The organism is Pseudomonas svalbardensis (genome assembly GCF_030053115.1).
Taxonomy (GTDB): Bacteria; Pseudomonadota; Gammaproteobacteria; order Pseudomonadales; family Pseudomonadaceae; genus Aquipseudomonas; species Aquipseudomonas svalbardensis.
Genome location: NZ_CP125619.1, coordinates 125001 through 182671, shown reverse-complemented (window position 1 = coordinate 182671; position 57671 = coordinate 125001). Strand labels below are relative to the sequence as shown.

The following is a 57671-nucleotide window of genomic DNA, read 5'->3' as shown; positions in this document are numbered from 1 at the left end:
CTCTGGACAAACATCGGCACAAAAAAAACCGCAGCGGCGGCACCAAGAAGGGTGCCGACTGCGCGGTACAACGCCTTGGAACTGGTAGGGCCGACAAACGGACTGGAAACGATATAGACCGTGGCCATCGCCCAATACGGCCGGGGCATTTGCATGAGCATGGCGATGTACAACGCGATCATCGACGCCGCGAACGTTCGCACTCCGTAGAACCAGTCCCGCGCCGGGGGCATGCCGGTAAAAAATCCGCTCAAGGGTTGATCACCGGCAGATGATTGGCCGATTCAAAAGCCCTCAGCACCCGCAACGCCGCTTCCAGATCACTCTGGTCGATCCCTTCGAGCACTTCATGGCGCAAGCGCACCAGCTCGATCTCGACGGCTTGCACCAACTCACGACCCGTCTCGGTCAGGCTCAGACATTTGGCGCGCCGGTCATGGGCGTCTTCGGTACGGCAGACGTAACCGGCATGACACAACTGATCCAGCAGGCGCACCAGGGACGGGCTCTCCATCCCGGCCGCCTGCGCCACCGTCACCTGCCGCACACCCTCGCCCAAACGCCCGATCATCAACAACGGAACGGCGCAGGCTTCGGAGATTCCATAGTTGACCAGCGTGGTCTGACAGATCTTCCGCCAATGCCTGGCGGCCACCACCATGGAGCTGCTGATGTTCATCTGGAGAGCGTCGAGGTTCTTCGGCACGAGGGGAAACACACACTGTTAGCTTGCTAACTATCAATATGGCATTTGAGGGGAAAGTTGGTCAAGTTTTGAAACAATTCAATTGTCAGACGAATGCTTGCCCCTTAGACATCACTCAACAATCTTCCCGCTTCTCCCTCAATAAAATCTAAAACCTCCTCCGGCACGCTGTACTGAAACTGCTTACGTCGGTGCTTCGAGACCTTGCCGTCGTTGTCCAGACACATCATCACCAGCTTCGACAAATCGCTGCCGCGAACATCGAAACGCTGATTCACCGCTTTGACTACACGGTCGTAACGGTCCAGAAACTCAGTTTCCTCACGCAGTTCGATTTCCAGCGCGCGTCGCGCCATCTGCAATGTGAATTCGACGCAACGGGTGGCGTCCCAGAAGCGATAAATGGACGGGTGGCCGATGAACTCGAAAACCATCTGATCAGCGTCCAGCCAAGTGACATTCCAAAAATCCCGGGCAGGTTTTGAGAAGTCCTTCAGCGCTTCCAGGTAGTTCGCCTCTTCGTGTTTCATGGCCACTGAGACGGGCAGGAGCAACCCATTCTCCAAGGCTCCGGAATGGCAAAGGGTCTGGTGAATCAAGAAACGTGAAAGTCGGCCATTGCCATCCATGAACGGGTGAAGGAAGACAAATCCGAAAGCGGTCACCGCAGCCGCCACCAATGGGTCGACTTGCCTTGAAGACTGATTGGCGAAGTTCATCAACTCTTCCATCAGTTCACGACACAAGTCCGGTGCAGGCGGGACATAGCTGACGCCAGCGGCGCCACGCAGACCGTTATGCAGATGATTCTGTTCGTGGCGAAACAGGACAGCTTTGTCGAAAGGATTGGAAACCGTGCTGTTCTGCAATTCGACCAGATAGTCTTCACTCAACTCGCGCCCTTCATGGGCCTGGCGCAGCAGTTGAACAAAGCGGCGAGATTTTTCTTCGCTGGGTTCTTCTTTCTCGATGGCGAAGGAATCTCGGGTTTCGTGCAGGTAAGCCCAGTTGATGGCGCGGTCCATCATTTCAGGCGGTAATGTCGCCATAAAGGCTTTAGCTCGGCCGAGAATGTCGAGACTGAGCAAGGCTTCGAGTTCAGGAGTTCGTTCTACGGTGGCGCAGTAGCGCATAGAACCCAAGCCGTTAAAATCGACGCGCCAACGGCTATTGCGCAGGGCTGGCCCAGTTACATAGCGCTTGGGATCAAATAGTGGAACAACACTGCCCCGAACCGGCATCGAATACTCAAGTTGTTGCCCGGTGAAGCTCTCCCACAAGAAGCAGGCTTTGCGGATGAACACGCCATTCGGGGATTTGGCCAACTCCTCCAGCAGTTGCTCAGCAGAAACAGCTTCAAGCGCCTGGGCAAGGATGCAGAGGTTGACGCCTTCGTGCTTGAGGGCAAAGAGAATATGCTCAAGCATCGAGCCCTGAGCAGGTGCGACTGACTGGGGAACGGCCAAGCAATCACCGATCAATGTGATTCGAGTGACTGGCTTGATCATCGCTGCGCGTTTGGGTACGAAAGCTTTAAGGCTCAGCGCATCACGGAGGTAGGCGTATCCAACAACAGGCATGGCGAGCGTCCACAGAAAAAATTCACTTGGGCGATTAAAGCCCAGATTTTTTTACCACTCACCAGTTTTTTTTACATTTCGCTATTTACACTCAGATTTTTTTACACCCCCCGCCCCTTCCGCAACAGCACATCCAGCTGATCCACCACCTCAGCCCAATCGGCGTCGTCCAGAATTTCCTCACGCAGTAGCTCCGCTTGGCTCTCGCTCCAGAAGAACGCATCCGCCAGGTGCAATTCGGGTTTGAGCGGTGAATGGGTGGCGATGAATTTATCGATGCTTTCAGCGTCATCAGGCAGGCCGAGTTGTTTGAACAGGTTGGGGAGGCTGTGGGTTGGGGATTCCATGGTGGGCTCCTTTGAAACTGCGTATTGGATAGGTGACCGCGGCGCGGCCATTCGCGAGCAAGCCCGCTCCCACAGGTGACCGCGTTTCCATGTGGGAGCGGGCTTGCTCGCGATGGCGATGTTACTGACGCCGCAAAAACTACTGACTCAACTCGCACACTTCAGCATGTGGCACCATTTTCAGGAATTCCGGCACGCTCATGTGCACCAGGTTGTTGTGGTTACCCGCCTCCAGGTAGATGTCTTTTTGCCGGGTCAGCAGTGGGTCGATGACCATGTCCATGCCATAGGATTCGCCCAACGCAGGCACCGCGCCGCGTTCGCAATCCTGGAACAGATGCGCCAGGGTGCTTTCCCGGGTGATCTGCCATTCGCCACTGCCGCGTACTTTGCTCAGGTCCAGGTGACGACTCGCCGGCAGCACAGCCATCAGGAAATGACCGTGGTGGTCGTCGAGGATCACCGATTTGGCCACCCGTTCGGCAGGAATGCCCGCGACCCGCGCCGTTTCAAGGCTGCTGGCCGAGTGCGGATGGGTGACGATGTCAAATTCGCAGTGAGCCTTATTGAGGCTGTCCTGCACAGTTCTTGCCATACGCATGATGCACCTCGGAGTCCGCAATAGCGTTTCGCGGACAATGGTTAAACTTTTTCTCTCCACTAAAAGTCTAGGCCCGCTGGCGCAATCGCGCGGGAAATCTGCCCGCCGGAACAACGTCAACAACTGATCAAAATTCGTACAATTCAGAGCTCAGCTAGACTGTATGTAACGCGGATCGCCTGAATCTGCACGGTGCTCTCAGGTTCTTCGCGAGCAGGCTCGCTCCTACAGGGAGGGTCACGTGAACACTCGTTGTTGTGCAGTTGCGCTACTGTTGGCCTTGAGCGGATCGGTATTCGCGGCGGACACCGTCGTCTTGCTGGTGCCCAACCCCATCGGGATCTGGCTGATCACGTTCGGCATCGCGTTTCTGATCGCCGAGGCGGCCTTGCCCAATTACGGCGTGATCGGTCTGGGCGGCATTGTGATGTTCGTGATCGGTGCGGTGATTATGACCAACACCGAGGTGCCTGTTCCGTTGATGATCGGCCTGGGCCTGATCAGTGCACTACTGTTGATTTTCCTGCTGATCCACGCCCTGAAAACCCGACCGCGCGAAAACGTCAGTGGCGATTCAGGACTGGTGGGCAGCGTGACCCAGGTGATGTCGCTGACCGGCAATGCCTACAACGGTTGGGTGCACCTGCAAGGAGAAAAATGGCAAGTGCTCAGCGCCACGCCGCTGCAACCCGGGCAAAGGGTCCGGGTGGTGGCACGCAAGGGATTATTGCTGGAAGTGGCCGCGGCTGACGCGGCGCCGGGTGGAGAATAACCATGGGCTTGCAACTGGGTTTTGCCGCGCTGCTGTTACTGGTGATTGCATTGGCGGGGTCGACCTTCCGCATCCTGCGCGAATACGAGCGCGGGGTGGTGTTCCAGCTCGGGCGCTTCTGGCAGGTCAAAGGCCCTGGCCTGATCCTGCTGATTCCGGTGGTGCAGCAAATGGTTCGCGTCGACTTGCGTACCGTGGTCCTCGACGTGCCGCCACAAGACGTGATCACCCGCGACAACGTCTCGGTCAAGGTCAACGCGGTGCTGTATTTCCGCGTCCTCGATCCGCAGAAAGCGATTATTCAGGTTGAAGACTTTCTCATGGCCACCAGCCAATTGGCTCAGACCACGTTGCGGGCAGTGCTCGGTAAACATGAACTCGATGAGCTGCTGGCCGAGCGTGAGCGGTTGAACATCGACATCCAGCAAGTGCTCGACGCCCAGACCGATGCCTGGGGCATCAAGGTCGCCAACGTCGAGATCAAGCACGTGGACCTCAACGAATCGATGGTCCGCGCCATCGCCAAACAGGCCGAAGCCGAGCGGGAACGCCGGGCCAAGGTGATCCACGCCGAAGGCGAATTGCAGGCCTCGGAAAAGCTCATGCAGGCCGCAGAAATGCTCGGGCGCCAGCCTGGGGCCATGCAGCTGCGCTATATGCAGACGCTGAGTTCGATTGCCGGGGACAAGACGTCGACAATCGTCTTTCCGCTGCCGATCGAGTTGCTCAAGGGGATGGCGGATTTGTCGTCCAAGCCCTGACTTTTCCTACAGACACCAACGTCCGGTAATCCCATCGGAGATTTCCTTCAAGTTGTAGCGGTGTTGGTGAACTTGTTCCGGCCCAAACCCAGGTCTAGTCTGGCTTTGTCACTGAATAAACGGTGACACGGACGTGCAAGTCCGACGAAACTGTTTAGGCCGCAATTGCCATGGCTCATTGCTTTATGGCGGCTGCGCGCAGGAGATCTTCGGATCTGCTGGGTGTCCTAAACAGTCCCGGTCTTGCACACCTGCGCACGGCCGCCACCCAATTCGCGTGCAAACGAACGGTGACGGTTCCTACTTACTGTTTAGGGAATTTTATATGTTCAAGGTATCTCCAAATCCGCCAGACAACTCTGGCACCCCGTCCGAAGAATCACTCGAAGACGAAAAACTCAAAGAAGCCGCCGAACGCGCCTTCGCCCACTACTTCCCCCCGACCGCCGAAAAACCGCCCAAACACCGCAAAGGCAACCTCTTCACCGTCGCCCCCGATGTCAACACCGAATCCCTTCTGGCCAACGCCTCCGAAGACCTGCTGTCCATCAGCGCCATCGCTGCCAATCTGGCGGACGATGTGGACGGGACGCGGCGCTCCGTAGCCCTGGCGCTCAGCCGAATGGCCGATGGCGTGCAGTTGCTCGTAGAGCGAGCGCTGGATCATTGGGAGGAGTCGGAGATCATGCAGGCTCGGGTCAAGGTTTAGTCGGGTAGGTTTGTGGTGAATTGACCACCGCCATCGCTAGCAGCGCTCGCTCCCACAGTTGATCTTCAGTGAACACAGCTTCTGTGTACGACCGAGATTCAATGTGGGAGCGAGCCTGCTCGCATTGGCGCCAGTGCCGTCGATACATGACTCAGCAACTAGCGCCTCATAAGGCTCTCGCGCCCAACGCTCCACACGTTCGTGCAAAAGCGCCGTGGCCTCGCGACGCTTGTCATCGCTGTCCCCGACAAACACTTCTGAAGGCCGTTTGGCATGCTGCCCCACCGCCGCAAACACTTGCTCACGCCGCACGTCATCCAATCCAAAAATCAGCCAACCGCCCGGCCATAGCCGTCGGCAATTCGCTGTAATTCACCGCCAACCCGCCAAACGTCCGGCATTGCGCCAACCCTGCTTGCAGCAACCGCCCCAACCGCCATGCGATGAAGTCCTCTCGACCAGCAAACGGCAACTCATCATCGAGCACACTAGCCCCGATCATCCCCGGCACCATGTGCGACGCTCGACGTCGGGCAAGTCGCTGCGCAATAGCGCATCCAGCGGCGGTGCTTCACAGATCACAATGTGGTTGTCGAGTTGAGCGAGCATTTGGCTGATGAGGGTCGAGCCGCACCGAGACGCATGAAAGATGGCGGGGTGTCACCGAACCGGCACCAGTGGACGAGCCATTTCCTTGCGCTCGACGACCTGGCCATCGAACGGCGCCAGCACGCTGCAGCGTTTGACCTGAACCTGATAAACCTGGGATTGCGCCTGAGTCTCGCTGACCTTGGCCTCGGCCCGCGCCACTTCAAAACGCCCGGCCGAATTCAGCGTCGCCAGTTGCTTGTTGTGGGACAGCTCTTCACCAGCGCCACGGCTGGCAGCCAGGGCAGCATTGAGCTGGGCCTGATAAGCCGAACAGTCAAAACGTGCCAGGGTGTCGCCCTTCTTGAACGACTCGCCCTCACTGAACGGCAACTCGACAATACGCCCGGACAACTCACTCGCCAGCACCGCTTGATCCCGGGCACGCAGCACGCCACGGGCCTCACTGCTGGCGTTTGCACTGCCGCTGCTGTCCAGCCAGCGGATCATCGGGCGCAGGCGTTTGCGCCTGTACAACGCACGTTACAAAGGTCAATCCAATAACCCACACACGAACAAGTCGCATAACCGTATCTCCCTGACGGATGAGCGGAGTCTATGACAGCGTGGGTGGGCGTCAAGCAGATAGATGTCCTTTGATAGAAATGTGCTGTTTCAAAATAGACAAATTTCTCAGCACAGATACTTGGGCTTTCCTTCAGTACCTTTCGGTAATAAATCCCACATCAAATTGGGAACATACATTCAATCGATACGGAGAGCAGCGGTGGACACTTCAAACTTTTATCGAAATGCAGCACCTCGACACTCTTCCTGTAGCAATCACTAATAGATCAGGCCAACAACGCCTTGACCATCACCTAGGCCGGTGATCAAAACTGACTCGCCGGCGCTGGAGTGCATGCCGTCGTGCAGCTCCTGGTCAATCGGTGGTTGACGTGCGTGGCGAGCACGACTTAGGATTGCTCCAACTCAACCCCGTACGTAGAGATTCAGTTCTCTGGCAGTTGGGGTGAAGAAACCGGCCTAGGCCGGTTTTTTCGTTTTTGAGGATTAAGTTAGTGCGCACCGCTTTTTTTGTTGATGGCTACAATCTGTTTTACGGGTTGCTCGCGGGCACTCCCTATAAGTGGCTCAACCTCAAAGACCTGCTGGCCCATGTCGCACATATCGAAAACCCGCAAAGCTCAATCATCTCCGTTGATTACTTCACTTCTTCCGTCAAACCGATACTCGCCACTCGGGGCAGAATCTCGAAAGAGGTTCAAGACTCCTATGTGCGAGCACTGAAAGCGACCAAAGTAGCAGTGCACTATGGCCGGCACTCGCTCGAGCCGGCGAAAGCTCCGCGCTTCATAGACAGGAAAACAGGTGCTTCACGTCAAGACAAGGTCGACATTTGGAAGCTTGAAGAGAAAGAAACGGATGTTCACATCGCGATCAGCATGTACCGCACTGCTACCAAGCAAGCCGCTCTTGAAGTGCATGACCGTATTGAACAACTCGTACTGGTTTCCAGCGACACAGACATGACTCCAGCCCTTAAAGCTATTCGCGAAGATTTTCCTGACATAACTATCGGGGTCATTCTTCCTCATCGAGCTGAATTGAACTGTCCTTCACCAGGTTCGCTAAAGGAACATTCCCATTGGATGCGTCGAGTCATCTCCGCAGAAGAGTTGCAGTCACACCAGTTCCCGGAACGCGTGCCTACCCGTAAAACGCCTGCCATCAAACCGGATTACTGGTAACGACGCTAGCCAACGGATACACCGACTCCCATCCCCCACCCAACGCCTTGTATAACCCGACCATCGCCAGCGACACCCCGGTCGAACTCTCCACAAACTGCTCCTGAGTCGCCAGCAACGCGCCTTGCACCGTCAGCACGTTCACGAAATCCACCACCCCTTCCACATATTGCTGTTGCGCGGTACGTAGGGCGATCTGGTTCTGGCGGACGGCTTCGGCGAGGCTGTCGCGACGCAGTTGGCTGGCGTTGTAAGCCGTCAGTTGATCGTCGATTTCATGCCAGGCGCGCAGCACGGTTTGCTGGTAGGCGATAGCCGCTTCCTGTTGTTGGGCTTCGCGCAAATGCAGCACGCCGCGCAGGCGACCACCGTCAAACAGCGGCAGGCTGAATTGCGGGCCGATACCGAACGAACGCGAGCCCCAGGAGCCGAAATCGCTGAGCTGCATGGCTTGCGATCCGATGTTGCCCGACAGGGTTATCCGCGGATAGAAATCACCCTTGGCCACACCGATGCTCGCTGTCGCGGCATGCAGGCGGGCTTCGGCCTGGCGGATGTCCGGGCGGCGTTTGGCCAGTTGCGACGGCAGGCCGATAGCGACCTGACGCGGGGTTAGTGGCACCGGGGCGTCTGTGGATAACTCGGCAGACAGCGCTTGCGGCGGCTCGCCCATCAACAGGCTCAAGGCGTTGATCAGTTGCGACTGGCGTTGCTCCAGCGCTGGCAGGCGCGATTCGATGGCTGCAACTTGCGCGGCAGCTTCGGCAACGTCTAGGTCGGTGGCGACACCGTCGGCCAGGCGCAGCTGCGAGAGTTTCAGGCTATGACGGGCGACGTCGAGGTTCTGCTCGGTGACGGCTCGCGTGCGTTGCACACCGCGCAGCTGAATGTAGTCCTGAGCGGTCTCGGCCAGGACCGACAGCAGCACGCCGCGTCGGTCGTTTTCCGCGACTTCCAGGGTGGCATCGGCGGCTTCGGTTTCGCGGCGCACACGGCCCCAGAAATCCAGTTCCCAGGACGCGGAGAAGCCTGCGTCCCACAGGTTGTAAGCCGAGTCGCCATTGTGTCCCGACGGATCGTTCAAGCCTTCGCCGCTGTTGCGTTTACGCCCGTAGCTACCAGTGGCGGCGGTATTCGGGTAACGGTCGGCGGTGATCACCTGACGCACAGCGCGGCTTTGCTGCAAACGGCTGCTGGCGAGTTTCAGGTCGAGGTTGTCGGTCAAGGCGCGTTGAGTCAGGGCCGAGAGTTTCGGGTCGTGGAACACCTCCCACCAGCGTTCGGCCATGGTCTCGGCGATGGCTTGGCTGGCGGCGGACTTGGACGGTGTCGACCACTCGGCGATTTGCGGTGCCTGAGGCTTTTGAAAATCCGGGCCGACTGTGCAGGCTGAAAGGCTCATGACGACCAAGGCACAAAGGGTGAGTTGAGGCTGGCGGCCTCTTCGCGAGCAGGCTCGCTCCCACAGGGGATCTCCACTTGTGCAGAGATTGCGTGCATTACACAGATCCAATGTGGGAGCGAGCTTGCTCGCGAAGACGTCAGCCCTATCAATGAAAACCTTCATCGTTGCGCGACCTCATGCTCATCGGCGCTGGCGCTTGCAGTATCAATACTCGCCTCAACCGACATCCCCACGCGCAACCGCTCGACCAATGCCTGACCCGGATCAAGGACGATTTTCACCGGAATCCGCTGCACCACCTTGGTGAAGTTACCGGTGGCGTTGTCCGGCTTAACCGAGGCGAACGTCACACCCGTGGCCGGTGCGATGCTCTCGACGCGACCGCTCAGGACCTCGCCGCCGAGGCTGTCGACACGCACTTGCACGTCCTGCCCCGGCTGCACGTCGGTCAGTTGGGTCTCCTGAAAATTGGCGACCACATAGGCCTGCGCAAGCGGCACCACCGCGAGGATTTTGCTCCCCGGCGTGACATAGGCACCGACCCGAACGGCGCGCTCGCCGACCATACCGTCCTGAGGTGCAACGATGCGGGTGTAGGAGAGCTCGTAGCTGGCCATTTCCAGCGCCGCTTGCGCCCGTTTCAACCCTCCTTCAGCCGCGTCACGCTGGGCGGTGAGGACTTCCACCTGCTTGCGCTCCGCCGCCAGCATCGCCGTCACGATAGCCAACCGCGCGGAAGCCTGATCGATGCGAGTCCGCGCTTGTTGAGCGTTCTGCACCGTGCCGGCGCCCACCCCGGCGAGATGGTTGTAGCGATTCAGTTCATGCTCGGCGAAGGCCATTTCAGCCTTGGCCGACACGACCGTGGCCTGGGCCTGAGCGATCACCGAAGCCTGACGCTCAAGGGTCGCACGGGCATTTTGCAGTTGCGCCCTGGCCACCAGGGTTTCAGCGTCTGCCGCTTGGGCGGCGGCACGCAGATCACGGTCATCAATCAACGCCAGCAACTGCCCGGCCTTGACCTGCTGGTTGTCCTCCACTAGCACTTCCTTGATGAACCCGGCCACTCGCGGCACCACCAGCGTGAAGTCCGCCGAGACAAAGGCGTCATTGGTGTTCTGCTGCGTGCGTTTGCCGAACAGGCCGGGCGCCAGCCAATAAACCAGCACCCCGAGCGCCACCACCACGGCGACGCCAACGGCCACTTTTTGCTTTGATTGAGTCGTCATAAAAACCTTCTGTTTCAGTGAAGCATTCAAGTTGGCGCGCGCGGCGGATAGATCCGCGTCGGCAGCCAGAAAATCAGCAGGATCAGCGCCAGCGCAACGCCGGCCATGCACAGATAAAGATCCGATGCCGTCAGCACCACGGCCTGCTCATGCAGCCGGTGGGCAAGGTCCGGGCTGTCGCTGTCGACCAGGGGTGAGTTGCCGAGGCTGTCCACCAGCATCACCGAGTGAAAATGCAGCCTTGAGGTGGTCAACGCCTCCAGTACGCCGGTGGCGACCACCGCCGCCAGGCCTTTTACGGTGTTGAACCAGGCCGAAGCGAAGGGCCCTTCCATCGGGCTGATGCTGCCGGTGGAAAGCATCAACAGCGGCAGCACCGCCATCGGCTGACCGAAGATTTGCAGCAGTTGCAGCACGTAGAAGTCGTCGCGAATCCACACCGACGTCAGCTGCGACCCACCGATGCAGGACAGCGTCAGCATGCTCAGGCCGAACCCCAGCACCCAGCGGCAATCGACCCAACGCAGGTTGCACAACGCCGCCACCAACGGCAGCGCGATCAACTGCGGCAACGCTGCCAGCAGCATGATCGGCGCGGTCTGAACCGGGCGATAACCTTGCACCTGCGCCAGGTAGCTGGACGGAATAATGATCACCGCCAGCAACACCACCAGCACCCCGGCCAAGGTCAGCAAGGCGAACGACAGATTGCGGATGCCGAGCATCTGCATCTTGAAAAACGGCATTGGCTGCGACCATTCATTGATCAGAAACAACACCAGCAACAGCGACCCACCCCCGAGTAATCCGCAGATCAGGCTCGACTCGAACCAGTCCAGCCGATTGCCTTGCAAAATGCCGATCACCAGCATGCAGATCGCCGGGAACCCCAGCAGCAAGCCGCGCCAGTTGAATTGTTTGAAGCGCTCCAGGCGCAACGGGTCCTGGGGCAAGCCATACGCCACCGCGACCGTGGCGATCAGGCACGGTGCGATGATTTGCCAGAAGGTCCACTGCCATCCGACGTGTTCGGTCCACAACCCGGCCAGCGGAGTGCCGAGCCCTGGGCCGAACGTCGCGCTCAGGGCATAACCGGCCAGACCATAAAGCTTCACGTTGGCCGGCAAAAAACGCAGCGCGACGGTCATCAGCATCGGCGGCAACGCACCGCCCGCCAGGCCTTGCAAGGTGCGCATGACCAGCAGGCTTTCGTAGTTTGGAGCGAACGGGCACAACACGCCCAACAGGGTGAATGCACTGATGGCGCAGAGGGTGAACCGGCGCAGCGAGAACGTCACCGAGCACCACGGCGCGAAAGCCATGGCCGCCACCGAGGTCGCGGTGTAACTGGCGACCAGCCAGGTGCCTTCGTCGTAGCCAATGGCCAATGCGCCGCGGATGTCGGCGAGGGCAACCTTGGTCACCATCTCGTTCAGGCCCGACACCATCACCGCCAACAACACGCCCACCAGACCGATGATGATCCGCGGACCAAAGACCGGTGGCGTGACGGCAGCCGGGCTGGCCGCGGCGAGAGGTGCCGTGACCGTGAGGGAAGTCATGACTGCAAGCTCCGGGATTTGAATACCGAAGCATTTTAAGAAGCGTGAGGGCTTACGAAAATTGACTTATTGGCAGCTTATAAGTGCGCCCCATGCAGCAATACAAAACCCTGTGGGAGCGAGCTTGCTCGCGATAGGGCCATCACATTCAACATTAATGCTGACTGATCCGACGCTATCGCGAGCAAGCTCGCTCCCACAGGGGTGAGTGATCAGCTTGAGGAAGGTTGTGTTGCCAGCCACGTCTCGTCGCAACAGGCCTTGAGGGTTTCGCGCAGCCAGCGATGGGCCGGATCCTTGTCGAAACGTGGGTGCCAGGACTGGGTCAGCATTATGGTCGGCAGCGGAATCGGTAGCGTAAACGAGCGCAGCTTCAGACCCAGGCGCTGGACGCTCAGCAATGCCTCCTTGGGCACCGGCAGAATCAAATCGGAATCAGGCAAGGCAAACATCGCGGCATGGAAACTCGGCGCAATCACCGCCACCCGCCGCTCCAGCCCCAACGCATTGAGCGCGGTATCAATCGGGCCACGGGCGATGCCGCGGCGGGACATGCTGATATGGGAAAACCCGGCGAAACGCTCGGCCGTGATCTCTTCATCGAACAGCGGATGGTCTTGGCGAACCAGGCCCACAAAGTGGGTAGAGAACAGATTCTGAATCTTCACTTCCGGGGTTAGCGGCCGGGTATTGCTGATGCTCAGATCGATCCGCCCTTCGCGTAGCGCCTCGTCATCACCATCGCCTTCCGGCACAAAACGCAGTTCACAGTGCGGCGCCTGACGATCCAGGGTGTCGAACAGTTTCCCGCCATAAACACCGACGAAAAAGTCATTGGCTCGAATGCTGAACCGACGGCACAACGTGCCCAGCTCCACCGCATCGGCCGAACGAAACAACAGCGCCGCCTGCTCCACCACGTCACGCACCTGCTCGCGCAACGCCAGCGCCTTGGGCGTCGGCACCAAACCACGGCCGGCGCGCACTAGAATCGGATCGCCGATGGCCTCGCGAATGCGCGTCAGCGTCCGGCTCATCGCCGCCGGGCTGAGGTTCATGCGCCGCGCGGCGCCCACCACACTGCCCTCGTCGAGCAAGGCGTCGAGGGCGACCAACAAGTTCATGTCCGGGAGTTGCATGCTGAGCACTCGTGTCTGATCTGGATTGAGTCAGACGCAATGCTAGCAGATCAAACATTGTTCAACGCTGCATCCCCCAACGCTTCACCGTGACCCGCTCCAGCGTACTGAACACCAGGTTTTCCACCAGCAAGCCGATCAGGATCACGACCGCCAACCCGGCAAACACCTTGTCGGTGTACAGCTCATTGCGGTTCTGGAAGATGTACCAGCCCAAGCCGCCCTTGCCACTGGTGGCACCGAACACCAACTCAGCGGCGATCAGCGTGCGCCAGGCAAAAGCCCAGCCGATTTTCAGCCCGGCGAGAATCGATGGCAGTGCTGCCGGGATCAGAATGAACAGCACGAAGCGCATGCCTTTGAGGCCGTAATTACGCCCGGCCATGCGCAGGGTTTCCGAGACGCCAAGAAACCCGGCATAGGTGTTCAAGGCCAGCGCCCAGAGCACCGAATGCACCAACACAAAAATCAGACTGTTCTGTCCCAGGCCGAACCACAGCAGCGCCAACGGCAACAGCGCAATCGCCGGCAGCGGGTTGAACATCGAGGTCAACGTACTCAGCAGATCGCGACCGAACTGCGTCGACACCGCCAGGGTGGTCAGGGCAAACGCCAGGACGATGCCGATCAGGTAGCCCTTGAGCAGCACCACCAGCGAAATCCACACCTTGCCCAGCAACTCGCCACTGAGCAAACCGTCATACAGCGCGCTGCCGGTTTGCAGAAAACTGGGCAGCAACAGGTCGTTGTTCTGAACACGGGCAACCACTTCCCAAAGCACCGCGAGCAAAATCAGGATCAGACTTTTACGCACCCAGCCCTGTTGCCAGAGGCGCTGACCGAGCGGTAATTCACGTTCCAGCGGCACGCTCGTCAGCGGCGGCAACACCGTTTCAAACTCTTCACGCGGGGATGATAAAAGGCTCATCGGGCACTCCTCTCAATGGCTCAATAAGCGATGCGGATGTCGGAGAAATCCAGCTCACGCTCGGTTTGCGGGGACTGACCTTCATCGAACAACAACCGATGAATGCGCCGCGCCGACTCCTGAAAGGCCACGCCGCCGAGGCTGTGCAAGTCGTATTGATGGCTGTGGACTTCCGCCCGCACCCGCCCCGGATGCGGCGACAGCAGCAGGATTCGATTGCCCACCACCAGCGCTTCTTCGATGGAGTGCGTGACGAACAGCAGCGTGAAGCGTACTTCTTCCCAGAGCAGCAGCAATTCTTCCTGCATCTTGCGGCGAGTCAGCGCATCGAGGGCGGCGAAGGGTTCGTCCATCAAGAGGATTTTCGGCTGCATGGCCAGCGCACGAGCAATCGCCACCCGCGCTTTCATGCCGCCGGACAAGGTATGCGGGTAGGCGTCGGCAAACGCCGCCAGACCGACCTTGTCCAGGTAGTGCAGCGCTCGCTCCTCGGCCTCTTTGCGCTTGAGGGTTTTCGAGGCAAGCAGCGGAAACATCACGTTCTGTTTGACGGTTTTCCACGGCGGCAGTTGATCGAATTCCTGGAACACCACGATCCGGTCCGGCCCCGGGGCATGAACGGTTTGCCCCTGAAGACGGATTTCCCCTTCACACGGCTGAATGAACCCGGCGACCGCCTTGAGCAACGTTGATTTGCCGCAACCGGACGGACCGAGCAGCACAAAGCGGTCCGCCGGATCGATTTCAAAACTGACCTGATGGGTCGCACGAACCACCCGCTGAGGCGTGCGGTATTCGAGGCTGGCGTTGTCGACCGACAGCAGCGCTTGGGCTGCCGCGATCGGTTTGCTGACCGTGTGGCCTTGCAAAGGGGCGTTCATCTCGGTCAGCTCCCTTGCAGCGGTTTGGCGTCCTGGAAGAAGTAGTCCTTCCACGAGTCCGGTTTGTTTTTGATCGCGCCGACGCGGTAGAGGAATTCGGCCAGCGGGTAAGTATTTTTCGGCGTGACGCTGAATTCGAACTGCGGGTTATCGATGATTTTCAGCAGCGCGGCACGATCGATTTTGGCCTTGGTGACACGGATGTACGTGTCCGCCGCCGCACCTTTATCGTTCTGGGCAAACTCGGCCGCCTCAGTCAGCGCCTGGACGAACGCCTTGTAGGTTTTCGGGTTCTCGTCGCGGAATTTCTCAGTGGCGAACAGCACCGTCGGCGAGTTCGGGCCGAGCACGTCATTGGAGTTCAGCACAACGTGGACGTTAGGGTTGGCCAGCTCTTGATCCTGGAACGGCGGGTTGGAAAAGTGTCCGGTCAACTCGGTGCCGCCGGCAATCAGCGCCGCCGTGGCGTCGGGGTGCGGAACGGCGATGGTGTACTTGTCGAGGCGATTGAATTCCTTGTCGCCCCACTGCTTGGCGGCCGCGTATTGCAGGATGCGTGACTGCACCGACACGCCGACCGCCGGTACCGCGATGCGGTCCTTCTCGGTGAAGTCAGCGATGGTTTTGACCTTGGGATTGTTGCTCACCAGGTAGTACGGGAAGTTGCCGAGGGAGGCGACGGCTTTGACGTTCTGCTTGCCGTGGGTGCGGTCCCAGATGGTCAGCAGCGGACCGACGCCCGCACCGGCAATATCAATGGAACCGGAGAGCAACGCATCGTTGACTGCCGCCCCGCCGGAGAGCTGAGTCCAGTCGACCTTGATGTCGATGCCTTCCTGCTTGCCGTACTTCTCGATCAGGTTTTGATCGCGCACCACATTGAGCAACAGGTAAACGATGCCGAACTGCTCGGCGATGCGAATTTCACCTTCAGCGTGGGCCACGGTCGGCGCCACCAGGCTGCTGGCGATCAGGCTGAAACCCAGGCCAATGGCCGCGGCCAGCGGTGCAAATGGAAGACGTTTGGACATGAGAGTTTCTCCGACAAATCAGAAAGGCGCGTCGCCCTGGATGGTGGTGCGATACAACTTGCGGCGCAGGTAGCTTGGGCATCCGGCGGCGAGATGAATCAGCGAACGGTTGTCCCAGAACACCAGGTCGTGGGCCTGCCATTGATGGCGGTAGATGTTTTGCGGCAGCACGCTGTGGGCGTAGAGCTCGTCGAGCAGTTGCTTGCTTTCGTCTGCCGGCAAACCAACGATGCGGGTGGTGAACCCCTCGCTGACGAACAACGCCTTGCGGCCGTTTTCCGGGTGAGTGCGAACAATCGGGTGGACCACTTCAGCGACCTGAGCCAGTTGCTCAGGCGTCAGCGTCGGGCGCCAGTTGCCTTCGAATTTGGTCTCGCTGTAACGCGCCGTGTAGGAGTGCGCGGCCGACCGACCTTCGACGGCTTTACGCAGCGCTTCGGGAAGGTTGTCCCAGGCTTTGTGCATGTCGGCGAAGAGCGTGTCGCCGCCCTCGGACGGTAGCTCCTGGGCGTGCAGCATCGAGCCCAGGCTTGGCAGTTCTTTATAGGAAAGGTCGGAATGCCAGAACTTGCCGGCGTCACCGAGGCCAATGGACTGGCCGTTTTCAATGATGTTGGAAACGATGAGGATTTCCGGATGCCCGGCCAGCAGGAATTGCTTGAGCACATGAATCTGCAACACGCCGAAACGGCGGCTGAAGGCGATGTGCTGCTCGGGGGTAATGCGTTGGTCGCGGAACACCACGACGTGATGATCCAGGTGCGCGCGGTGGATGCGGGCGAAGTCCTGATCATTGATCGGGCGGGACAGGTCGAGGCCGATGATTTCGGCACCGACGGCGTCACTGAACGGGCGGATGTCGAAGGTTTGCGGCGCGATGTTCGCGGCGCTTGGGGAAGCCGTTGCTGCAGACATAAATCACTCCCACGCACGGCACGCTCAAGGGCGCGCGCGTCGATCAAGAAACTCACGGAGGTCCCGTGTTGGTTCGTGTCGTGCGGCGCGCCGATTGGTCGGCAGGTACGCAGGGGAGTGACTTTATAGATATAAGAACTGAAATTTAAATACCGTTAGCGAATAACGATATGGCATTTGGTTGCGCCGCTCTTGAGGCCGTCTTCGCGAGCAGGCTCGCTCCCACAGGGAATTTGTGACCGGCACAGAACCCATGTGGGAGCGAGCCTGCTCGCGAAGAGGCCGTCAGCCGCGCAAGAGATCTACCGCTCGTGCAACGCCTCTGCCCGCGCCCGAATAATCGGCTTGAGCAGATAGCTGAGAACGGTCTTCTTGCCCGTGATGATATCCACCGAAGCCACCATCCCCGGGATGATCAGCAAGGGCTTTTCATCCGTCCCCAAGTGGCTGCGGTCAGTGCGCAGCTTGATGATGTAGTAAGTGGTTTTCTTGTCTTCGTCGGTGATGGTGTCGGCACCGATCTGTTCAAGCTTGGCCTTCAGCCCACCATAAATGGTGTAGTCATACGCCGTGAACTTCACCGTCGCTTCCTGCCCCGGATGCAGGAAGGCGATGTCTTGTGGGCGAACTTTCGCCTCTACCAGCAAGGTGTCGTCCAGCGGCACGATTTCCACCAGGTCGCTGCCCGGCTGAATCACGCCGCCAATGGTGTTGACCAGCAACTTGTTGACGATGCCGCGCACCGGCGAGGTGACCATCGTCCGGCTGACCCGGTCTTCCAGCGCTTTGCCGGTGGCCTGGGCCTTGTTCAGATCAGTGCGTGCTTCATTGAGTTGAGTCAGTGCTTCGCTGCGGAACTTGCCACGGGTCTCGTCGATTTTGCGCTGCACTTCCTTGATCGCCGATTGGGCGCGAGGAATGGCCAGGGTGGTCGCGTCCAGTTGCCCGCGGGTTTCAACCTCGGCACGCTTGAGCCGCAGCACTTCAACCGGCGATACCGCGCCCTGGGCCACCAACGGCTCGGACATGTTGATTTCCTGACGTTGCAACGCGAGCCCGTTGCGGTACTGCGACTGCTTGGAAGTGAACTCGCGCAGCTCTTGCTGACGCTGGATCAACTGTTCCTCCAAACCGCCAATTTCATCGTGCAGCTGCTGACGGCGGCTGATGTACAGCGACTCTTCGCTGGCCGCCTGACCGGGTACGGCTTTCAGCACATCGGCGGGGAAGTTCAGCGGACGGTCGTCGACTTCCGCGCTCAAGCGTTCGACTCGCAGCAGCATCGACAGCCGATCGGCTTCGGTTTCGCCGACGTTGGAGGCGAATCGCGTGTCGTCCAGGCGAATCAGCGGCGCGCCGGCCTCGACGATCTGCCCTTCGGTCACGAACAACTCGGAGACGATACCGCCCTCAAGGTTCTGGATCTTCTGGATCTTGGACGAGGGAATCGCCTTGCCGTCGCCCTTGGTGACTTCGTCGACCACGGCGAAGTTGGCCCAGAGCATCAGGAACACGAAGAAGCCGATGATCGCCCAGATGGTCAGCCGCACCACGCGTGGGGCGTCCTCGATCAGCGCTTTGTTGACCTCGGGAAGTGGTTGGCCATGCAGCGACTCGGAGCCTTTGAAATAACGGCCGATCGAATTCTTGAAACCCGACTTAAGCAACACTGATCTGCCCCTTCTTCAACGCTTCCATCACGGCGGCTTTCGGGCCGTCGGCGATAATCTGCCCGCGGTCGATGACGATCAGCCGATCCACCAGCGACAACAGCGAAGCCCGGTGCGTCACCAGCACCACGGTTTTGTTTTCAACCACCGCCACGAGGCGTTGCTTGAGACGTTCTTCACCGGTGTTGTCCATGGCGCTGGTCGGTTCGTCGAGCAGCAAGATCGGCGGGTTGAGCAACAACGCACGGGCCAGGGCAACGTTCTGGCGCTGACCGCCAGACAGGTTCTGCCCACGCTCGCCGACTTGTAGCTCATAACCTTGCGGGTGCAGACGGACGAATTCGTGGACGCCGGCCAACTCGGCAGCTTGCAGCACCATTTCGTCTTCGACATAACGCGCGCCCGACACGAGGTTGTCGCGCAGCGTGCCGGCCAGCAGCTGGATGTCCTGGGCCACGTAGCCAATGTTGTGGCGCAATTCGCTGACGTCGATCTGACGGATATCGACGCCATCCACCAACAGGGCGCCATCGTCCGGCTGGTAGAGGCCTACGAGCAGTTTGGCCAGGGAGCTTTTCCCCGAGCCGCTGCGACCGATGATGCCGATCTTCTCGCCAGGCTTGATGATCAGGTTGATGTTCTTCAGCGCCGCGTTCTGTTGGTTCGGGTAGGTGAAGTTCATCTGCCGGCATTCGATGGCGCCTTGCAGCACCTTGCGGCTCAGTGGGCGTTCCTCGAAGTTACGCTCTTGCGGCAGCTCCATCATCTGATCGACCGAAGTCATGGTCACCCGCGCTTGCTGGTAGCGCGTCAGCAGACCAGACAGCGAGGCCAGCGGGCTGAGCGCGCGGCCGCTGAGCATGTAGCAGGCGATCAAGCCGCCCATGCTCAGGTGACCGTCGATGATCTGGTACACGCCGAAGACGATCATGATCACCCCGGCCAGTTGCTGGATCAGCAAGGTGATGTTCATCGCCAGACCGGAGAGCATTTTCACCCGCAGCTCGAGGCGGCTGAGGGTGCCGATGGTCTGCTCCCACTGATACTGGCGTTCGCTTTCGGCGTTGTTGACCTTCACTGCATCGAGGCCAGCGAGGGTTTCGATCAGGCTCGACTGCCGCTCGGCGCCCAGCGCCATGGTTCGCTCCATGGTCGCCACCAGTGGCTTCTGCAAGGCATAGCCGATCAGCAGGGCAATCGGGAACGCTAGCACCGGAATCCACACCAGATGCCCGCCGAGAATCGCGATGACCATGAAGATGAGCAACGTAAACGGCAGGTCGATCAGGCTGGTGAGGGTCAGCGAAGCAAGGAAGTCCCGCAGGCTCTGAAACTCATGGATGTTCTGGGCGAAGCTGCCGACCCGTGCGGGACGGTACTTCATGGCCATGCCGACGATGCGCTCGAACAACGTGGCCGAGATGATCAGGTCGGTTTTCTTCCCGGCCAGGTCCAGGCAGAGGCTGCGCAGGCTCTTGAGGATCAGGTCGAACAGGTACGCCCCGGTGATGCCGATGGCCAACACCCACAGGGTGGATTCGGCCTGGTTCGGCACGACGCGGTCGTAGACGTTCATCACGAACAGCGGAGCGGCCATGGCAATGACGTTGATCAGGAAACTGGCGGCGATGGCGTCGGCGTACAGCCAGCGCGAGCGCTTGAGGGTGTCGCGGAACCACGAGCGCGCGCGCGGGATCAGCGTGCCGTGATTGACGTCGTATTTATGCTGGGGTTGAGCGAAGAACACTTTGCCGGTGTAGTCATCGGCCAGCAGTTCGCGGCTGACGACACTTTCGCCACCGTCGCTTTCACTGATCAGCAGGCGCGCCTGGTCGTCACCTTGCCAGCCAAGCAGGACGGCACTGCGACCATCCTTGAGCAGCAACAGCGCCGGCATGGCAATCGCCGGAATCTGCTCCAGCTTGCGTACCAGCACCCGCCCTTGCAGGCCGGCACGAGCGGCCGCGCGGGGCAGCAGTTCAACACTCAGGCGCTGCTTGGGCAACGGCAGGCCGGTGGTCAACATCGCGGCGCTGGCCGGTTTCTGATGCAGGGTGCAAAGAGCCAGCAAGCCGTCCAGTAATGGATCGTCGTGCAGCGCGCGTGGATCATGAATGAGTTGAACTCGACTGACTTCTGATTCCACGCTCGGCACTCTTGGCTAACAATTGAACAATGAAGGTTCTGCTCAATTCATCCCGGGCAGTTGAACCTTAGGCTTCACGTCGTTTTGCACAACGGATGCCAACGGTGCGACCACTCCCTGGCTCTTGAGCAACTCGCCCATGGTCGCCTTGATTCGGTACTGAGTAAATAACTGAATGTTCTTGATCTCCGCCAGGCGACGAGAAGCCGAGAACAGCTCGTTTTCACTGTCGAGCAGGTCGAGCAAAGTGCGCTCGCCGAGACCGAACTGCTTCTGATAGGCGGTGCGCACGCGGGTGCTGTGATCGACATATTGCTGGGCGATCGGCACTTGGGCATTGGCGTTGTTCAAGGCATTCCAGGCCAGACCCAGCTCTTCGTTCAACACGCGCAAGGCGTTGTTGCGAATATCCAGTGCCTGGTTGGACAGGTAGGACTTAGCTTCCAGATCAGCCTTGTTGCTGCCACCGGCATACAGATTGAAGCGCATGCGCAACATGGCCTGCCATTCATTGCTGTGACCGTTCTGGCCGTCGAGATCATTGTCGGCACTGCGACCCAATTCGGCATCGAAGCGCGGGTAGAAGCTCGACTTGGCGGCTGCGTACTGTTTCTCGGCAGCGGCAATGTCAGACTCGGCGGAACGCAGGGTCGGGCTGTTTTCCAGCATCTGCGCCCGGGCTTCATTCAGGTTGGCCGGCAACAGCGCCATGAAGTCGGAAGGACGCTCCAGCTGATCGGGCATCTGGCCAACGGCGCTGAGGAAGTTGGTCTCGGCGTCAGCCAGGTTGGTTTGCTCGGTGATCAGGTTGTTGCGGGCCTGAGCCATGCGCGCTTCGGCCTGGTCGAGGTCGGCGCCGCTGCCCACGCCGCGCTGGGTGCGCAGTTTGATCTGGTCGAAAATCCGTTCGTGGCTCTTCAGGTTGTCGGTCGCCAGGCGCACGAACTCACGGCGGGTCAGTACATCGAGATACACCTGCGCGACGGTGAGCGCGGTGCGTTCGGACGTGCCCAGCAAAGAATAAGCGCGGGAGTTAACGGTGGCTTGTTGACGCCCCACTTCACTCGACGTCGCAAAACCGTCAAAAACCATTTGCGACAACCGCACACTCGACTCGCTGCGATTCAGGGTTTCCCAGTGATTGTTGTTGCCGGCGGCACGCGTGGTGACGCTGTCAGTGCCTTCGCGACCATAACCGCCCAGCAGATCGACCCGTGGGAGGTATCCACCTTTTGCTGCCTTTAACTGATAATCCGCGGCCAATCGACTGTTAACGCCTGCCTGGATTTCCGGATGGACATCCAGTGCCTGTTGCATGGCTTCCGGAAGGGTCTGCGCCTGAACAAAACTGGCGGCTACGGCGAAGGGTAAAGCCTTGAGCATGTGCAAACGCATTTTTGGAATTTCCCGGAATTGCTTGTCTTGAATCACTGCAGAACGTGCCGCTGCATCGGGTGATGACAACTGGAATGACCGTATGTCGGAAAGTTGAATGTTGGAACTGAATCACACTCTGCGAGAGCGGTCGGCGCCGAAATATCAATGTGACATTACGGGGGCGATTGTTTAGGATGACATGCGCAAGGTCAATAGTTTGGCATAAAGTTTATAGCGAAAGAATATAGCCAATTTGTTGACGAATAACCGCGTCAAAGTTGCACCTCTAATACCTTGAAAGTACGTCCAGACTGGTTTGGCAAACACGCCGTCAAGTCCATGGAAGTCAACTGAATGCGGCACCCGGAGAGTCTTCAATGAGCAGTGTTGTGGCCATCGTCAAAAGCATTGTCGGTCAGGTTTTCGCTGTGTCCCCAGAGGGCGTGCGCCGCGTACTCGTTGAAGGCGATCGGTTGTTTGTGGGCGATCAGGTAGACACTGGCGCAGCGGGCGCCGTTACGCTTGAACTGGCTGACGGCCGGGCCCTGGACCTGGGCCGCGACACTCAGTGGAGCGGCAGCGATCCGGATTCCAGCACCGACCTTGCACAAGCCACTGCACAAGCCGCGCCATCGGTTGAAGAGCTGCAGCAAGCCATCGTTGCCGGTGCCGACCCGACCACCGATCTTGAAGCCACTGCGGCCGGCCCGACGGCTGCCGGCACAGGCGGCGCGGCAGGTAGCGGCCACAGCTTCGTGATGCTGGATGCAACCGCTGGCCGGGTGGACCCGACCATTGGTTTCCCAACCGACGGTCCTGATTCCACTGCCACAACCACCACGTTCGATATTGGCAATCAGAACACCACGGCCACCAACGCTCCGGGCGTACTGACCGCTGATACTGGCACACAGGCCGAAGACAGCGTCGCGACCGGCAACGTACTGAACAACGATAGCGATGCCGACACGCCTCTGAGCATCACCAGCTTCACCGTCGCCGGCATGGCCGGCAGTTTCACCGCAGGCCAGACGGCGACCATCGTCGGCGTCGGTACGTTGACCATCGGCACCAATGGCAACTACACCTTTACTCCGGACACCAACTACAACGGCGCCGTACCGCAAGTCACGTACACCACCAACACCGGCTTGACCAGCACGCTGGATCTCACCGTGACGGCGGTCGATGATCCGAGCGTTTTGACTGCAGACACCCAAACCATTGCAGAAGACACCCCTGCGATCGGCAACGTGCTGAGTAACGACAGCGACGTCGACAACGTCCTGAGCGTGGCCACCTTTACCATCGCCGGCGTCAATGCCACCTTCACAGCCGGCCAGACCGCCACCATTGCCAACGTCGGCACCCTGGTCATTGCGGCCGATGGCGCCTACACCTTTACCCCGGCGGCCAACTACAACGGCACGGTGCCGACGGTCAGTTATACCGTCACCGACGGCTCCGGTACTGACGTCACCTCGACCCTGAACATCAGCGTCACCCCGGTCGACGACAGCTTCACCGACATCAGCGAAACCGTGACCACCAGCGAAGATGCCCCAGTCACCGGCAGCGTCCTCGCCAGCACCTCGAGCGTCGACGGCCCGGTCAGCGTGCTCAACTTCACCATCGGCGAAACCACCTACGCCGCCGGTAGTACCGCGACCCTCGCCAACGTCGGCACTCTGGTCATCGGAGCGAACGGCGCTTACACCTTCACCCCGGCGACCAACTACAACGGTACGGTGCCGAGCGTCAGCTACACGGTCACCGACGGTTCGGGCAGCAATGTCACTTCGACCCTGAACATCAGCGTCACCCCGGTCGACGACAGCTTCACCGACATCAGCGAAACCGTGACCACCAGCGAGGACGCCCCGGTGACCGGCAGCGTGCTCGCCGGTACCTCGAGCGTTGATGGTCCGGTCAGCGTGCTCAACTTCACGGTTGGCGGTACCCAGTACCAGGCCGGTGAAACTGCGACCCTCGCCAACGTTGGCACTCTGGTGATCGGAGCGAACGGGGCGTACACCTTCACTCCGGCGACCAACTACAACGGCAGCGTGCCAACGGTCAGCTATACCGTCACCGACGGTTCCGGTACTGATGTCACCTCGACCCTGAACATCAGCGTCACCCCGGTCGATGACATCTTCATCGATGCCAGCGAAACCGTGACCACCAGCGAAGACGCCCCGGTGACCGGCAGCGTGCTGGCGGGGACCTCGAGCGTCGATGGTCCGGTCAGTGTGCTCAACTTCACGGTTGGCGGTACCCAGTACCAGGCCGGTGAAACCGCGACCCTCGCCAACGTTGGTACTCTGGTGATCGGAGCGAACGGCGCCTACACCTTCACTCCGGCAACCAACTACAACGGTACGGTGCCGAACGTCAGCTACACGGTCACCGACGGTTCGGGCAGCAACGTCACCTCGACCCTGAACATCAGCGTCACCCCGGTCGACGACAGCTTCACCGACATCAGCGAAACCGTGACCACCAGCGAAGACGCCCCAGTCACCGGCAGCGTCCTCACCGGCACCAACAGTGTCGACGGCCCCGTGAGTGTGCTCAACTTCACCATCGGCGAAACCACCTACGCCGCCGGCAGCACGGCGACTATCGCCAATGTCGGCACCCTGGTGCTTGCCGCCAATGGCGTCTACACCTTTACTCCGGCGGCCAACTACAACGGCACGGTGCCGAGCGTCAGCTACACCGTCACCGACGGTTCGGGTACTGACGTCACCTCGACCCTGAACATCAGCGTCACCCCGGTCGACGACAGCTTCACCGATGCCAGCGAAACGGTCTCGGGTCTGGAAGATGCCCCGGTGACTGGCAGCGTGCTGGCGGGGACCTCGAGCGTCGACGGCCCGGTGAGCGTGCTCAACTTCACCATCGGCGAAACCAGCTACGCCGCCGGCAGTACCGCGACTATTGCCAATGTCGGCACCCTGGTGATCGGAACGAACGGCGCCTACACCTTTACCCCGGCCGTGAACTACAACGGCACGGTGCCGAGCGTCAGCTACACCGTCACCGACGGTTCGGGCACTGATGTCACCTCGACCCTGAACATCAGCGTCACCCCAGTCGACGACAGCTTCATCGATGCCAGCGAAACGGTCTCGGGTCTGGAAGATGCCCCGGTGACTGGCAGCGTGCTGGCGGGGACCTCGAGCGTTGATGGTCCGGTCAGCGTGCTCAACTTCACCATCGACGGGACCACCTACGCCGCCGGCAGCACCGCGACTATTGCCAATATCGGCACCCTGGTGCTTGCCGCCAATGGCGTCTACACCTTTACTCCGGCGACCAACTACAACGGCAGCGTGCCAACGGTCAGCTATACCGTCACCGACGGTTCCGGTACTGATGTCACCTCGACCCTGAACATCAGCGTCACCCCGGTTGATGACAGCTTCATCGATGCCAGCGAAACCGTGACCACCAGCGAAGACGCTCCGGTCACCGGCAGCGTCCTCACCGGTACGTCGAGCGTCGACGGCCCGGTCAGTGTGCTCAACTTCACGGTTGGCGGTACCCAGTACCAGGCCGGTGAAACCGCGACCCTTGCCAACGTTGGTACTCTGGTGATCGGAGCGAACGGCGCCTACACCTTCACTCCGGCAACCAACTACAACGGTACGGTGCCGAACGTCAGCTACACGGTCACCGACGGTTCGGGCAGCAACGTCACCTCGACCCTGAACATCAGCGTCACCCCGGTCGACGACAGCTTCACCGACATCAGCGAAACCGTGACTACCAGCGAAGATGCCCCAGTCACCGGCAGCCTGCTCGCCGGTACGTCGAGCGTCGACGGCCCGGTGAGTGTGCTCAACTTCACGGTCGGCGGTACTCAGTACCAGGCCGGTGAAACCGCGACCCTCGCCAACGTCGGCACCCTGGTGATCGGAGCGAACGGCGCTTACACCTTCACTCCGGCGACCAACTACAACGGCACGGTGCCGAGCGTCAGCTACACCGTCACCGACGGTTCGGGCAGCAACGTCACTTCGACCCTGAACATCAGCGTCACCCCGGTTGATGACAGCTTCACCGATGCCAGCGAAACGGTCTCGGGTCTGGAAGATGCCCCGGTGACCGGCAGCGTGCTTACCGGTACGTCGAGCGTCGACGGCCCGGTCAGTGTGCTCAACTTCACCATCGGCGAAACCACCTACGCCGCCGGCAGCACCGCGACTATTGCCAATATTGGCACCCTGGTGCTTGCCGCCAATGGCGCTTACACCTTCACCCCGGCGGCCAACTACAACGGCGCGGTGCCAACGGTCAGCTATACGGTCACCGACGGCTCCGGCTCTGACGTCACTTCGACCCTGAACATCAGCGTCACCCCGGTTGATGACAGCTTCACCGATGCCAGCGAAACCGTAACCACCAGCGAAGACGCCACAGTCACCGGCAGCGTGCTCTCCGGCACCAGCAGCGTCGACGGCCCGGTCAGCGTGCTCAATTTCACCATCGACGGGACCACCTACGCCGCCGGCAGCACGGCGACTATCGCCAATGTCGGCACCCTGGTGATCGGAACGAACGGCGCCTACACCTTTACCCCGGCCGTGAACTACAACGGCACGGTGCCGAGCGTCAGCTACACCGTCACCGACGGTTCGGGTACTGACGTCACCTCGACCCTGAACATCAGCGTCACCCCGGTTGATGACAGCTTCACCGATGCCAGCGAAACGGTCTCGGGTCTGGAAGATGCCCCGGTGACCGGCAGCGTGCTTACCGGTACGTCGAGCGTCGACGGCCCGGTCAGCGTGCTCAACTTCACCATCGGCGAAACCACCTACGCCGCCGGCAGCACCGCGACCCTCGCCAACGTCGGCACTCTGGTCATTGGAGCGAACGGGGCCTACACCTTCACCCCGGCGGCCAACTACAACGGCAGCGTGCCTACGGTCAGCTACACCGTCACCGACGGCTCCGGTTCTGACGTCACCTCGACCCTGAACATCAGCGTGACCCCGGTCGATGACAGCTTCACCGACATCAGCGAAACCGTGACCACCAGCGAAGACGCCCCAGTGACTGGCAGCGTCCTCACCGGCACCTCGAGCGTCGACGGCCCGGTCAGCGTGCTCAACTTCACCATCGGCGAAACCACCTACGCCGCCGGCAGCACCGCGACCCTCGCCAACGTCGGCACCCTGGTGCTTGCCGCCAATGGCGTCTACACCTTCACCCCGGCGACCAACTACAACGGCAGCGTGCCAACGGTCAGCTATACCGTCACTGACGGTTCCGGTACTGACGTCACCTCGACCTTGAACATCAGCGTCACCCCGGTTGATGACAGCTTCACCGACATCAGCGAAACCGTGACCACCAGCGAAGACGCCCCAGTCACCGGCAGCGTCCTCACCGGCACCAACAGTGTCGACGGCCCGGTCAGTGTGCTCAACTTCACGGTTGGCGGTACCCAGTACCAGGCCGGTGAAACCGCGACCCTCGCCAATGTTGGGACCCTGGTGCTTGCCGCGAATGGCGTCTACACCTTCACCCCGGCGACCAACTACAACGGCAGCGTGCCAACGGTCAGCTATACCGTCACTGACGGTTCCGGTACTGACGTCACCTCGACCTTGAACATCAGCGTGACCCCGGTCGATGACAGCTTCACCGATGCCAGCGAAACGGTCTCCGGTCTGGAAGATGCCCCAGTGACTGGCAGCGTGCTGGCGGGGACCTCGAGCGTCGACGGCCCGGTCAGTGTGCTCAACTTCACCATCGGTGAAACCACCTACACCGCCGGCAGCACCGCGACTATTGCCAATGTTGGCACCCTGGTGCTTGCCGCCAATGGCGCCTACACCTTCACCCCGGCGGCCAACTACAACGGCAGCGTGCCGAGCGTCAGCTACACCGTCACTGACGGTTCGGGCAGCAATGTCACCTCGACCCTGAACATCAGCGTCACCCCGGTCGACGACAGCTTCACCGATGCCAGCGAAACCGTGACTACCAGCGAAGACGCCCCAGTCACCGGCAGCGTCCTCGCCGGCACCAACAGTGTCGACGGCCCGGTCAGTGTGCTCAACTTCACGGTTGGCGGTACCCAGTACCAGGCCGGTGAAACCGCGACCCTCGCCAATGTTGGGACCCTGGTGCTTGCCGCGAATGGCGTCTACACCTTCACCCCGGCGACCAACTACAACGGCAGCGTGCCAACGGTCAGCTATACCGTCACTGACGGTTCCGGTACTGACGTCACCTCGACCTTGAACATCAGCGTGACCCCGGTCGATGACAGCTTCACCGATGCCAGCGAAACGGTCTCCGGTCTGGAAGATGCCCCAGTGACTGGCAGCGTGCTGGCGGGGACCTCGAGCGTCGACGGCCCGGTCAGTGTGCTCAACTTCACCATCGGTGAAACCACCTACACCGCCGGCAGCACCGCGACTATTGCCAATGTTGGCACCCTGGTGCTTGCCGCCAATGGCGCCTACACCTTCACCCCGGCGGCCAACTACAACGGCAGCGTGCCGAGCGTCAGCTACACCGTCACTGACGGTTCGGGCAGCAATGTCACCTCGACCCTGAACATCAGCGTCACCCCGGTCGATGACAGCTTCACCGATACCAGCGAAACGGTCTCGGGTCTGGAAGATGCCCCGGTGACTGGCAGCGTGCTGGCGGGTACGTCGAGCGTCGACGGCCCGGTCAGTGTGCTCAACTTCACCATCGGTGAAACCACCTACACCGCCGGCAGCACCGCGACTATTGCCAATGTTGGCACCCTGGTGCTTGCCGCCAATGGCGCCTACACCTTCACCCCGGCGGCCAACTACAACGGCAGCGTGCCGAGCGTCAGCTACACCGTCACTGACGGTTCGGGCAGCAATGTCACCTCGACCCTGAACATCAGCGTCACCCCGGTCGACGACAGCTTCACCGATGCCAGCGAAACCGTGACTACCAGCGAAGACGCCCCAGTCACCGGCAGCGTCCTCGCCGGCACCAACAGTGTCGACGGCCCGGTCAGCGTGCTCAACTTCACCATCGGTGAAACCACCTACACCGCCGGCAGCACCGCGACTATTGCCAATGTTGGCACCCTGGTGCTTGCCGCCAATGGCGCCTACACCTTCACCCCGGCAACCAACTACAACGGCAGCGTGCCGAGCGTCAGCTACACGGTCACCGACGGTTCCGGTACTGACGTCACCTCGACCCTGAACATCAGCGTCACCCCGGTCGACGACAGCTTCACCGACGCCAGCGAAACCGTGACCACCAGCGAAGACGCCCCGGTCACCGGCAGCGTGCTGGCGGGTACGTCGAGCGTCGACGGCCCGGTCAGCGTGCTCAACTTCACGGTCGGCGGCACTCAGTACCAGGCCGGTGAAACCGCGACCCTCGCCAATGTTGGCACCCTGGTGCTTGCCGCCAATGGCGCCTACACCTTCACTCCGGCAACCAACTACAACGGCAGCGTGCCGACGGTCAGCTACACCGTCACTGACGGTTCGGGCAGCAATGTCACTTCGACCCTGAACATCAGCGTCACCCTGGTCGACGACAGCTTCACCGATGCCAGCGAAACCGTGACTACCAGCGAAGACGCCCCGGTGACCGGCAGCGTCCTCGCCGGCACCTCGAGCGTCGACGGCCCGGTCAGTGTGCTCAACTTCACCATCGGTGAAACCACCTACGCCGCCGGCAGCACCGCGACTATTGCCAACGTCGGCACCCTGGTGCTTGCCGCCAATGGCGCCTACACCTTCACCCCGGCGGCCAACTACAACGGCAGCGTGCCGAGCGTCAGCTACACGGTCACCGACGGTTCGGGCACTGATGTCACCTCGACCCTGAACATCAGCGTCACCCCGGTCGATGACAGCTTCATCGATGCCAGCGAAACCGTGACCACCAGCGAAGATGCCCCAGTCACCGGCAGCCTGCTCACCGGCACCAACAGTGTCGACGGCCCCGTGAGCGTGCTCAACTTCACCATCGGCGAAACCACCTACGCCGCCGGCAGCACCGCGACCATCACCAACGTCGGCACCTTGGTGATCGGAGCGAACGGCGCCTACACCTTCACTCCGGCAACCAACTACAACGGTACGGTGCCAACGGTGAACTACACCGTCACCGACGGTTCCGGCAGCAATGTCATCTCGACCCTGAATATCAACGTAACACCGGTCAATGACCCGAGCGTCCTGGCTGCGGATACCAACACTGTCGATGAAGACCACGTTGCAACCGGCAACGTGCTCGGCAATGACAGCGATGTCGACAATGCTCTGAGTGTCGCGACATTCACCGTACAAGGCGTCACCGGTTCCTTTACCGCGGGTCAAGTCACGACTATCGCCGGCGTCGGCACCGTGACTATCGCCGCCAACGGCGACTATAGTTTCACCCCAACGGCGAACTGGAATGGCACCGCTCCGCAGATCAGCTATACCACCAACACCAATTCCATCAGCACGCTGAACATCACGGTCAACTCGGTCAACGACGCTCCGACCGTCAGTACCACCTCGGCCACTGGTAATGAAGATCAATTGATCGCCGTGCAGCTCGGCGGCAATGACGTCGACGGCAGCGTCGACCACTTCAACCTGACCAGCCTGCCGGCAAATGGCGTGTTTTACGCTGACGCCGCCGGGACCATCGCGTTGACCGCCAGCAGCGTCATCTCCGCAACCGCCAACGGCGCAACGGTTTACTTCAAGCCCACCGGCGACTGGAGTGGCACCACCCATTTCACCTACAACTCGACCGACAACCAGGGCATGCCCTCTGCGTCTTCGGCAACCGGCACCATTGTCGTCGCGCCAGTAACCGATACCCCAAGCCTGTCACTGACCGGTGGCGGTATGATCGTCTCGACCGACTTCCAGGAAGTCGCTCTGAACAGCGGCCATGGTGACGTCAATGTAAGCAAGCTCGGCAACGGCGTATGGCACACTGACAACCGCGGTGGCATGGTCGAAATCGGCAAGGCCAGCGTCTATGGTGCCGGTGCCAATAACCAGGTCATTGAACTGGAGCGCAACACCGGCGATGCGAGCAACCTCTACACCACTATCGATGCCAAGGCTGGCAGCACCTATAACGTGTCGTTCGACTATGCGCCGCGTGCTGGCGTGGATAATTCGCTCATCAATGTGTACTGGGGCGGCCAACTCATTGGCACCCTGAACACTTCGACCCCCGGCATGCAGCACTACAGCTTCGACATTCCGGTCACTGCCGATGGTAACCAGAAGCTCGAGTTCCGCGCCGGGGACAGCAACAGCCTGGGCGGCCTGCTGGACAACATCAATGTCAGTCAGGTGCTCAACTCGGGCCTTGAAGACCACGCGATCCTGTTGTCGACCATCCAGGCCCACACCAATGACGTCGATGGTTCGGAAACACTCACTCTCACACTGAACGGCTTACCGGCGGGTTCCAAACTCACCGACGGCACCCACACCTTCAATGCTGCCGACGGCTCGACGTCGGTGGACATTACTGGCTGGAACCTGTCCACGCTCAAGCTGACACCGCCGACGAACTTCAATGGCGACATCCCCCTGACCGTGACGGCCACCGCCAAAGACGGCGATGCCCCAAGCGCCAGCACCTCGCTACCTCTGGTGGTGCATGTTACTGCCGTCAATGACGCAAGCGTGCTGCAGGTGGACAAGATCACCGTCAACGAAGACCACAACGCGGCCGGCAACGTGCTGACCAACGACCACGATGTCGATAATGCCCTGAGCGTCTCCAGCTTCAGCGTGACGGGGGTCAACGGCAGCTTCACGGCGGGCCAGACCGCGACCATCACCGGTGTCGGAACGCTGATCATCGCCAGCAACGGCGACTACACCTTCAAGCCGGCTGCCGACTGGAATGGCAACGTTCCACAGGTGACATACACCACCAACACCGGCTCGAGCAGTGCGCTGAACATCAGTGTTACGCCGGTTAATGACAACTTCACCGACGCCAGCGAAACGGTCTCCACCCTCGAAGATACCGTAGCCACCGGCAACGTGCTGTCGGGCACTTCGAGCGTCGACGGTCCGGTCAGCGTGGTCAACTTCACCATCGGTGCGACCACTTACGCGGCAGGCGCCACCGCGACTATCACCAACGTTGGCACCCTGGTAATCGGGGCGAACGGTGCGTACACCTTTACTCCGGCCGCCAATTACAACGGCACGGTGCCGAGCGTCAGCTACACCGTCACCGACGGTTCGGGCAGCAACGTCACTTCGACTCTGAATATCAGCGTTACTCCTGTCGATGACAGCTTCACCGACGCTAACGAATCGATCTCCAGCGCGGAAGACACCCTGGCCACCGGCAACGTGCTGACGGGTACGTCGAGCGTCGACGGCCCGGTCAGCGTGCTCAACTTCACCATTGGTGCGACCACCTACGCTGCTGGCAGCACGGCGACCATCACCAACGTCGGCACCCTGGTGCTTGCCGCCAATGGCGCCTACACCTTCACCCCGGCCGCCAACTACAACGGCACGGTGCCAACCGTCAGCTACACCGTCACCGACGGTTCGGGCAGCAACGACACGTCGACCCTGAACATCAGTGTCACGCCTGTCGACGACAGCTTCACCGACGCCAGCGAAACCGTTACGGTCAACGAAGACACCGTGGCCACAGGTAATGTGCTGTCGGGTACTTCCAGCGTCGACGGTCCGGTCAGCGTGCTCAACTTCACCGTCGGTGCGACCACCTATGTGGCAGGCGCCACGGCGACTATCACCAATGTCGGCACCCTGGTGCTTGCGGCCAACGGTGCCTACACCTTCACGCCGGCCGCCAACTATAACGGCAGCGTGCCGACGGTCAGCTACACCGTCACCGACGGTTCGGGCACCAACGACACCTCGACCCTGAATATCAGCGTTACCCCCGTCGACGACAGGTTCACCGACGCCAACGAAACGGTCTCCACCCTGGAAGACACCGTCATTTCCGGCAGCGTCCTCACCGGTACGAGCAGCGTCGATGGCACGGTCAGCGTGCTCAACTTCACCGTCGGTGCGACCACCTATGTGGCAGGCGCCACCGCGACCATCGCCAACGTTGGCACCCTGGTAATCGGGGCCAACGGTGCGTACACCTTCACTCCGGCTGCCAACTACAACGGCAGCGTTCCGAGCGTGAGCTACACCGTCACCGACGGTTCGGGCAGCAACGACACGTCGACCCTGAACATCAGCGTCACACCGGTTGACGACAGCTTCACCGACGTCAGCGAAACCGTTACGACCAACGAAGACACCTCCGCCATCGGCAACGTGTTGTCGGGTACTTCGAGCGTCGACGGTCCGGTCAGCGTGGTCAACTTCACCATCGGTGCGACCACTTACGCGGCTGGAAACACGGCGACCATCGCCAACGTCGGCACCTTGGTGCTTGCGGCGAACGGGGCTTACACCTTCACTCCGGTCGCCAACTACAACGGCACGGTGCCGACGGTCAGCTACACCGTGACCGATGGTTCGGGCAGCAACGACACGTCGACCCTGAACATCAGCGTCACGCCCGTCGACGACAGCTTCACCGACGTCAGCGAAACCGTTACGGTCAACGAAGACACCTCCGCCATCGGCAATGTGCTGACCGGTACTTCGAGCGTGGATGGCGCAGTCAGCGTGGTCAACTTCACCATCGGTGCGACCACTTACGCTGCTGGCAGCACGGCGACCATCGCCAACGTTGGCACCCTGGTAATCGGGGCCAACGGTGCGTACACCTTCACTCCGGCTGCCAACTACAACGGCAGCGTTCCGAGCGTGAGCTACACCGTCACCGACGGTTCGGGCAGCAACGACACGTCGACCCTGAACATCAGCGTCACGCCCGTCGACGACAGCTTCACCGACGTCAGCGAAACCGTCACCGTTAACGAAGACACCGTGGCTACCGGCAACGTGTTGTCGGGTACTTCGAGCGTCGACGGTCCGGTCAGCGTGGTCAACTTCACCATCGGTGCGACCACTTACGCTGCTGGCAGCACGGCGACTATCGCCAACGTCGGCACCTTGGTGCTTGCGGCGAACGGGGCTTACACCTTCACTCCGGTCGCCAACTACAACGGCACGGTGCCGACGGTCAGCTACACCGTGACCGATGGTTCGGGCAGCAACGACACGTCGACCCTGAACATCAGCGTCACACCGGTTGACGACAGCTTCACCGACGTCAGCGAAACCGTTACGGTCAACGAAGACAACTCCGCCATCGGCAATGTGCTGACCGGTACTTCGAGCGTGGATGGCGCAGTCAGCGTGGTCAACTTCACCATCGGTGCGACCACTTACGCGGCAGGCGCCACCGCGACTATCGCCAACGTTGGCACCCTGGTAATCGGGGCGAACGGTTCGTACACCTTCACTCCGGTCGCCAACTACAACGGCACGGTGCCGACGGTCAGCTACACCGTGACCGATGGTTCGGGCAGCAACGACACGTCGACCCTGAACATCAGCGTCACCCCGGTCAATGACCCGAGTGTGCTGACTGCTGACATCAACACCGCCCTCGAAGACAAGATCGCCACCGGCAACGTACTGACTAACGACCGCGATGTGGATAACGTCCTGAGCGTGTCCAAGTTCACGGTGGGTGGCACCGAGTACACAGCAGGCGGTACTGCCACCATTGCAAACGTCGGCAAGCTGACGCTCGGTGCCAACGGTGACTACAGCTTTACCCCGGCCAACAATTGGAGCGGCAAGGTTCCGACTGTGACCTACACCACCAGCACCGGTTCAAGCACCACCCTGGACATCAGTGTGACCGCGGTCGCGGATACACCGATCGTGACCGCCACCACTACTCAGATGGCCGAGAACAGCAGCATTGCGTTGGGCTTGAAGGTAACGTCGCCGGACACTGATGGTTCTGAAACCCAGACCATCACCACGATCGGCGGCATCCCGGCAGGTGCGACCCTGACCGATGGCACGCACACCTTTACGGGCACGACCGGTAACGCTGTCGTCAACCTCAGCGGGTGGGATGTGAGCAAGTTGAGCTACACCCCGGCACCGTACGCCACCGGTACCAACACGCTGACAGTTACGGCAGTCTCGACCGAAAGCCAGGGTGATTCGGCCAGCAGTTCGATACAGATTCCGATCACGATCAATCCAGCGGTCTATAACTCGGTCACTGCCACCGCAGCAAATGACAATGTCGTCGGCACCGGCGGCAACGACATCATGGTTGCAGACATCGGTGGACTGACCGTGGTGCCGGGCACCAATTACAACATCGCGTTCATGGTCGACAGCTCGGGCAGTATGAGCGATGCCTCGGTCAAGTCTGCGAAGGACTCGCTGACGTCGGTGTTCAACACGCTCAAGCAGAGCATGGGCGGCAACTCGGGGACGGTGAATATCTTCCTGGTGGACTTCGACACCCAGATCAACAAGTCGGTGTCGGTCAACCTGAACGATCCGAATGCGCTGATCCTGCTCAAAGCGGTATTGGATTCGATGGCTTCCGGCGGCGGTACCAACTACGAGGACGTGTTCAAAACCACGGCGAACTGGTTCCAGAGTGCCGACGCCATGGCGAACACCGGGGCGAAGAACCTCACGTACTTCATCACCGACGGCAAGCCGACCTACTACCAGAGTGGCGAGCAGACCAACCCGACCCTGTTCGGCAACGTGAATCTCGATGACGTCATCACCACCACCAATTACAAATTGGGGCAGAGCTACTCCGGTTATCTGGACAGCACTCACTACCTGACCATCGACAATTCCGGCACGGTCACGCTGCAGACGTACAAGAGTTCATGGGGCGGTTACTGGAGCAGCTCCGAGCTGGGCACCCTCCACGCCGAGGGCAACGGCACATACGAGCTGTCCTATCGCGACGGCAACGGCAGCAGCACCGGCTCCAACGCCATCGACAACTCGACCGATAGCTTCGCGCTGCTGGGCAAGGTGTCGACGGTAGAAGCCATCGGCATAAACAAGGACGTCACCCTTGCCGATCTGAAGCCGTACGACTCGGATAAAACGCCGCAAACCAACATCGATCCGAAAGACCTGGCCAACTCGATCATCGGTCACACCGAAGCGACAATGCCAGGCGCCGACACGGTCAATGGCGGTGACGGCAACGACATCCTGTTCGGTGACCTGGTGAGCTTCAACGGTGTCGCCGGTGAGGGTTATCAGGCCATTCAGGCGTTCGTCGCAAAAGAAACCGGCGTGGACGTCAGCAAAGTCACCACCAGCAACGTGCACCAGTTCATCACCGAGCACTACACCGCATTCGATGTGTCCGGGGCGCATGACGGGAATGACTCGCTGTTGGGCGGTGCCGGTAATGACATTCTCTTCGGCCAGGGTGGCAACGACCTCCTCGACGGCGGCAAGGGCAATGACATCCTGCTCGGTGGCTCGGGTAATGACTCGCTGATGGGCGGTAAGGGTAACGATATTCTGATCGGTGGTTCGGGTGCCGACACCTTCGTCTGGAAGGCCGGCGACACTGGCAGCGACGTGATCAAGGACTTCAAGGCCAGCGAGGGTGACCGCATCGACTTGCGCGATCTGCTGCAGGGTGAAACCGGCAGCACCATCGACAACTTCCTGAAGATCACCACCGTGGACGGCGTGTCGTCCCTGCAAGTCAGCTCCGCCGGCAAGTTCAACGGCGCCGACGCCGCAGCGGCAGCACCGGATGTGACGATCAAGCTGGAAGGCAACAACTGGTCCAGCGCCAACATCAACTCGTTGATTGCCGGCAGTGACCCGACCATCAAAATCGATCACAACAACAGCTGATCCAACGAAAAACGGCCGCCCTTATGGGGCGGCCGCCACGTTTGCGTCCATCACCCCGGTGACGATTTCGTCGCCGCACCGCATACTCGCGCTCAGTTGGCCTATGCTGCTGACAGCATGACGCTGGTCCATTTCCGAGGGATGTTCAATGTTCTACGTGCAACGCGATGCGCAAGGTCAGTTAGTGCGCGTGGAAGCCGCGGCCTACGCCGAGGCCACGGAAACACTGCCGGCCGACCACCATGAAATCCAGGCTTGGTATGCCAATGAAGTAGTGGAAACCAGCCTCAAACAGCTCAAGCAGAGCGACCTGGAAATGATCCGGGTACTCGACGACTTGATCCAGGTGTTGACCAGCAAAGGCGTGATCCGCGTCACCGACCTGCCGCCGGCCGCACAAGCCAAGCTGATGGACCGGACCCAGGCCCGTGAGGCGTTGGGTGGGTTGAGTCAATTGATCGATGATGATGAGACGGGGTTGATCTAAGGCCCCGTCATTGTTGTTGTCTGTACCGACGCCTTCGCGAGCAGGCTCGCTCCCACATTGGATTTCAGTCGTTCACATAGGCTGTGTTCATTGAAGATCAACTGTGGGAGCGAGCCTGCTCGCGAAGGCGGCATCAGCCTCACCGCCAAGGCTTCGGCTCACCAAACAATTGCCCCTGAACCCCATACAACCCCATCTCACGAATCACCATCAACTCCCCTTCCGTCTCAACCCGCTCGGCAATCAACGGCAAATCGATACTGTGCGCCGCCCGCTGAATCGCCTCGATGAACAATCGCTTGTCACCTTCCTGATCAATCGCCCGGATGTAACTGCCGTCGATCTTCAGGTACGCCAACCCAAGCCGCGCCAGGTTGCCGATCATGCTGAAGCGCCCGCCAAAGCGTTGCAGGCTCAGGGAGAACCCGAGTTCGTGCAGACGTCGCGTCAGTTCTTCCAGCATGGCTTGCTCCGGCAACTGCTCCTCACCGATTTCCAGGGTCAATCGCTCCCCGAGATTCGAATGCTGACGCAGGATTTCAAAGACTTTATTCAATGCCTGCGGGTCGGTCAGCGTCGCTGAAGAAAGGTTCAGCGCCAGCGATTCTTCATGGTCGGCCATCTGCTCAAGTACCAGCTCCAACATCAGCCGATCAAGCCGGGCGGTCCAGCCAAAGCGCTCGAGCCACGGCAGGAAGCGCCCGGCGGGAATGGTTTGACCCTCGTCGTCAATCAGACGCGACAGCACCTTGTAATGCAGCACCAACTGCGTGTCCTGGGCGGCCACCACCGGTTGGAAATACAGTTTGAAACGATGCTGATCCAACGCCTGATCCAGCAAGTTGTGCCAGGCATGATGGTCGTCGCCGACGCTGGCCGAGGCGCTGTGATCGAGGCACGCCCAGCTCGGTTCACCCTGGCTTTCCGCCTGAGCCAACGCCTGATCGCCCAGCCCAAGCACGGCTTGCGGCAAGTCACCATAAACAAACGGCGCCAGCCCGATCGAGGCCACCGAGGCCACGTCAGTAGCGCCCGTCGCGTGCAGACTCGCCAGGGCACTGTCGAGGTTCTGCACCAGTTGCAGCGCTTCTTCGCGCACCAGCCCCGGCGCCAGCACGGCGAACTCACCGCCGCGAATTCGCGTCACGAGGTTCAGGGTTTCCGGGTACTTGGCACACTCGCGGGACAGCTGCTCACCCACCGCTATCAATAGCTGGTCGGTGCGTTGACCGCCCAACCGCTGGTTCAACCCGGCCAGGTCCTTGACCCGCAACAACAGCAGATAACCGGAACTCGCCTGCTCCGGATTGCTCACCCGGGCGTTCAACTGCATTTCGAAATAGCGACGATTAGCCAGGCCTGTCAGGTTGTCCTGATAGGATTCGACCCGCAGTTTCTCACTACGCACGGCCTGCTCCTGAAACAACGCCTTGAGCTTCTCGACCATCTGATTCATGGCCTGCACCACGCGGCGCAGTTCGGGTGTGCGCGGCAGTTCCGGCAGGCTGAGGAATTCGCGGCGAGCGATGGCGTGGGATTGCTTGACCATGTAATCCAGCGGCTTCAGTTGCCGGCGCAACAACAGTGCGCCCAGCACCGCGCTCACCGCACCGCAGATCAGCAACCAGCCAAGACTGCCCAGCGCGCTCTGCCAGAGTTTGGCCAACGCGAACATCGGATGGCTGACCACCTCGATCCGCGCCGCCTGCTCCCAGCCACGGCTGACGAGGGCATCACCACCGGCCGCTTCCAGCCCGATCATTCTGACGAACCAGTCCGGCACGTTGTTCACCGCGGGAATGCCGCTGCGCTCGACGATGGTCTGATCGGTCTTGAGGTCGACCACGCGGATGCTTGCGTAATAACCGCTGTCGAAAATCGAGCTGACCAGCAACTCGACCATCGCCGGGTCGTCGATATTCGGTGTCAGGGACAGTGCCAATGCGGTCGCGGCATCCTGAGCGTGAGAGCGCAACTGATTGACGTATTGGGTGCGCGAGCTTTCCAGGCTGACCACGAAGCTACCGGTGAAGGCGATCACCAGGAACAGACAGATAGCGATCAACAGCTGTTTGAACAAAGACATCTGAGCGCGTGCTCCTAGTTAGTCGTCTCGACCGGGAAACCTTCGGCCTGCATTTTCTTCAACACATCCTGCCAACGAGACAGGCGTTTGGTGTCACCGACTTTCTTGTTGCCCTTGGCGCCCGGCAACCACAACCCTTCGGCATTAAAAGAGTAGACCGGCAGCAAATCGGTTCGTTGGCTGGCCGGTTTGATCGCATCGATCAGGCTGTCGAGTACCAGCGGCATGGCCTCGGCGCTTGAGTAGTAGGTCAACACCATGTGCGCCCGATTCAGGCGCAACGCCTTGACGTACGTGATGCGCAGCTTGTCACTGGCAACGCCGAGATGACGCAGGCTGAAATACTTGGCGATCGCGTAATCTTCGCAATCGCCGGCGCCCTTCCACAGGGCCTCGATGGGTGTTTCCCAATAATCGACCTCGTGCCACAGGTCGATGTCTTCCTCGTAACGCATCTGCTTATTGAAGAACTGGTTGACCACTTTAAGCTGTTCGAGCTCGCCAACTTGCTTTTGCGTGACCAATAAGTGCTGCCAGGCATCAATGCGTGGCTGTCCTTCGCCCAATGGCCCGTACAATGCCTGCGCGCGACGGCTGATCAGCGAAAAATCCCAATCGGCATGCAGCCCGCCCAGCATAACGCCGGCCAGCAGCAACGCGCAGCACAGCCAGCGCAAAGTCCGAGGGATCGCGAAACGTACCGCCAATGCGAGGCATCCAGGTCAGGCAGGTGGAAAGCGGTCGATGGTGCAGGTTAGCCCGGTAAAAGACAATGGCACGGTGAGATCACTGCTGGCGCGCTAAACTTTGTATGGCAGGTGTCATTAAAAACATCGCGGCCACGTCAGGGCGACCTTTTGTCCGTTTGACAACCTGTCAGGCAGTCACTAGTGTCCTCTTGGATCCAAATTTATTTCAGTCAAACAGGGTGCGTAGTTGTGACACAGAAGCCCAATCCTCTGAACAGCATCAAGGTCAACGGGCCGATTCCCGCTCATCTGGCACGCTCGGTGATCGAAGAAACCCTGCGTTCGGCCATTCTCGACGGTCGCATTCCCTGCGGCACCGCCCTGCGTCAGCAAGATTTGGCCGATCTTTTCGGTGTCAGCCGCATGCCGGTGCGCGAAGCCTTGCGCCAGCTCGAAGCCCAGGCGCTGCTCAACGTCATCGCCCATAAAGGTGCAGTGGTCGCACCGCTGGTTCAGGGCGATGCCGTGGAAACCTACGCGCTGCGGATCCTGCTGGAATCCGAAGCCCTGCGCCTGTCGATCCCGTTGCTCGAGAAGGAGGATTTCGAGCAGGCCGCACGTCATATCGACGACCTGGAAACGGAAAACAACTACACCGAAATCGGCCGGTTCAATCGGCTTTTCCACATGGCGCTGTACTGCAAGGCGCCGAACCAACGGCTATTGAGGCTGGTGGAAGACGGACTGAATGAAGAGGAGCGCTTCCTGCGCTTCAACCTGGAAGCCATGGGCCTTGGCAAGCTGTCCCAGGAAGACCACCGGGCGCTGTTGCTGGCCGTCGAAGACCGGGACGTCGAGCGCGCGGTGAAGTTGCTCGAACAACACCTCAACCGGGGCGTCGAGGTCATCACACGCTACCTCAACAGCCCCGAAGCGCTGAACAAGAAAACCTCCAAGTAAACCGCGCCGGCAAGCCTGAGCGAGCAGATCGAACTGCTCGTTCTCGCTTGCCGCGCTGCGCCCCTCTCCCAAGCCCTGCCCTCGATTGACCCCTCTCAAGACCAACAATGACTCCGAGTCGATGACGCGCCGGTGATAGCGGCTGCCGTGATTTACGCTCACTCTTGGGCTGCCAACAAATAATGAACGGGCGACGCACCGCACGAGCGGAGCAGTCCCCGCACCAAGAACCTACGGAAGGAGTCTTGCCACGGGAAAGGAAGAACCGGCGTTGATCCCAGTCAACTTCCGCCCCCCTATTTCATTTCAACGATTCAGTTAGAAAGTTGCTTCGAGTGAGGCATTCACTCTTCATTTTAATTCTGACTTATATAAGCCGGAAGGAGCAACTACATCCAAATGAAACTCAAGTGAAAAGTTTTATTGGAACTTGTCGCGCGCGATAAAGTTAAACTTTCAAATAATATAAAAAGAACTTGCCCGGAACTTTATTCATGTATTAGTTTTTCTCCGCCGCCTTGAATACTGGCGCCAGGCCGTCACTTAACGACGTATTGCAACGTACCCATATCAATTCGCTTGAGGCATCCGCTCGCCAACAAAAGTTCCAACTAACGATCGCTTATTTATCAAACACCCCAACGGTATTTTCAGTTCACTTATAGGTTCGCCCATGAAATCGACTAAAGACCGCCTCAACCAGAAGAAAGCAGAACTTAGCGCTCATCCGATCTTTTCTGAAATCAACTCACTGTCGGTATTGCAACGTTTCATGGAAACCCATGTGTTTGCGGTATGGGATTTCATGTCACTGACCAAACGCCTGCAACAGGAACTCACCTGCGTGCAACTGCCCTGGCTGCCACCACGAGATCCGCAGGCAGCGCGTTTGATCAACGAGATCGTGCTGGGTGAAGAGTCCGATGATCGTCCGGCTCATGGTCACTACAGCCATTTCGAGTTGTACCTGGATGCCATGCGCGAAGTTGGCGCCAGTACGGCGGTGGTCGAACGCTTCGTCGCACTGCAAAAAGAAGGCGTGAGTTACGACGTGGCACTGCAAAGCGTGGACGTCGATCCGGCGGCAGCGCAGTTCGTGCGCAACACGTTGCACACCGCGTTGCATGCGCCGGGGCACAGCGTAGCGGCAGCATTTCTGCATGGTCGCGAGAGCGTCATCCCGCAGATGTTCCAGCGAATTCTTGATGATTGGGGCATCGGCATCGAACAGGCGCCGACCTTCCGTTACTACCTCGAACGGCACATCGAAGTCGATTCCGAAGACCACGGCCCCGCCGCTGAAAAACTCCTCGCCCGGCTGGTCAATGGCGATCCGCAACGCGAGGAAGACGTCTACGCCAGCGCCATCGCCGCCGTGGAAAGCCGCATCGCCCTGTGGGATGGCCTGCGCCTGAGCATGAGCGAACCTATGCCTGAGGTGAACGCATGAACGCCGCCGACTACCAATCCTTCGCCGACGCCTGGGAAAGCCGCGCGACTATCCGTACCCGCCCCCGGCGCGTGCTGGAGAACGACGACAAGTTGATCTACCCGTTGAGCCGCCAACCGTTGGTGCTGAGCGAAACCTTCCTGCGCGAATGCCCGGAGCAGCGCGACTTTGCGCTGGTGCAGACGCTCTACAAATTCATCAACGACGTGGTGATTTTCGAAACCGAAATCGTCGACAAGACCGCCCGCAGCATCGCCAAGAATCGCTTCGCCGTGGCCTTCCCGTTCGCCTGCCGCTACGACGCCATGACCGTGGTGGTGGACGAGGATTACCACGCACTGGTGGCGATGGATTTCATGCAACAGACCGTTGCCATGACCGGCATCACGCCCATCGAACTGCCGGATGAAATCGAACTCAGCCGAGCCATTCCAGCGGCCGTGGCGCTCGCGCCGGAACACTTGCGCAGCGCCGTGGAATTGATCTGCGTGGCCATCGCAGAGAACACCGTGACCGGCGATGTCGCGGCGTTCGCCAAGGACGACACGGTCAAGCAGTCGATCAAGGGCCTGATGGCCGACCACTTGCTCGACGAGGGCCGCCACTCCGGGTTCTGGGCGCGACTGGTGCGCATCTACTGGCACACCGCGAGCGAAGACGACCGCCGCTGCATCGCGCACATCCTGCCGGTGTTCATCGGCCATTACCTGACTAACGACATTCAGAAATCGTTCGACTTCCGCCTGATCGAATCCTTGCAGATCAGCGATGGCGCACGTCGGGCTCTTAAGAGCGAAGTCTCGGGACTGGCCTTCCCGATCAATCGCCATCACCCGCTGGTCGCCAACATCGTGCGGTTTTTCCGCAGCAGTTCGCTGCTCGATTCGGCGTGTGTGCAAGACGCCCTCAGCGATTACCTGGTTTAACGAGGAGCCCATCATGAGACGTCTCGACATTCTGCTCATTGGACACAGCCAGGCCTTGACCGACCTGGCACTGGAACTTGAACAACACGGTCATTCTCTGGTGCGTCTGACAGCCGTCGACGAGCAGCCGTCGGGTAACGCTGATTTGCTGATCGACGACGCCAGCCTGCCTGCTCAAGACGTCGGCGATGCACCGCGACTGACGCTGCAACTGGGTATCGGTGTGCCTGGGATGTCTGGCCTGCCGCCGCTGGACTTGCTGTGCACGTACGGTTCGACGCTGTTCACTCGCGTGCCGATCATCGACGAGCCTTCGGGCAACGGCCAGGCATTGCGCCTGCGGGCAGTGACAGAACTGGTCGATCACGTGGCGCTGCTGGTCAGCCGTTTCTCTCGCGATGCCGACTATTTTCTACGGGCCGACCCTGCTGCTCCCGCGTGCTTCGAGCACGTGGAAAACCTGTTCTATTTGGAGAGCCTCGCGTTTTTCCATCGGCTCAACCTCACGGCGGCACCCGCGCTGCTGGAACTCAGCCAGATCCCGATGATCGAGCGCCTTGAGCAGCGCTTCATCCAGTGTGCCGAACGACCCGCGCTGAACATTGCCGGCACGTCCCTGAACTATCGGCATTTGCACGCCCACAGCCGCGCCATCCAGCAGCGTTTGCAGCCGTTGCTCGCTCAGCATCACGGGCCGTTGGTGATCGGGATCTGCCTGCCAAAATGCAGCGCGTTGTATGCGGGGATTCTCGCGATTCTTGGCAGTGGCGCGGTGTACCTGCCGCTGGAGCCGAGTCATCCTCTGCAACGTCAGCAGTACATTCTGGAAAACGCCGGGGCAGTCTTGCTGCTGCATGACGGTGAGCATCCGCTCGCGGCGCAAATGCCGGGACTCGACATCAGCCGCATCGACATCGGTGACGTGGACCTCGATCAACCCTTGATGCGCCAACGATCTGATCTAGATGCGCCGTGCATGGCGCTCTATACCTCGGGCACCACCGGCCATCCCAAAGGCGTGTTGCTCAGCCAGGCCAACCTCGCGCACTTCACCGCGTGGTACGCCGACTATGTGCAACTGAGCGAGCAGAGTCGGGTGCTGCAGTTTTCGTCGCTGAGTTTCGACTCGTCGCTGATCGATATTTTCCCGACCCTGCTCCAGGGCGCCGAGCTGATCGTGCCCGGCGACGATCAGCGCCGCGATCCGTTGCAACTGGTCGAGCTGATCCGTCATCAACAACTGAGTCACGCCTTTTTGCCGCCGGCGTTGTTGAGCATCCTGCCGCTGGATCAATTGCAATGCCTCGATCACGTGATGACCGGCGGCGATGTCTGCGAACCCTACGTCATCGAGCAGCTCACCCGTCAGGGCAACCTCTACAACCTCTATGGCCCTACCGAAGCGACAGTGTTGATCACCGCACGGCAACTGCGCACCGGCGACAGCAACCGCACCCTCGGCGCGCCAATTGCTAACAGTCAGGTGCTGATTCTCGATGAGGATTTTCAACCAGTGGCCGAACAGACTGTCGGTGAGTTGTACATCGTCGGGCCGGGCGTGTGCCTGGGCTACTTGAACAACCCGCAGCAGACTGCCGAACGTTATCTGAACCTGAGCCTGCCGAATGGCCAAAGCCTGCGCGCCTACCGCACCGGCGACATGGCGAAGTGGACCCGCGACGGCATTGAGCTGTGCGGACGACGCGACAACCAAGTGAAGATTCGCGGCTTTCGGGTCGAACCGGAAGAGATCGAACGCTGCCTGCGCGACAGTCAGTTGTACCGCCAAGTGGCAGTGGTTATCGACAGCCATCGACGGATTCTGGCGTTCCTCGCGCAGCCTCAGGAGGATCAACCCGGCACCGCTCGCGAAGCGCTGAAAGCCCACTCGATGCAGTTTCTGCCGGATTACATGCAGCCCACAGCGTGGACCGAACTGCCGAGCATGCCATTCGCCAGCAACGGCAAGGTCGACCGCAAGGCGCTGCTGGCAATGCCCGTGAATGTGTCCGAAAACACGCTGCGGCGCTTCCCCGCCAGTGCCGATGAGGCGCTGTTGCTGGAGATCTGGGCCGAGCTGCTGGAGCTGCCGGCCAGCGATATTTCCACCGACGAAAGTTTCTTCAACCTGGGCGGCCACTCGATCCTGCTGTCGCGCATGCTTTTACGTTTGCGTGAGGAATTCGGTCGCAGCATCTCGATCAACCGCTTCATCGAATTGCCGACCATCGCCAAGTTGGCGACCTTGGTGCGCGGCTCCGGCACCGAAGAGGTATTGAGCGAAAAAGCCTTGGCCGATGCTTTCCGCGAACTGGATATCCAGCCGTTGCCAGTCAACCGCATGGGCGATGTGCACAAGGTGATCGTTACCGGCGCCAACAGCTTTGTCGGCGTGCACATCGTCGAAGCGTTGCTCGCCTGGGGCGCCAGCGAAGTCGCCTGCCTGGTTCGCGACGGCGGCGGACAATCGGCAGCCGAGCGGTTTGCCCATGCGCTGCGAGAAAACCGTCTGGAGCATCTTGACCTGAGTCGGGTGCGGGTTTATGCGGCGGACATTACGCGTCCGTCATTGGGGCTCGAAGCGGATGTTTACGAGCGACTGGATCGGCAGTTCGGCGCGTTGGTGCACAACGCCGCCAACGTCAATCACGTACTCGATTACGAGTCGCTGGCGCGGGACAACGTCGAGCCGATTTTCGAGTGCCTTCGGTTGTGCGAAGGGCGCAGCAAAAAGATCTTCAACTTCGTCTCAACGCTCTCGGCCTCCAGCACGATTGCCGCCGATGGCCGGGTGCTGGAATTGCCCGCCGCACAGACCCCACCGATCTACATCAAGAACGGCTACAACCTGTCCAAATGGGTCGGTGAGCGGATCCTCGAACGGGCTCGCGAACGTGGAGTACGGGTCAATCTTTATCGCCCCGGCAACATCAGTTTCAACAGCCTCACCGGTGTCTGCCAGCCGCACAAAAATCGCTTGATGCTGATGCTCAAAGGCTCGATCCAGCTCGGCCAGGTGCCGGAATTCGCGCTGAATTTCGACCTGATGCCGGTGGACTTTCTCGCACGGTTCATCGCCTTCCACGCCAGCCGTTATTCACCCGAAAAAGCGGTGTTCAACCTGCACAACCCCGAACCTCTGAGCTGGGACAACTACGTCGCGTCATTCCGTGAGGCGGGTCGGGAGTTTTCCATGGTCAGCGTCGCCGACTGGCAGCAGCAACTGGGCCGGGTCGACAGCGACAACGCGTTGTTCGGCGTGCTCGGTTTCTACCTCAACGGCTTCGAGGAAGACATCGGCGACATCTCAATGATCGGCCACGCCAACGCCCAGGCGGGCGTGCGGCAGATGGGCGCGCATTACCCGGAAAAATCCCCGGCACTGCTGCGGCGCGGCTGCGACTACCTGAAAGAAATCAACTTCATCTGATTCACTCAACCGGAGCAAAACCATGAAAACCCTACAACCCGATACCCTGATCAAAAACCCTCAAGGCTGCCACGTCGTGTCTTCAGTGGAAGTGCCGGCGGATGCCGCGCAGGTCTGGGCGGTGGTCGGTAACTTTGCCGGCTTCGATCAATTCATTCCGGCGCTGTCGCACATCGAGATGACCGGCGAAGGCGTGTCGTCCCTGCGCAAGAAAATCTTCAAGGACGGCAACCTGGTGGTCGAGCAACTCAACTCCCGGGATGACCAGGCGCTGAACATGACCTGGACCACGATTTACAACACCTTGGGCGTGGCCAATTTGTGGGCGGCGATGAGTGTTGAACCGCTGGGCGCGGGCAAATCCCGAGCGACCTGGACCATCATCGCCGAACCCGCACAGGGCGGCGCCGAGGCATTGCCGGGGTTCACGGATTTCGTTCAGGGCTTTGCCGATGACTCGATGAACAATGTGTTGAAGCTGTTTGCGTAGGGCTTTGGTTCAGCGGTGACTGGTACACCGCTATCGCGAGCAGGCTCGCTCCCACTGGGGTTTTCAGTCGTTCACAAATGTTGTGATCACAGAAAATTCCATGTGGGAGCGAGCCTGCTCGCGATTGAACGATAACGCGGTTCAACTGACCTCAATCAGATCTTGAAGCTGTCGACCAACTGCTTCAACCGGTTCGCCTGCAGGGACAACGCATCGCAATCCTTCAACGTTTCATTGAGGTTGGCCACGCTCTGCTGGTTCAGCAGGTTGATCTGGTTGACGTCGACGTTGAGGGTTTCCACGACCGCCGTCTGCTCTTCGGTCGCCGCGGCCACCGACTGGTTCATGCCATCGATTTCGCCGATGCGCTGGGTCACGCTGACCAGACGCAGACCGGCCTGGTTCGCCACTTCGACGCTCTGTTCGCTGGAGACCTGACTGGCGTTCATGGTCGTCACCGCTTCGCGAGAACCGATCTGCAGCGAGGTGATCATCTTGTGGATCTCCTCCGCCGATTCCTGAGTACGGTGAGCGAGGTTACGCACCTCGTCCGCCACCACCGCAAAACCACGACCGGCTTCACCGGCACGGGCCGCTTCGATGGCCGCGTTGAGCGCGAGCAAGTTGGTCTGCTGGGAGATGCCTTTAATCACATCCAGAATGTGCCCGATGTTGTCGGTACTGGCGTTCAGGGTTTCGATCTGCGTGCAGGACAGGCTGATTTTCTGCGACAACTCGGTCATCGCCAGAATGGTTTTCTCCACCACCTGACGACCGTCATCGGCCTGCTCGCTCGCACCGCTGGCGTGCTGGGAAGCATCGGCGGCGTTGCGGGCGATTTCCTGGGTGGCGGCGCCCAACTGGTTGATCGCCGCGGCCACACTATTGGTGCGGGCGCTTTGCTCGTCGGAACCGACGATCGAAGCGTTGGACGAAGCCATCACCCGTTGCGACAGGTCGTGAACCTGGCGGGTTGCCGACGACACCTCGGAAATCGACGCGTGAATTCGCTCCACGAACTGGTTGAACGAACCGCCCAGCTCACCGAATTCGTCTTTGCTTTCCACGGCCAGACGTCGGGTCAGGTCGCCCTCACCTTGCGCGATGTCCTGCATCGCACGGCCCATGGTGGTCAGCGGACGCATCAGCACGTTGATCAGCAAGCTCAGCAGCACGGCAATGGCCGTCACGGCGATGAACATCGCGATCAGCGCAGAAGTGCGGAACTGGCTGAGTGGCGCGTAGGCCTTGTCCTTGTCGATCGACAGACCGATGTACCACTCGGCATTCGGCATACCACTGACTGGAGTAAACGAAAGGATACGGTCCTGCTTGTTCAGGGTGACTTCCTGATTACCCTTCTCGATGCGCACGCCGGCGTTCGGGTAGATGTCCTTCAGATTTTTCATCACCTGGTCTTTGTCCGGGCTGACGATCACCTGACCGTCGGCGCTGACCAGGAATGCGTGGCCGATGCCACCGAAGTCCACCGAGTTGATGATCTTCACCAGCGTTTCCAGGCTCAGGTCACCACCGACCACGCCAAGCAACTCACCGTTCTTTTTCACCGGCAGGGCGATGGTCACCACCAGGCCACCGACGGCAGCCATGTAAGGCGGGGTCAGCATGGTCTTGTCGGCAGCCACGGCCTGTTTGTACCAGGGACGCTGACGCGGATCGTAACCGTCAGGCATCTTCGCGTCCGGGCGCTGAGTGAACACGCCGTTGGCCTGGCCCACGTAGGTGAACTGGAAGTTCGAGGTCAGCGCCGGTTGATTGACCAGCCCCGGGAGGTCGGCATTGGCACCTTGATGGGCGACGTTCTGCGCGAGGTTTTCCAGCACCAACACGCGGCCACTCATCCAGTTCTGCACGCTGCTGGCGGTCAGATCGCCGGCCTGCTGGACGCTTGATTCGAGGTTTTGACGGATGGTGTTTCGCTGCAGATAGTCGTTGTACAAAGTGAACAACGCAAAAGCCAGCACCACGACGCCGGAGGCGGCCAGAAGGATTTTATGGCTGAATTTGAGATTCATTTCATGGGACTTCTTATGCAAAAAGTGGGGATGCGTTCCGGGTTGCAACATTCCATGTAACAGCGCAGGCAGGGCTCTGGGGCCGCTCTACTTTGGTGCACGCATGTCTCATAAGGCTGTCGGCACAAACCGGAGAAAACTTAGGCGTTTGTACGAAATGGTCGACATTCCTGTCAGATACCCGCCGAACGGCGTGCCAGAGCACCTGCTCAGTCTTTTTGTGATGACGGTTGTTCGTACGGCAGTTGCAAATTCCCCAACCCTTGATGACAATGCGACTAATTATCATTTGTGACGTTCGGGCTGTCGCGTTCATGTCCTCACCTGAGTTTGCAGTACAGGCGCTTTACAGTAGCCATCACGGTTGGCTCAACACGTGGCTGCGCGCGCGATTGGGTAATGCAGCCGATGCGGCGGACCTGGCTCAGGACACGTTTGTGCGTCTGCTGCACAGAACCGAACGCCTGGAACTCAAGGCTCCCCGCGCCTTTCTTCGAACGATCGCCCGTGGGTTGGTGATCGACCATTGGCGCCGTGAAGAAATCGAACGCGCCTACCTGGAAACCATCGCCCATTTGCCCCAGTCCGAAACCCCGAGCATCGAAGCGCGGGCATTGGTACTTGAGTTGCTGGAAAGCATCGCCCGTATGCTCGAAGGCCTGAAGCCGAAAGTGCGTCAGGCGTTTCTGCTGGCACAGTGCGAAGGGCTTACCCACAAACACATCGCCGAGCAGATGGGCTTGTCTCTGCGTTCGGTGGAACGCTATGTGGCCGACGCGCTGTATCACTGCTATGTGCTGCGGTATGAAACGTGATGCCTGTGGATAACTTGTCGCTGAATCGACGCGGTGAACCGCACCAGCAGGTGGTCAAACAAGCCATCCATTGGCTACTGCGTCTGCGTAACAACTCGGCTAATTCCAGGCTACGTCAGCAATGCGATGTCTGGCGGGCCGAACACCATGAACACGAACTGGCCTGGCAACGGGTGCAGTCGCTGCAAGCCGAGTTGAGCAGCAACCTGCGGGCAGTGCCCGGTGCTCAAGTGGCCTTCAATACGTTGGAAAACAGCGCTCAGGGACTGGGACGCCGCCAGGCCTTGAAGCTGCTGTCCGGTGCGTTGCTGATGGGGTCGGCGGCGTGGCTGGGCAAGGATGCAGTGGGCTGGCAACAGTGGTCCTCTGATTTCGCTACTGCCACGGGCGAACGGCGCGGTTTCCAATTGCCCGACGGCACACGACTGGAACTCAATACCGCCAGTGCAGTGGATCTGGATTACAACGCGCAGCAGCGGCTGATCAAACTGACTCGCGGCGAAATCATCGTGACGTGCGGCGGGATCGACGAAGGATCTTGGTTTGATCGACCGCTGCGGGTGCAAAGTCGCCAGGGTGTGTATGAAGGCGTCGGGGCACGTTTCATCCTGCGGCAGGACGGCGACTGCACGCGGCTCAGTGTTACCGGCGGCATGGTCCTCATACATTCACCACTTGCCGCCGATAGCACACCGATCCAGGTGCAGGCCGGGCAAAGTTATCTGATCGATCATCACCAGGCGAGGTTGGCGCCACCGCTGAACATGGATGCGGGTGCTTGGGTCGACGGGCTGATCGTGACTCGCAATATGCGGCTGGGGGATTTCCTTGATGAAGTCGGACGCTATCACCACGGTTATCTGACGTGCTCAGCGGACATTGCTGACTTGCGGTTATCCGGGGTTTTCCGCCTGGAGAACACCGACAGGTTGCTGGCCATCCTGCCGCAAACCCTGCCAGTGCAACTGCGCTATCGCACTCGCTGGTGGGTGACGTTGGAGCGACAGGCCTGAAATATTTTTGGCGGGTTTTCCGGACAAGTCCGGCTTAGTCAGTAAGCACTTCAATTCTGACCTCAGCGACTTCCTACGGAAACCTACAATGACTGCGCGCGCCACCAGTAAGAATCCTCTTCATTTCGCCGCCGATTCAGGCGTCCTGCGCTACGCCGTACGCGCTGCGCTGTTCTCTACCGCGCTGGGTGTCGGCGTGCTGCCGACACAGGGCGTAGCGGTAGCGGGCAGCGAGGTCAGCAGCCACCGTTACAACATTGCCGCAGGCCCATTGCGCGATGTGCTCAACCAGTTTGCGCGTCAGGCGGGGATTACCTTGTCGACGACGCCTTCGCGAACCGGGGGCCTTCAGTCACCAGGCGTGCAGGGCGAATATTCGGCGGACCAGGCACTGCGACGTTTGCTCAGCGGTTCGGGTTTGGAGGCCGTGAGTCAGGATGGCAGCAGCTACGTGTTGCGCCCGGTCGCCGAAACCGAAGCGCTGGCATTGCCCACTACCGACATCAAAGGCTTTGCCCTCGGCAATGCGCTGGGCAGCATGGACGGCTACAACGCGACGCATAGCCAGATCGCCACCAAGACCAGTACTGCGTTGCTGGAAACCTCGCAAAGTGTCTCTGTGGTAACCCGTGAGCAAATGGACGATCAAGGTTCGCAAACCGTGTCCCAGGCCATGCGTTACACCCCCGGCGTGCTGACCAACCCTTATGGCGCAACCCACCGCTATGACTACGTGGCGCTGCGCGGCTTCAACGATGGTTCTGTGGATAACATCTATCTGGATGGCTTGAAGTCCATGGGGGACAGTGGCACCTACAGCACCATGCAGGTAGACCCGTACTTCCTGGAGCGCGTCGATATTCTCAAAGGGCCGTCATCGGTGCTCTACGGTCGCAGTTCACCCGGCGGCCTGGTGGCGCTGACCAGCAAGTGGCCGCTGTATGAGGCCTATCATCAGGTTCAAGCCACAGTGGGCACCCAGGGTCAGCGCGGCATGGGTTTCGACTTCAGCGGCCCGGTGGATGATGACAAACGCATTGCCTATCGCCTGACAGGGCTGGCGGATCAGTCCGACACACAGTTCGATCACAACAAAGAAAAACGCTTCGCTCTCGCGCCTACGGTGAGCATCGATTTTACCGAAGACACCTCGCTGACCCTGCAAGCGTATTTGCAACACGATCCGTACGGTGGTTATCACGGTGGCGTGCCGGCCGACGGCACAATTCATCAGCGCAATGGGAATCGGATCTCCCCCCACTTCTTCGAGGGAGAACCGAGCATTGATGGCTTTCAGCGTGATCAGCAGTCCTTCGGTTATCAATTCGAGCACCGTTTCAATGACGTGTTTACGGCACGGCAGAACTTCCGTTACCTCGATTCCAAGGTGAAGCTGGATCAGGTCTATGCCTATGGCTGGACCACACCGAGCAGTAATGAGTTGAATCGTTATTACCGGTGGCGATGAGAAGCTTCATGCATTCATTGTCGATAACATGCTGCAAGCGGAGTTCTTCACCGGTGCAACCAAACATACTGTACTGATGGGCGCGGACTACCAGCGTCGCAAAACCGTGGTCGACTGGGCCAGCGGTGGACTTGCGATATGTCGGCTATAGCTGGGCCGACGCGGAAAACACCATGAAGGTGCCGTCCTACACGCTGTTTGATGCGTCTGTTGGTTACGACTTAGGCAAAGTAGGGTTGAAGCGCGTGGATGTTCGCCTGAATGCGAACAACCTGACGAATGAGTCCTACGTGGCCTCCTGTGCCAGCCTGAACTTCTGCTACTTGGGCGAAGAACGGAATGTCGCCGCGACAGTGAGCTACCAGTTCTAATCACTCATCACTCCAACAAAGCCAGCGCCTGAATCCGGGGGCAGGCTTTGTCGTCTCTGTGGGAACACTGTGGTGTATGCGTCCGGCCAAGTCATCTACCCAGCCCCGCAAAGCCAAGACATGGTGTGCACTTAAATTTAAGTGGGCACCAGTTCTAGCCTTTTAAGCGGGTATTTCATGCAGCCACAACGCCGTTCCTACTCCAAATCCTTCAAAGCCCAGGTCATTCAAGAGTGTGCCCAGCCCGGCGCTTCGATCGCCAGCGTCGCGCTGAGCCACAGTCTCAACGCGAACCTCGTCCATAAGTGGATTCGGCTACAGTCGCAGAAAAGTGTCGCCCTGCAACCTGCCTTTATCCCGGTGGCATTACCGTCGCCAGCGTCACGATCGGATTTCACCCCGGCCATGATCTGCCTCGAAATCCCACGTCAAAGTGAACTGGCCGACCGACAGCGCGGCTGCCTGTGCGACCTTTCTTCGAGACCTGTTGCGATGATCCGCATCGACGCCATCTGGCTCGCCACCGAGCCCATGGACATGCGCGCCGGCACCGAAACCGCGCTGGCGCGTGTGGTCGCCGTGTTCGGTGCGGCGCAGCCGCACTGCGCTTATCTGTTTGCCAGCCGCCGCGCCAATCGCATGAAAGTGCTGGTGCACGACGGGTTGGGTATTTGGCTGGCGGCGCGCCGCCTGCATCAAGGCAAGTTCTTCTGGCCGGGTTCTCGACACGGCTCTCAGATGGAATTAGGTGCCGAACAACTGCATGCCCTGGTGCTGGGTTTGCCTTGGCAAAGAGTTGGGCCAAGCGGCGCGATTTCCATCGTGTGACGCTTGCCATGGCCAGCCTGGCCGTGCAATTGTCCGATGAGTCTATCGCCGGTGTAGCCTTGCTCTGGCAAAAACGGCGGCATGACTTCGCTTCCAAACCTCGACCAACTAAACCCTGAACAACTGCGCGCTCTGGCGGCGCAGTTGATGCGGCGTGTCGAGAATCTCGATCAGAAAGTCGAGACGATGGGTAAGCAAATCCACCATCACAAAACGGTCAACGAGAAACTGGCCCACGAGATCGCGCAGCTCAAGCGCTTCAAGTTTGCCAAGCGCAGCGAGCAACTGAGCCCGGATCAGGCCAGCCTGCTTGACGACCTGATCGACACTGACATCGCAGCCATCGAAGCCGAACTTGAAGCGCTACAACCCGCTCCCGTTTCGACCGAGGCTCGGCAAAAACCCAAGCGTACCGCCTTGCCGCCGCAGTTTCCGCGCACCCTGATCCACCACAAACCCGACAACAGCCACTGCCAGTGCGGCTGCGCCCTCAAGCGTATCGGCGAGGATGTCAGCGAGAAACTCGACTACACGCCAGGCGTGTTCACCGTCGAGCGTCATATCCGTGGCAAGTGGGTCTGCGGCCAGTGCGAAACGCTGATCCAGGCACCGGTTCCGGCGCAGGTCATCGACAAGGGCATCCCGACCGCCGGCCTGCTAGCCCACGTGATGATCGCAAAGTTCGCCGACCATTTACCGCTCTATCGTCAGTAGTCGATTTTTGGTCGGGCCGGTCTGGTCATCGCCCGCTCGACCTTGGCGCAATGGGTCGGCAACTGTGGTGTGCAGTTGCAGCCGCTGCTCGATGCCCTGCGCGATGCTGTTCTCGAACATGGCGTAATCCATGCCGATGAAACACCGGTGCAGATGCTTACGCCGGGCGCAAAGAAAACCCATCGCGCGTATGTCTGGGCCTACGCCACCAGCCAGTTCTCGGACTTGGCGGCGGTCGTTTACGACTTCAGCCCGAGCCGCGCCGGAGAGCATGCACGCAGCTTCCTGCGAAACTGGAAAGGCAAGCTGGTCTGTGATGATTTTGGCGGCTACAAGGCAAGCTTTGAACTCGGCGTCACCGAGATCGGCTGCATGGCCCATGCACGGCGCAAGTTCTTCGAACTGCACGCCACCAACAAGAGCCAGCTCGCCGAACAGGCCTTGCGCTACATCCAGTTGCTGTACGAAATCGAGAGCGAAGCCCGCAACCTTGAACCGGATTTACGCCGCCGAATATGGCAAGAAAAAGCTGTACCGGTGATGGATGCTCTGCATGCCTGGATGATCGCCCAGCGCCAGATCGTGCACGACGGCTCGGCGATAAGCAAAGCTCTGGATTACAGCCTCAAACGCTGGACGGCGCTGTCGCGCTACCTCGATGACGGGGCCGTACCCATTGACAATAATTGGTGCGAAAACCAAATCCGACCATGGGCGTTGGGTCGCAAAAACTGGCTCTTTGCAGGTTCGCTACGCAGCGGCAAACGGGCGGCGGCGATCATGAGCTTGATCCAGTCGGCGCGGCTCAACGGGCATGATCCGTATGCTTATTTGAAGGACGTCCTCACGCGCCTGCCGACGCAGCGGGCGAGTGAAATCGATCGGTTGCTTCCGCATAAGTGGCAGCCGGTTTAATCACGCAAGGCGTGATGCCCGGACGCATACACTGTAGTGGTTTGGCGATGGCGTTTTTCTGAGCGTTTAGCGAGCCCAGAACGACAAAACCCCTGTCTGCGTTAGCAGACAGGGGTTTCGGAATTCAATCTTGACGATGACCTACTCTCACATGGGGAAACCCCACACTACCATCGGCGATGCATCGTTTCACTGCTGAGTTCGGGATGGGATCAGGTGGTTCCAATGCTCTATGGTCGTCAAGAAATTCTGTGACCAGCCCGTTACAGCGCAACGTGCCAGCAAAATGGGTGACTTCTACTAAAACAAAACCCCTACCTGCATACGCAGATAGGGGTTTCGGAATTTAATCTTGACGATGACCTACTCTCACATGGGGAAACCCCACACTACCATCGGCGATGCATCGTTTCACTGCTGAGTTCGGGATGGGATCAGGTGGTTCCAATGCTCTATGGTCGTCAAGAAATTCGGTAGCCAGGTCGTTCTCCTTGCGGATCACGCTCCAGCGAATGGGCAGGTGATAGATTTGTGTGTTGCGTTGCGAATTTTCGACTTGTGTCGTCTTCACACACCGCAATCTGGTGCCTCTTCAGGTCAGCAAATTGCTTGGGTGTTATATGGTCAAGCCTCACGGGCAATTAGTATTGGTTAGCTCAACGCCTCACAGCGCTTACACACCCAACCTATCAACGTCGTAGTCTTCGACGGCCCTTCAGGGGACTCAAGGTCCCAGTGAGATCTCATCTTGAGGCTAGTTTCCCGCTTAGATGCTTTCAGCGGTTATCTATTCCGAACATAGCTACCCGGCAATGCCACTGGCGTGACAACCGGAACACCAGAGGTTCGTCCACTCCGGTCCTCTCGTACTAGGAGCAGCCCCTCTCAAATCTCAAACGTCCACGGCAGATAGGGACCGAACTGTCTCACGACGTTCTAAACCCAGCTCGCGTACCACTTTAAATGGCGAACAGCCATACCCTTGGGACCGGCTTCAGCCCCAGGATGTGATGAGCCGACATCGAGGTGCCAAACACCGCCGTCGATATGAACTCTTGGGCGGTATCAGCCTGTTATCCCCGGAGTACCTTTTATCCGTTGAGCGATGGCCCTTCCATACAGAACCACCGGATCACTAAGACCTACTTTCGTACCTGCTCGACGTGTCTGTCTCGCAGTCAAGCGCGCTTTTGCCTTTATACTCTACGACCGATTTCCGACCGGTCTGAGCGCACCTTCGTACTCCTCCGTTACTCTTTAGGAGGAGACCGCCCCAGTCAAACTACCCACCATACACTGTCCTCGATCCGGATAACGGACCTGAGTTAGAACCTCAAAGTTGCCAGGGTGGTATTTCAAGGTTGGCTCCACGCGAACTGGCGTCCACGCTTCAAAGCCTCCCACCTATCCTACACAAGCAAATTCAAAGTCCAGTGCAAAGCTATAGTAAAGGTTCACGGGGTCTTTCCGTCTAGCCGCGGATACACTGCATCTTCACAGCGATTTCAATTTCACTGAGTCTCGGGTGGAGACAGCGCCGCCATCGTTACGCCATTCGTGCAGGTCGGAACTTACCCGACAAGGAATTTCGCTACCTTAGGACCGTTATAGTTACGGCCGCCGTTTACCGGGGCTTCGATCAAGAGCTTCGCGTTAGCTAACCCCATCAATTAACCTTCCGGCACCGGGCAGGCGTCACACCCTATACGTCCACTTTCGTGTTTGCAGAGTGCTGTGTTTTTAATAAACAGTCGCAGCGGCCTGGTATCTTCGACCGGCATGGGCTTACGCAGTAAATGCTTCACCCTCACCGGCGCACCTTCTCCCGAAGTTACGGTGCCATTTTGCCTAGTTCCTTCACCCGAGTTCTCTCAAGCGCCTTGGTATTCTCTACCCAACCACCTGTGTCGGTTTGGGGTACGGTTCCTGGTTACCTGAAGCTTAGAAGCTTTTCTTGGAAGCATGGCATCAACCACTTCGTCACCCAAAGGGTAACTCGTCATCAGCTCTCGGCCTTAGAATCCCGGATTTACCTAAGATTCCAGCCTACCACCTTAA

At 59.6% G+C, this 57671-nt stretch carries 33 protein-coding genes, 3 rRNA genes and 4 pseudogenes (2 of these 40 cut by a window edge); 16 read left to right on the top strand and 24 right to left on the bottom strand.

Annotation, left to right across the window (positions count from 1 at the left end):
* From QFX16_RS00810 to QFX16_RS00790, 5 genes are all read right to left on the bottom strand, one after another.
* A protein-coding gene (locus QFX16_RS00810; RefSeq protein WP_283182450.1) for an FUSC family protein crosses the window boundary here: on the bottom strand, positions 1–254 show its 5' end (the start). Its footprint begins 1819 nt before the window's first position; 254 of the gene's 2073 nt are visible here — the first part of the coding sequence; the start codon lies at positions 252–254; its stop codon lies beyond the left edge, outside the window.
* Positions 251–679: a MarR family winged helix-turn-helix transcriptional regulator gene (locus QFX16_RS00805; protein WP_033052997.1), complete on the bottom strand. Its 429-nt coding sequence runs from the start codon at positions 677–679 to the stop codon at positions 251–253. The genes QFX16_RS00810 and QFX16_RS00805 overlap by 4 nt, the downstream gene beginning before the upstream one ends.
* A 131-nt stretch (positions 680–810) precedes the next feature.
* Positions 811–2286 (bottom strand): Fic family protein, encoded by a 1476-nt coding sequence (locus QFX16_RS00800; RefSeq protein ID WP_283182449.1) that lies wholly within the window; start codon positions 2284–2286, stop codon positions 811–813.
* Positions 2287–2387: 101 nt separating this feature from the next.
* Positions 2388–2633 (bottom strand): DUF2789 domain-containing protein, encoded by a 246-nt coding sequence (locus QFX16_RS00795; RefSeq protein ID WP_283182448.1) that lies wholly within the window; start codon positions 2631–2633, stop codon positions 2388–2390.
* A gap of 139 nt (positions 2634–2772) precedes the next feature.
* On the bottom strand, positions 2773–3234 hold the full coding sequence (locus tag QFX16_RS00790; protein ID WP_283182447.1) for an aminoacyl-tRNA deacylase: 462 nt from the start codon (positions 3232–3234) through the stop codon (positions 2773–2775).
* Between the two features lie 241 nt (positions 3235–3475).
* Between QFX16_RS00790 and QFX16_RS00785 the strand changes: the two genes are divergently transcribed.
* The 3 genes from QFX16_RS00785 (at position 3476) to QFX16_RS00775 (ending at position 5476) form a co-directional block, all read left to right on the top strand.
* On the top strand, positions 3476–4006 hold the full coding sequence (locus tag QFX16_RS00785) for an NfeD family protein (protein WP_283182446.1): 531 nt from the start codon (positions 3476–3478) through the stop codon (positions 4004–4006).
* A 2-nt stretch (positions 4007–4008) separates the two neighbouring features.
* Positions 4009–4767, top strand: a complete 759-nt coding sequence (locus tag QFX16_RS00780; RefSeq protein WP_283182445.1) for a slipin family protein — start codon at positions 4009–4011, stop codon at positions 4765–4767.
* 325 nt (positions 4768–5092) lie between these two features.
* The gene (locus QFX16_RS00775) at positions 5093–5476 is read left to right on the top strand and encodes a DUF6124 family protein (protein ID WP_283182444.1); all 384 of its coding nucleotides are present in this window, start codon (positions 5093–5095) and stop codon (positions 5474–5476) included.
* 36 nt (positions 5477–5512) lie between these two features.
* On the opposite strand, the pseudogene QFX16_RS00770 reads toward QFX16_RS00775, so the two are convergent.
* A pseudogene (locus tag QFX16_RS00770) lies at positions 5513–6127 on the bottom strand (hypothetical protein); the annotation flags it as partial.
* 42 nt (positions 6128–6169) lie between these two features.
* Positions 6170–6650 (bottom strand): annotated as a pseudogene (locus tag QFX16_RS00765) (efflux RND transporter periplasmic adaptor subunit); the annotation flags it as partial.
* A gap of 496 nt (positions 6651–7146) precedes the next feature.
* Between QFX16_RS00765 and QFX16_RS00760 the strand changes: the two are divergent.
* A complete protein-coding gene (locus QFX16_RS00760) occupies positions 7147–7836 on the top strand; it encodes an NYN domain-containing protein (RefSeq protein ID WP_283182443.1) in 690 nt (229 codons plus the stop codon).
* On the opposite strand, the gene QFX16_RS00755 is transcribed toward QFX16_RS00760, so the two are convergent.
* The 11 genes from QFX16_RS00755 to QFX16_RS00705 all read right to left on the bottom strand — a co-directional run bounded on the left by QFX16_RS00755 (position 7817) and on the right by QFX16_RS00705 (position 22137).
* Positions 7817–9403, bottom strand: coding sequence for an efflux transporter outer membrane subunit (locus QFX16_RS00755; protein WP_283182442.1), 1587 nt, complete (start codon positions 9401–9403; stop codon positions 7817–7819). The genes QFX16_RS00760 and QFX16_RS00755 overlap by 20 nt on opposite strands.
* Positions 9400–10470 (bottom strand): HlyD family secretion protein, encoded by a 1071-nt coding sequence (locus QFX16_RS00750; RefSeq protein ID WP_283182441.1) that lies wholly within the window; start codon positions 10468–10470, stop codon positions 9400–9402. Before QFX16_RS00750 ends, QFX16_RS00755 begins: the two co-directional genes overlap by 4 nt.
* 26 nt (positions 10471–10496) lie before the next feature.
* On the bottom strand, positions 10497–12032 hold the full coding sequence (locus QFX16_RS00745) for an MFS transporter (RefSeq protein ID WP_283182440.1): 1536 nt from the start codon (positions 12030–12032) through the stop codon (positions 10497–10499).
* A gap of 212 nt (positions 12033–12244) precedes the next feature.
* The gene (locus QFX16_RS00740) at positions 12245–13171 is read right to left on the bottom strand and encodes a LysR family transcriptional regulator (RefSeq protein ID WP_283182439.1); all 927 of its coding nucleotides are present in this window, start codon (positions 13169–13171) and stop codon (positions 12245–12247) included.
* 61 nt (positions 13172–13232) lie between these two features.
* The gene (locus QFX16_RS00735; RefSeq protein ID WP_283182438.1) at positions 13233–14099 is read right to left on the bottom strand and encodes an ABC transporter permease; all 867 of its coding nucleotides are present in this window, start codon (positions 14097–14099) and stop codon (positions 13233–13235) included.
* A gap of 20 nt (positions 14100–14119) precedes the next feature.
* Positions 14120–14980, bottom strand: a complete 861-nt coding sequence (locus QFX16_RS00730; protein ID WP_283182437.1) for an ABC transporter ATP-binding protein — start codon at positions 14978–14980, stop codon at positions 14120–14122.
* Positions 14981–14985: 5 nt separating this feature from the next.
* The gene (locus QFX16_RS00725; protein ID WP_283182436.1) at positions 14986–16011 is read right to left on the bottom strand and encodes an ABC transporter substrate-binding protein; all 1026 of its coding nucleotides are present in this window, start codon (positions 16009–16011) and stop codon (positions 14986–14988) included.
* A gap of 18 nt (positions 16012–16029) precedes the next feature.
* Positions 16030–16926: a TauD/TfdA dioxygenase family protein gene (locus QFX16_RS00720; protein WP_283182435.1), complete on the bottom strand. Its 897-nt coding sequence runs from the start codon at positions 16924–16926 to the stop codon at positions 16030–16032.
* 302 nt (positions 16927–17228) lie between these two features.
* On the bottom strand, positions 17229–18596 hold the full coding sequence (locus QFX16_RS00715) for an HlyD family type I secretion periplasmic adaptor subunit (protein WP_283182434.1): 1368 nt from the start codon (positions 18594–18596) through the stop codon (positions 17229–17231).
* Complete coding sequence (locus QFX16_RS00710) at positions 18586–20742, bottom strand: type I secretion system permease/ATPase (RefSeq protein WP_283182433.1); 2157 nt, start codon at positions 20740–20742, stop codon at positions 18586–18588. Before QFX16_RS00710 ends, QFX16_RS00715 begins: the two co-directional genes overlap by 11 nt.
* A 42-nt stretch (positions 20743–20784) precedes the next feature.
* Complete coding sequence (locus tag QFX16_RS00705) at positions 20785–22137, bottom strand: TolC family outer membrane protein (protein WP_283182432.1); 1353 nt, start codon at positions 22135–22137, stop codon at positions 20785–20787.
* 359 nt (positions 22138–22496) lie between these two features.
* Between QFX16_RS00705 and QFX16_RS00700 the strand changes: the two genes are divergently transcribed.
* Positions 22497–36935 carry a retention module-containing protein gene (locus QFX16_RS00700; RefSeq protein WP_283182431.1) on the top strand — a complete coding sequence of 4813 codons (14439 nt, stop codon included), beginning with the start codon at positions 22497–22499 and terminating at the stop codon, positions 36933–36935.
* Positions 36936–37083: 148 nt separating this feature from the next.
* Complete coding sequence (locus QFX16_RS00695) at positions 37084–37422, top strand: hypothetical protein (protein ID WP_056745772.1); 339 nt, start codon at positions 37084–37086, stop codon at positions 37420–37422.
* Positions 37423–37561: 139 nt separating this feature from the next.
* Here the strand turns inward: QFX16_RS00695 and lapD are convergent, their stop codons facing one another.
* On the bottom strand, positions 37562–39508 hold the full coding sequence (gene lapD, locus QFX16_RS00690) for a cyclic di-GMP receptor LapD (protein WP_283182430.1): 1947 nt from the start codon (positions 39506–39508) through the stop codon (positions 37562–37564).
* A 14-nt stretch (positions 39509–39522) separates the two neighbouring features.
* Complete coding sequence (gene lapG, locus QFX16_RS00685; RefSeq protein ID WP_283182429.1) at positions 39523–40215, bottom strand: cysteine protease LapG; 693 nt, start codon at positions 40213–40215, stop codon at positions 39523–39525.
* Positions 40216–40446: 231 nt separating this feature from the next.
* On the opposite strand from lapG, the gene QFX16_RS00680 reads away from it, so the two are divergent.
* From QFX16_RS00680 to QFX16_RS00660, 5 genes are all read left to right on the top strand, one after another.
* Positions 40447–41157, top strand: a complete 711-nt coding sequence (locus tag QFX16_RS00680) for a GntR family transcriptional regulator (protein ID WP_283182428.1) — start codon at positions 40447–40449, stop codon at positions 41155–41157.
* A gap of 673 nt (positions 41158–41830) precedes the next feature.
* On the top strand, positions 41831–42607 hold the full coding sequence (locus QFX16_RS00675) for a DUF3050 domain-containing protein (protein ID WP_283182427.1): 777 nt from the start codon (positions 41831–41833) through the stop codon (positions 42605–42607).
* A complete protein-coding gene (locus tag QFX16_RS00670) occupies positions 42604–43533 on the top strand; it encodes a diiron oxygenase (protein WP_283182426.1) in 930 nt (309 codons plus the stop codon). Before QFX16_RS00675 ends, QFX16_RS00670 begins: the two co-directional genes overlap by 4 nt.
* 13 nt (positions 43534–43546) lie before the next feature.
* A complete protein-coding gene (locus QFX16_RS00665) occupies positions 43547–46963 on the top strand; it encodes a non-ribosomal peptide synthetase (protein WP_283182425.1) in 3417 nt (1138 codons plus the stop codon).
* Between the two features lie 22 nt (positions 46964–46985).
* A complete protein-coding gene (locus tag QFX16_RS00660; protein WP_283182424.1) occupies positions 46986–47453 on the top strand; it encodes an SRPBCC family protein in 468 nt (155 codons plus the stop codon).
* A 155-nt stretch (positions 47454–47608) separates the two neighbouring features.
* Here the strand turns inward: QFX16_RS00660 and QFX16_RS00655 are convergent, their stop codons facing one another.
* Positions 47609–49489: a methyl-accepting chemotaxis protein gene (locus QFX16_RS00655; RefSeq protein WP_283182423.1), complete on the bottom strand. Its 1881-nt coding sequence runs from the start codon at positions 49487–49489 to the stop codon at positions 47609–47611.
* A gap of 314 nt (positions 49490–49803) precedes the next feature.
* Between QFX16_RS00655 and QFX16_RS00650 the strand changes: the two genes are divergently transcribed.
* The 5 genes and pseudogenes from QFX16_RS00650 (at position 49804) to tnpC (ending at position 55613) form a co-directional block, all read left to right on the top strand.
* Entirely contained in the window at positions 49804–50304 is a 501-nt protein-coding gene (locus QFX16_RS00650) for a sigma-70 family RNA polymerase sigma factor (RefSeq protein WP_283182422.1), read from the top strand.
* Positions 50304–51317 carry a FecR domain-containing protein gene (locus QFX16_RS00645; protein WP_283182421.1) on the top strand — a complete coding sequence of 338 codons (1014 nt, stop codon included), beginning with the start codon at positions 50304–50306 and terminating at the stop codon, positions 51315–51317. Before QFX16_RS00650 ends, QFX16_RS00645 begins: the two co-directional genes overlap by 1 nt.
* Positions 51318–51405: 88 nt before the next feature.
* Positions 51406–53156: pseudogene (locus QFX16_RS00640) on the top strand (TonB-dependent siderophore receptor).
* A gap of 177 nt (positions 53157–53333) precedes the next feature.
* Positions 53334–53984: an IS66 family insertion sequence element accessory protein TnpB gene (tnpB, locus tag QFX16_RS00635; protein ID WP_283182420.1), complete on the top strand. Its 651-nt coding sequence runs from the start codon at positions 53334–53336 to the stop codon at positions 53982–53984.
* Positions 53985–54065: 81 nt separating this feature from the next.
* Positions 54066–55613 (top strand): annotated as a pseudogene (gene tnpC / locus QFX16_RS00630) (IS66 family transposase).
* A 128-nt stretch (positions 55614–55741) separates the two neighbouring features.
* Here the strand turns inward: tnpC and rrf (QFX16_RS00625) are convergent.
* From rrf (QFX16_RS00625) to QFX16_RS00615, 3 genes are all read right to left on the bottom strand, one after another.
* Positions 55742–55857: ribosomal RNA gene (gene rrf / locus QFX16_RS00625) — 5S ribosomal RNA — on the bottom strand.
* A gap of 106 nt (positions 55858–55963) precedes the next feature.
* Positions 55964–56079, bottom strand: a 5S ribosomal RNA gene (rrf, locus tag QFX16_RS00620).
* A 154-nt stretch (positions 56080–56233) separates the two neighbouring features.
* Positions 56234–57671 (bottom strand): 23S ribosomal RNA (locus tag QFX16_RS00615) (it continues 1454 nt past the right edge of the window).

Excerpts from the sequence above, each read along its gene's own strand:
- QFX16_RS00805 (WP_033052997.1), bottom strand. The coding sequence starts at position 679 with ATGAACATCAGCAGCTCCATGGTGGTGGCCGCCAGGCATTGGCGGAAG.
- QFX16_RS00800 (WP_283182449.1), bottom strand. The coding sequence starts at position 2,286 with ATGCCTGTTGTTGGATACGCCTACCTCCGTGATGCGCTGAGCCTTAAA.
- QFX16_RS00795 (WP_283182448.1), bottom strand. The coding sequence starts at position 2,633 with ATGGAATCCCCAACCCACAGCCTCCCCAACCTGTTCAAACAACTCGGC.
- QFX16_RS00790 (WP_283182447.1), bottom strand. The coding sequence starts at position 3,234 with ATGCGTATGGCAAGAACTGTGCAGGACAGCCTCAATAAGGCTCACTGC.
- QFX16_RS00780 (WP_283182445.1), top strand. The coding sequence starts at position 4,009 with ATGGGCTTGCAACTGGGTTTTGCCGCGCTGCTGTTACTGGTGATTGCA.
- QFX16_RS00775 (WP_283182444.1), top strand. The coding sequence starts at position 5,093 with ATGTTCAAGGTATCTCCAAATCCGCCAGACAACTCTGGCACCCCGTCC.
- QFX16_RS00755 (WP_283182442.1), bottom strand. The coding sequence starts at position 9,403 with ATGAAGGTTTTCATTGATAGGGCTGACGTCTTCGCGAGCAAGCTCGCT.
- QFX16_RS00750 (WP_283182441.1), bottom strand. The coding sequence starts at position 10,470 with ATGACGACTCAATCAAAGCAAAAAGTGGCCGTTGGCGTCGCCGTGGTG.
- QFX16_RS00745 (WP_283182440.1), bottom strand. The coding sequence starts at position 12,032 with ATGACTTCCCTCACGGTCACGGCACCTCTCGCCGCGGCCAGCCCGGCT.
- QFX16_RS00740 (WP_283182439.1), bottom strand. The coding sequence starts at position 13,171 with ATGCAACTCCCGGACATGAACTTGTTGGTCGCCCTCGACGCCTTGCTC.
- QFX16_RS00735 (WP_283182438.1), bottom strand. The coding sequence starts at position 14,099 with ATGAGCCTTTTATCATCCCCGCGTGAAGAGTTTGAAACGGTGTTGCCG.
- QFX16_RS00730 (WP_283182437.1), bottom strand. The coding sequence starts at position 14,980 with ATGAACGCCCCTTTGCAAGGCCACACGGTCAGCAAACCGATCGCGGCA.
- QFX16_RS00725 (WP_283182436.1), bottom strand. The coding sequence starts at position 16,011 with ATGTCCAAACGTCTTCCATTTGCACCGCTGGCCGCGGCCATTGGCCTG.
- QFX16_RS00720 (WP_283182435.1), bottom strand. The coding sequence starts at position 16,926 with ATGTCTGCAGCAACGGCTTCCCCAAGCGCCGCGAACATCGCGCCGCAA.
- QFX16_RS00705 (WP_283182432.1), bottom strand. The coding sequence starts at position 22,137 with ATGCGTTTGCACATGCTCAAGGCTTTACCCTTCGCCGTAGCCGCCAGT.
- QFX16_RS00700 (WP_283182431.1), top strand. The coding sequence starts at position 22,497 with ATGAGCAGTGTTGTGGCCATCGTCAAAAGCATTGTCGGTCAGGTTTTC.
- QFX16_RS00695 (WP_056745772.1), top strand. The coding sequence starts at position 37,084 with ATGTTCTACGTGCAACGCGATGCGCAAGGTCAGTTAGTGCGCGTGGAA.
- lapD (WP_283182430.1), bottom strand. The coding sequence starts at position 39,508 with ATGTCTTTGTTCAAACAGCTGTTGATCGCTATCTGTCTGTTCCTGGTG.
- QFX16_RS00675 (WP_283182427.1), top strand. The coding sequence starts at position 41,831 with ATGAAATCGACTAAAGACCGCCTCAACCAGAAGAAAGCAGAACTTAGC.
- QFX16_RS00670 (WP_283182426.1), top strand. The coding sequence starts at position 42,604 with ATGAACGCCGCCGACTACCAATCCTTCGCCGACGCCTGGGAAAGCCGC.
- QFX16_RS00665 (WP_283182425.1), top strand. The coding sequence starts at position 43,547 with ATGAGACGTCTCGACATTCTGCTCATTGGACACAGCCAGGCCTTGACC.
- QFX16_RS00660 (WP_283182424.1), top strand. The coding sequence starts at position 46,986 with ATGAAAACCCTACAACCCGATACCCTGATCAAAAACCCTCAAGGCTGC.
- QFX16_RS00655 (WP_283182423.1), bottom strand. The coding sequence starts at position 49,489 with ATGAATCTCAAATTCAGCCATAAAATCCTTCTGGCCGCCTCCGGCGTC.
- QFX16_RS00650 (WP_283182422.1), top strand. The coding sequence starts at position 49,804 with ATGTCCTCACCTGAGTTTGCAGTACAGGCGCTTTACAGTAGCCATCAC.
- QFX16_RS00645 (WP_283182421.1), top strand. The coding sequence starts at position 50,304 with ATGCCTGTGGATAACTTGTCGCTGAATCGACGCGGTGAACCGCACCAG.
- tnpB (WP_283182420.1), top strand. The coding sequence starts at position 53,334 with ATGCAGCCACAACGCCGTTCCTACTCCAAATCCTTCAAAGCCCAGGTC.